This window comes from Neobacillus sp. GCM10027624 (genome assembly GCF_042675345.1).
Lineage (GTDB): Bacteria > Bacillota > Bacilli > Bacillales > Cytobacillaceae > Neobacillus > Neobacillus cucumis_D.
This window is the reverse complement of the sequence record NZ_JBHTHD010000009.1, coordinates 1-57,671: the sequence shown is the minus strand read 5'-3', so window position 1 is coordinate 57,671 and position 57,671 is coordinate 1. Positions and strand designations below refer to the sequence as shown.

Here is a 57,671-nt window from a genome sequence, read left to right as displayed (position 1 = left end):
ATTAACCTTTGAATATCAACCATTAGAAGACGGTAATGACGTAACAATCGGAAATACTATTATTAATATTCACGCTTTATATTCTCCTGGTCACACAATTGGCTCTACTTCCTTCGTAGTGGATGAAAAGTTCCTGCTGTCAGGTGATATCTTATTTATTGATTCAATCGGTAGACCTGACTTAGCAGGTATGGCAGAAGACTGGGTAGGAGATTTAAGGGAAACCCTTTATAAACGTTACAGAGAATTATCAGAAGAACTGAACGTTCTACCAGCACACTTTATGATTATTGATGAGTTAAATGATGATGGAAGTGTGTCAGAAAAATTAGGTGTACTTTTTGCTAAAAATCACGGGCTCAATATCGAAGATGAAAATGAATTTAGAAAAGTGGTAACTGAAAACTTACCACCTCAACCAAATGCGTATCAAGAAATTCGTGAAACTAATATGGGAAAGGTCAATCCGGACATTGATCAACAACGAGAAATGGAAATCGGACCAAACCGTTGTGCAGTTCGATAATTCAAAAAATAGGAGGGAAAGCAAAGATGGAAGCAACAAAACTATTAGATGCAAAAGGATTAGCATGTCCAATGCCAATTGTAAAAACAAAAAGGGCTATTGGAGAACTTGAAACAGGTCAAATATTAGAAGTCCATACAACTGATAAAGGTGCAAAAAATGATTTATCAGCTTGGGCAAAATCAGGCGGCCATGAACTATTAAAACATGAGGAAGAAAATGATGTATTAAAATTTTGGATTAAAAAGGGGTAAAAAATAAAGGGAACCATTTAGGTTCCCTTTTCTTAAAGGAGGACAATATGGATATTAGCTTTATAATTACGATCTTCCTAATTGGACTTGTAGGGTCATTTATTTCAGGGATGTTGGGAATAGGTGGAGCCATAATAAATTTTCCTATGTTGTTATATATTCCAGCCATGCTAGGTGTCGGTCATTTTACAGCACACCAGGTTTCAGGAATTACCGCCATCCAAGTTTTCTTTGCGACAATCGGCGGAGTATTGGCTTACCGTAAAGGTGGATTTTTAAATAAAACGCTTATCACCTATATGGGAATTAGTATTTTAATGGGAAGCTTTATTGGGGGATTTGGTTCCACTCATATGCCGGAAAGTGGAATTAATATTGTTTATGGAATTTTAGCATTAATTGCTGTTTTTATGATGTTTGTCCCAAAAAAAGGAATTGATAATATTCCATTAGAAGAAGTCAAATTTAATAAATGGCTTGCGGCACTATTTGCCTTCATCGTTGGGATTGGTGCTGGGATTGTAGGCGCAGGTGGCGCATTCTTGTTAGTACCAATCATGCTAGTGGTCTTAAAGGTCCCAACAAGGATGACTATTGCTTCTTCCTTAGCCATTACAATGATTTCATCGATTGGAGCAGTTTCTGGGAAAGTTGCAACAGGGCAAGTGGATATCTTACCCTCGCTCATCATGGTTGTTGCTAGTTTAATTGCTTCACCGATAGGTGCGAACGTTGGGAAAAGAGTGAATACGAAAGTTTTGCAAGTGATTATGGGGGTTTTGATTTTGGCTACGGCAATAAAAACGTGGATGACGATTTTGTAAAATTGGGCATTGAATAGAGAAGTTTAAAGTTGAAAATACATTAGTAGAGTTTCGGAGGATATTGTTGCTTTCAAAAATGAAGGGTCGAATTTACAATTTAATTGATTGGAAAACACACGTTATAGATTACAATCAAAGTAATCGAGCGTGTGTTTTTTTTGATAAAGTTAGATCAACGGACATAGGAATGGATTTACTAAGAAGACGAAGTTAAAATAGTCTAAGATGAAGTGACTAGAAAGTAGGAAGAGAGAATGTATAGAATCGGCGTAGTTGGCCCAAGTTCTTCAGTAAAGCGAATTCTCAAAGTGGCTAATGAAATTGAACAAGAAATGGAATTTATACCATACTTCTATACAGAGGCAAAGGAAGTAGAGAAAATTGTATTAGAACACGATGACCAAGTTGATTTCTGGCTTTTTTCAGGATATATCCCTTATAGGGTGGCTGCAAAGACAGTATCTACGGATGAAAAATCGGTTTATATATTCTCCACGGAATCAAGTACATATAAAAGTTTCATGGAACTGGTTTATTCCGAGGGGAGATTATTGGACCGAATAAGCATCGACATGATTCCCGCCACAAATGTAGCGGAAGGGGAAAGCGTGCAACAGTTAAAGAAGACGGTGAAAGATATTTACGTGAAAACGTTTGATGTGGAGATTGATTCCCAAGAATTGTTTAAATTCCATTATGATTTATGGGAACAAAAAAAGACTGATGGTGCTTTGACATGTTACCCGACTGTTAATGAAGCCTTAAATAAAGCTGGTGTTCCCGCGAATTTGATGTCACCTACACGTATTGAAATTTTTCAAACCATAAGGATTTTTTTCGAGAAGATAAAGACTTCTTACTATAAAGATACACAAATTGGGGTTGAAAAAATCGAGGTAAAAGATTTTGACTCAATTAAAGAGAAAATGGAGAAAACTTATCAAATCCAGTATTTAGAGCTTAGGATGAAGGAGACACTTATCCAGCTTTGTGAGCAATTAGATGGCTCTCTTTTCGAGGAAGGAAATGGGCGTTATACAATTTTTAGTTCTCGGGGGGCAATTGAAAGGGAGATACAGACATTAAAGGGAAAAGTCCAATACTTGGCCCTTGAAGCGAATACAACGGTTTCCGTAGGAATTGGTTTCGGAAAAACTGTATTAACGGCAGAAATAAATGCTCACCGAGCACTTCAACAGTCGAAGAAAAACACTGAGCAAGGCATTGTGATTGTCCAAGATGATGGAACGATTATTGAGTCAGCAGGACAAGAGGAAGAACTGACTTATGCCTATCGAACAGATGATAAAGATTTTTTGGAGAAATTAAAAAAGGGAAACATCAGTGTAAAAACTTTTAAGAAAATAGACGCTTTGATCAAAAAAATGGGCTGGAGTGATTTTACAACGAAGGAATTAGCGGCAAATCTTCAAATGGGTGAACGCAATGCCCAGCGAATTGTAGCTGAATTATGTGACATAGGCTTAGCCGAGTGTATTGGTGAAGAGTTGCATCACAATCGAGGAAGGCCAATTAAAATTTACCGGTTAAAATAAGCATTCCAATTAAGGATGCTTATTTTTTTGTTTTGGAATAAAAAAACTATTGAAGGAGGTCGAAATATTTCGTAAAATTAATATAACGAAAATTTCGTTATATATTCGTAAATAGAAAAGAATGAACTTCTCTTCTGTTGATAAAGGAGGAAATTATAGAGTTTAACACGTTCCATTATTACTTTTATTCATTAAAGAATGGAAATGTTAATCGTGTATACACACACTATATGGAGTTAATGAATGGTCTTTTATTGAAATGAAAGCGTTATTAAGGTCGTTTTAAAAAATCCTTTTCTTTTTCAACAGCTAAACAATTAATAATTTTTTTCAATAGGAGGAGTTGGATATATGATATCAAAACGCACAAGAAATTGGATTCTAGCCTTACTTTTTCTGGGTTGGTCTTTAGGGAATATTGATCGTTATATTATGAATTATGCCGTGTTGTCCATTACGAAAGATTTACATTTGAGTGCATCTACTACCGGAATCTTACTGAGCAGTTTTTTTGCCGGATATGCGATTATGCAAATGCCTGGAGGATGGCTAGCAGACCGATTTGGACCTAGAAAGGTTCTCCTTGCCGCCGTTATTTCATGGTCAATCTTTACAGGATTGACAGGTGCTGCTTGGTCCCTAGCCTCTATGGTGATTATCCGTTTTCTATTTGGTATCGGAGAAGGCGGCTTTCAGCCTGCCAGTTCTAAAATCATATCACTTACGTTTCCCAAAGCGGAACGTGGACGAGCGATGTCAATCATGCTGTCATCTGGCGGGATTATCACACTTATTATCCCGATTGCCTCTGCCACACTGCTAACGACAATTGGCTGGCGCACCACGTTTATCATAATAGGTGCCGTAGGGGCTATTATTGCAGCTCTTTACTGGTACTTTATTAAACTTCCAGACAATACAGAAGATAAAATAAATCATACCGCTGTTTTGAGTCAAAAAGGAATGTTCCGTACGTTGTTTAAAATACCTATGATTTGGAATTTGATTATTGCTTATTTCTGTATTTATGCAGTTAACTGGGGACTTGCAGCATGGATCCCAACCTATTTAGTTAAAAATCGCGGTCTTGATTTAATGTCACTTGGCTGGGTTCAGACCATTCCAGGATTGACCATGTTAGTAGGGATTTATTTAGGTGGGTATATAATCGATAAACTGCCTAAAGGACGAGAAAGATTGGCAGGAAGCTTTTCATGCGCGTGTATAGGAATATTGCTGTATTTAATGTTTACAGCTTCGAGTGTAACATCATTTATTTCGTATCAAGCGATTGTTAATCTATTTATTGCTTTTGTAATTACTTTATTACCGGCAATCGTTCTTAAACAGTTGCCATCTTCTGTCACTGGAACGGCTATGGGAATTGTAAATACAGGTGGTCAATTGGCTGGTTTTGTCACACCAATGGCGATTGGATTTATCGTTGATGCATTTAATGGTTCATTTAATGCTGCTTTTTGGATGTTAATTGGATTCGCAATTATCTGTATTTTAGCACTTTTAACCTTAAGTGATAAAAAAGTGGACCTTCTTAAAAAAAACGAGCAAGAAGCCCTTGCATTAGATGCATAAGAAAAAAAGTTGTCATTGCAAGAAAACTTTGAGGGAGGTCTTTTGAATGAATTTACAAAAACTTATTTCTGATCTAATTGAGCAAAAGAGAGACAAGATTATTGAGCTAAGTGATAAAATTTGGGCCTGCCCGGAAATCTACTTCGAAGAACATCAATCATCGGAATATTTATGTAAAGCATTGGAAGATGAAGGGTTTCAAGTTGATAGAGGGGTTGCCGGACTGCAAACAGGGTTTATTGGAAGCTATGGAAATGGTAAACCAATCGTAGCTATTCTAGGAGAATTCGATGCTTTAACAGGCTTAAGCCAGAAAAAGGGCCTTGCTGACCATGATCCGGTTGTTGCAGGCGGAAATGGGCATGGGTGCGGCCACAACTTGCTGGGATCAGGGGCATTTGCTGCTGCAGTTGCCATTAAAGATTACATGAAGCAAACAGGTTTGCAAGGGACGGTGCGTTTTTATGGTTGTCCAGCTGAAGAAGCGGGGTCTGGAAAGGCATTTATGGCTCGGGCCGGATTATTTAATGATGTGGACCTGGCACTTTCGTGGCATCCATCAACAATCCCTACTATTTGGAACGTTAACACTCTCGCAAACTACTCTGCGACTTTCAAATTTAATGGCAAGAGTGCGCATGCCGCTGCTGCCCCTCACTTAGGCCGCAGTGCACTAGATGCGGTGGAATTGATGAATATTGGTGTCAATTATTTAAGAGAGCATATGATTCCTGAAGCGAGAGTGCATTATGCAATCACGAATGCAGGCGGGTCTTCACCGAATGTTGTACAACCTCATGCAGAAGCTGTCTATTTAATCCGCGCGCCGAAAAAGCAGCAAGTAAAAGAATTATATGAACGTGTCTATAATATTGCTAAAGGTGCAGCCTTGATGACTGGAACAACTATGGAAGTTGAGTTTGAAGGTACTGCTTCAAATCTAATACCGAATACAACTTTAGCAGAGATTATGTACAAAAATTTAACTGCTGTCGGTGCTCCATCTTATGATGAATTTGACCATCAGTTCGCTAAAAAAATTCGGACCACTCTTTCACAAGAAGATCTTGATGCGGATCTTAGCGGATTGGATAGAGAAACGGTTAAGAAATTGAAAAATAAAGATATTGTAGACGTAATTCCACCTTTAGGAAATGAGGGAGCATTATCAGGGTCCACTGATGTTGGTGATGTAAGTTGGGTTGTTCCAACGATGCAATGTATGACAACCTGTTTTGCACTTGGAACCCCTCTTCATACCTGGCAGGTAGTGTCGCAAGGTGCGACACCTATCGCCCATAAAGGCATGCTTCAAGCGGGAAAAGTTATCGCTTGCACTGCAATTGAAGCTTTACAAAATCAAGATATCCTTGAAAAGGCGAAATCAGAATGGAAGGAACGCTTGGAAGGGGAACCATATATTTCTCTAATTCCTGAAGATGTGGTGTTCCCTCGAAAAGAAGTTCACGTATAAAAGTAAGTTCAAAAAATTGGTTAATGGTGGGAATTAATTGAATTCTCATCATTTACTTTTGCTTCTGCAGAAAGGAAAGATGGAACATGGCTGTAGCAAAAGAGATGATCCTATTCGAAAAACACAGGGAGATTTTCAATTTAGATCAATGGGTGGAACACTATCGCTCCCATGCCACAAAAGGTCGATGTGCTTCCTATATTCCTGCATTAGAAAAGGCAAATCCATCACAATTAGGTGTTGTTATGGTAGGTCCAGATGGAACGGTCTTAAAGTCTGGAGAGTGTGAAGCCTCTTTTACCTTACAAAGTATTTCAAAAGTGATTAGCTTTATAGCCGCCTGTTTAGATTTTGGTACTCCATATGTCCTAGATCGAGTAGATGTAGAACCCACTGGCGACGCTTTTAATTCGATTATTCGTTTAGAAGTGCATAAGCCTGGAAGACCTTTCAATCCTATGATCAATGCGGGTGCCCTTACCGTAGCTTCTTTACTTGGGGGAAGGTCGCCACTAGAAAAGGTAGAATCGTTCTTAACATTATTCGAAAAAATGGTAGGAGAACGCCCGTCGATAAATGAGGAAGTGTTTCAGTCGGAATGGCAAACGGCCCATCGAAATCGAGCCTTAGCATATTACTTGAAAGAAACTGGATTTCTGGAATCTACTGTTGAAGAAGCATTAGAGGTGTATTTAAAACAGTGTTCAATTGAAGTAAATACAAAAGACATAGCCATAATCGGATTAGTTCTTGCCTATGACGGATTTCATCCCATTCGAAGGGAACAGATCTTCTCTAAAGAAGTTGCCAGATTAACGAAAGCATTGATGGTCACTTGTGGAATGTATAACGCTTCTGGTAAATTCGCAGCGCATATCGGTTTACCAGCTAAAAGCGGAGTTTCTGGAGGGATCATGGCAGCCGTTCCAGCACGAGTTAGTTCTCAGGATTCTCCATTCCCATATGGATGCGGCATTGGACTTTATGGGCCCTCTATAGACGAATATGGTAATAGCGTAGCAGGGAGCATGTTGTTAAAACATATAGCAAGAGAATGGGATTTAAATATTTTCTGATAGCATTTATTTTCTAGTATTTCATAATTACACACAAAAGGCACAATTCGTTTCTTGAATTGTGCCTTTTTGTACTTTGCCAAATGGTATATTGATCCTATTTAGAGAAAAACTATGTTTGTCATCCCATACGCGACAAAGTTAGCTTTCTTGTTTATTGAATGAGGATATTCTGTCCTTTACCATTAAGATAAGGTACAAAACTAATGAAGGGAAGAGAGCATATGGCTCAATCTAATATAAAAGTAGCAGTACAGAAGTTTGGTAACTTCCTTAGCTCGATGGTCATGCCGAATATCTCAGCTTTCATTGCTTGGGGTTTAATTACAGCACTATTCATTCCTACTGGGTTTACTCCAAATGAAAGCCTTGCCAAAATGGTTGGCCCGATGATTACGTACCTCCTTCCGTTATTAATCGGATACACAGGTGGTAAGTTAGTTCATGATCAGCGTGGTGCGGTCGTTGGTGCGATTGCCACAATGGGTGTCATTGTTGGGGCAGACATACCGATGTTTCTTGGTGCTATGATCATGGGACCGCTTGGCGGATATGTGATTAAGAAATTTGACCAGTGGATTGAAGGAAAAGTCAAAGCTGGTTTTGAAATGTTGGTTAACAACTTCTCAGCGGGGATACTCGGAGGGTTGCTGGCTATTCTAGCCTTTTTAGCAATCGGTCCTGCTGTTGACGTATTTACAGGCTGGCTTGTAAAAGGTGTCGATTGGCTCGTGAGCACGGGGTTATTGCCGCTTACAAGTATCATTATCGAACCAGCAAAGATATTGTTCTTAAATAATGCCATTAATCACGGCGTCCTTTCGCCAATTGGTGTTGAGCAAGCTAAAACAGCAGGAAAATCGATTTTATTCCTTCTTGAAGCCAACCCAGGACCAGGTATCGGTGTCCTGTTAGCCTATATTATTTTTGGAAAAGGTACAGCCAGAAGATCAGCTCCAGGTGCGGCGATTATTCAATTCTTTGGTGGTATTCATGAAATTTACTTCCCTTATGTTTTAATGCGCCCAATGTTGTTTATTGCGGTTATTCTTGGCGGTATGAGCGGCGTATTTACAGAGGTTCTTTTAGGCGGAGGATTATTTGCTCCTGCATCACCGGGAAGTATCATCGCTATCACTGCTGTTACTCCCCATCATGCAAGTGCATATATTGCCAACTTTGCGGGTGTGCTCGTAGCTGGTATTGTCTCATTTGTAGTTTCATCGTTTATCGTAAAAACTGGTAAGGAAACAGATGAAGACATTGAAGAAGCAGCAAGAAAAATGCAAGAAATGAAAGGGAAGAAAAGTTCTGTTGCGAACGTTTTTGCATCAAACTCAGGAACATTTCCGAAAAACGTCAGCAAAATTATTTTTGCCTGTGATGCGGGTATGGGTTCAAGTGCAATGGGAGCTTCTCTTCTTCGTAAAAAGGTGAAAGAAGCAGGGTTGAATATTGCTGTAACCAATACAGCGATTAGTAACCTGCCATCTGATGCACAAATTGTTATTACTCAGGAAGAGTTGACACCAAGAGCCCAGAAACAAGTGCCGAATGCCTATCATATTTCGGTAGATAATTTCTTATCAAGCCCGGAATACGACCATTTAATGAACCGTTTGAAAAACCCTGAAACAGCTGGACTTCAGGAAATAGTTGAAGACGCGGAAGACAATGTACCAAACAGTGGCAATGATGCTCAAGATTCATTACTTCGTGAAGAAAATATATTTTTAAATCAAGAATTCGCTACAAAAGAAGAGGCCATTCGCTTTGCAGGTAGAGCCCTAGTTAAGGCAGGATATGTAAAGGAAAGCTATATTGATGCCATGATCGCTCGTGATGAAATGACCTCTACCTATATGGGGAATGATGTTGCGATTCCACACGGCACGGAAGAAGCAAAAAAGGATGTCCTGAATTCTGGATTTACTGTTTTACAGGTTCCGAACGGGGTTGATTTCGATGGACAAAAAGTACGGTTGATTTTCGGAATTGCCGGGAAAGATGGTACCCATCTTGAAATCTTATCGGGGATAGCCGTTACTTGCTCGGATATGGCCAATATTGAGAAACTAGTTGAGGCAAAAACAGCAAAAGAAATCATGGATATCTTAAATGATAAAAATCAATAGTGTAGTTTACGAATAGAAAAGCAGCAATTCCTGCTTTTCTATTCGTGTTACATCACCAGAAATGAGTTGGTAGCATGTATATAACTACAAGGGAAAAAGAAATTATTGAATTGATTATCAAAACATCTGGGAAGCATACAGCATTAACCCTTGCTACATATTTAAATGTCAGTGTTCGCACCATCCAGCGTAATTTAAAGTCTATTGAGAAAGTCCTTGATTCCTTTGACCTTCAGTTAGTCCGAAATACGGATAAAGGCTTGGTGGTTGAGGGGAAGAACGAACAAGTTTTTCGATTAATTCAATATTTAATGGGAATCGACCCAATCGATCAAACTCCTCAGGAAAAAAAGTTGCTTTTGCTCATCGCATTAATTCAGGAAGAATCCTATAAAATTCAGACTTTGTCCATTGATCTCGGCGTTAGTGTTGCGACATTAACAACATACCTGGATGAACTGACAGGCTGGCTCGGCAATTTTAATATCCAACTATCCCGAAAAAGAGGCGTAGGAGTTGAACTTATAGGCTCTGAAGCCTACAAGCGAAAAGCTTTGGCAAGTTTTATGCTGGTTCATTTTAACGAGGAACTAATAGAGAGTTTATTTTTGTTAGAGAATGGAGAATCACATCAGGATCTTATTTTATATTATTTTCACCCCGATTACTTACTTGCGATTGATAGAGTAGTTAATACTGTTTTTAGCAAATTGCAGCAAAGGCTTGCTGATAGTGATTATATTGGTTTAATTGTTCATATTTGTATCACGCTGCAAAGAGCAGAGGCTTTCTTTTTCTTGGAAGAAGAGGCAGAGTTCACTAACGAATTAACAAAAGAATATAACCTGATTTCCGATATTCTCGGGGAACTTGAATCATTGTTTTCCTTTCAATTTAAGAATAACGATATCTTATTTTTGGCGGGAATCCTAAAAGGCTCTAAACTCCAGGCTGCAGACATCGTTCCTTATGATAGTGTGGTTCTTAGCAAAAGAATTAAAAATCTGATTCAACATGTTTCTTCTCAACTTCATGTTGATTTAACGAAGGATTTTTCCTTGTATCAAGGATTGCTTGCCCATATGGAGCCTTCGCTATTTCGGCTTCAACAGAAAATGGGGTCGTTTAACCCGTTAAAAGAGGAAATCAAACGGAAGTATCCTGTTCTGTTTATGGCTGTAAAAAATAGTGTGGAAACCTACTTTAAAGAGATTGAAGCCTTTCCTGAGGATGAAATTGCCTTTATTGTTCTTCATTTTGGTTCTGCCTTGGTGATGAAGGAAGAGGATATTACGATTAAAGCCTTGGTTGTTTGTCCAACAGGTATTGGCACGTCTAAAATGCTGGCGAGTCGAATTAAGAAGGAAATCTCCGGGATTGATTCGATTGAAATTAAATCGATTAAAGAAATGCAGCAACAGGAAAACTTCAGTAGTTATGATTTGATTATATCTACAGTAAAGCTTCCATTTACAAAATTGGATTATATGATTGTCTCCCCACTCCTAAGTGAAGAGAATATCGAGACAATCAAGGATTTTTTAAAAAATAATATTAAGAATATCACTGAAAAAAAGAGTTATCTAAAGGCATTACAAAAATCAGCCCCTTCATCCAATAAAACGGGTATTACGATTTCGGGAATTTTACAGGAACTTCAGGATGTCCATCAAAGTATTAAGGCGGTTTTAAACAATTTTTGTGTCTACCGGCTTCCTATTCTCAGCGGTCATGAGCAAATATTAAAAGAAATGGTCAAGTTGGCGGAGAATAAAGGACTTTTAACAAATGCGGATGATGTTATCAGTTCATTAAAGGAGCGAGAAGGAAAAGGCGGACTTGGAATACCCGAAACGGGGATGGCGCTTTTTCATTGCAGAAATGAAAACGTAAAAGAGCTTATTTTTCAAATCACCCATTTAAAGCAGCCTATACCCGTTAAAGGTATGGATGGAAATGATATGTATATGAAGAATTTACTGCTCATGCTGGCTCCTGAGGAATTAAGCGTAAGGGAGCAGGAAATAGTAAGCTTGATTAGCACAAGCTTAATTGAGAATAATGAGGCAATCTTAATTTTTTCATCATCGAATGAAGAGATGATTCGGATTAGATTAGAGGCAATCTTTTTGGATTATCTTCACACAAATATTATAAAGGAATGATAAAAATGAAACTAGCAGTCCATTTTGGAGCAGGGAATATTGGCAGAGGATTTATTGGTGCTCTGTTTTCACAGTCCGGCTATCATGTTACCTTTGTTGATATTGCAGATCAAATTATTAACCAATTAAATGAAGAAAAGCAGTATCAAGTTAAATTGGCTCAGGACCAACAGGAGAGTATGACAATTACGAATGTTTCCGGTCTTAACAATATGACACAGGAAGTCGAAGTAGTGGAAGCGATTGGCAAAGCTGCATACCTTACAACAGCCATTGGCCCCAATATTCTGCCGCGGATTGCTCCGTTGATTGCCAAGGGCTTAACTCAAAGAGTGAAAGTGAACAATGAAAAGTTATATGTTATTGCATGTGAAAATCAAATATCTGCTACAGATTTATTAAAGGGTTATATTTTTGAACACTTAGATGATGAGACAAAAACAAAGTTAGAAGATAAAGTTTCTTTCTTTAATTCCGCCGTTGACCGAATTGTTCCGATCCAAAATAATCAAGGATCACTTGATGTTCTTGTTGAGCCGTACTATGAATGGGTAGTGGAAACAAATGAAAGTATCCCTCCGGTTGAAGGGATGAAGATTGTCTCTGATCTTGCTCCTTTTATTGAGAGAAAACTTTTTACAGTGAATACAGGACATGCGGTCATTGCTTATCTCGGTTATTTGGAAAAGAAAGCAACCATTGATCAAGCATTAGCAGATGAAGCCATTGTCAAACAGGTTCAAGCTACTCTTGGCGAAACCGGGGCTTACTTAGTTAATCAATATGGTTTAAATTCGGACGAGCACCAGCAATATATTAATAAGATTATTAATCGTTTTAAAAATGCTTATTTAAATGACGCCGTAACAAGGGTGGGACGTTCTCCTTTGCGTAAACTAGGGCCAAATGACCGCCTCGTACGACCTGCTACGGAAGCGGCAAAAGCGGGGCTTTCTTATACAAATCTTGCGAAAGCAATTGCTTCCGCTCTACTTTTTGATTATCCAGAAGATGAAGAGGCAGTAAAACTGCAAGCGATGATTAAAGAAAGTGAGTTGGCTGTTGTACTTAAGGAAGTAAGCGGCTTGGATGAAAACAGCGAGCTTACTCAAGAAGTGATTAGACATTATCATGATTTAAAAAAATAGAGTATAAAAAAACAGCTTCGATTTGAAGCTGTTTTTACTATTATGATATTTTTTTTGCGATTCTTTTATGATCTATCGTTAGGTTTTCAAGTTGAGAATGTAAAATAGCTAAATCATATTGGTCTTTTTCTTTTAATCCGTTCATAATGATATTTGTTGAATAAATGCAAATTAAAAATACACTTATTGTAATTAACCAAGCAGCAAACATTTTAACTCCCCCTTTGATTTAACTTGACATCATTTTAAGTGATTTTTACTAGTTTCTATGTGACGTAAGTCACGAAAAAGGGGGATTAATATGTCTAATATATTACAAATAGAGAAAATGAGCTGATCTTTTTGTGGAAACACTATTCCTGTTTATCTGAATAGTGTTTTTTATTTATAAACGGAAGGATTAGACAACCTAATCCTATAGTGATATTTTTTTAAAGGGGGTGAAGGCAGTGCGGAAAATCTATTATATTGAGCCAATTGTCATGATTGCCACACTAATCCGCTGGCTTATATTATCAACGATAACCGGCGCGATTGTTGGAACTGGAGCCAGTTTCTTTTTACATGGCTTATATTTTTCTACGAATCAAACAGTACATATACCGCTATGGATGCAAATGCTGCTTTTACCTATTGGTGGTATATTAAACGGACTTATTTTATATTATGGTTATCGAAATGCGTCGAAAACCTGCAAGGACTCAACGATTGCTGCCGTTCACGAGCAAGGTGGCATCATGCCTTACAAAACGGTGTGGATTAAACCACTAACAGCCATAATTACCTTATGCTCAGGAGGATCAGCGGGAAAGGAAGGGCCTTGTTCACATATTGGCGGATCATTGGCGTCTTTATTCGGCCGACTATTGCACTTGAGCCCAGAGGTCCAAAAACGGATTGTCGCTTGCGGAGTGAGTGCGGGGTTTGCGAGTGTTTTCGGAACGCCAATTGCTGGAGCAATTTACGGGGTAGAGGTGTTGACGATTGGAAGACTACGCCATGATTTTCTTTTCCCGGCTGTGGTCGCAGGCGTCACTTCCTTCGAAGTGAGCAAGTTTTGGGGTATTACCTATTCTTATTACCCTTTAAAAATTTCTCAGCATTTTTCGGAGAGTCTTTTTATTAAAATTATTATTATCGCTATTTTATGTGGGCTTGTTTCCTGGTTATTTATTGAGTTGTTTGAACAAGCACGAATTATTTTTAATTTTGTCCAGCTGCGGTTTCATATTTGGAAGCCTGTGATGCCTTTTTTCGGTGGTCTAATTTTATCTCTTTTAATTTTAGTGCTCCCGACTGATTATCTTGGACTAAGTCTGCCACTTATGGATCGAGCTTTAAGCGGCGAGCATGTTCCCTATTTAGGGTTCTTCTGGAAGTCTCTCTTTGTTGCCATAACATTAGGGTCAGGTTTCTATGGGGGGATTGTTACCCCGCAATTCGTAATTGGAGCCATTTCCGGAAATGTACTGGCGAATGTGTTTGGAGTGAATCCTGCTTTGGGCGCAGCGGTGGGGATGGTTGCCGTAGTGGCTGCTGCTTCCAATACACCGATTGCAGCTATTTTTATGGGTTTTGAGTTATTTGGCAGTTTAACTGGCATATATGTAGTCGGTGCCTGCATCACGGCATATATTACGATTGGACATCGAAGTGTATACCCCGATCAATTGGTAGCCTATCCGAAATCTTTATGGATGTACTTAAAACCGGGGATTTCATTGGAAAAGGAAAAAATCCACGTATCGTATGGGCTTTTAAGAAAAATTAAACGTTGGCAACATCAGCAGAAACATTGGCATGGTCATCTAAAATGGCCAACGCGGCGGGAATAAAGCTGAAGACTCTTTTCTTTGTTGAAAGGGGTCTTTTTTATGTATTGGTGGCTATGAGGGAGAATAAAGAAGAAGAGCAGGAACCATCGAGGGGTCATAGTGCCCGTGGGGGAGAAAAGATCCAGAGAGCGGGAACTATCGAGGGGGTATAGTGCCCGTGGAGGAGAAAAGATCCAGAGAGCGGGAACTATCGCGGGGGCATAGTGCCCGTTGAGGGGAAAAGATCCAGAGAGCGGGAACTATCGCGGGGTCATAGTGGCCGTTGAGGAGAAAAGATCCAGAGAGCGGGAACTATCAAGGGGTCATAGTGCCCGTGGAGGAGAAAAGATCCAGAGAGCGGGAACTATCGAGGGGTCATAGTGCCCGTGGAGGAGAAAAGATCCAGAGAGCGGGAACTATCAAGGGGTCATAGTGCCCGAAGAGGAGAAAAGTCAAGAAGTGCGGGAACTATCGCGGGGTCATAGTGCCCGTGGAGGAGAAAAGATCCAGAGAGCGGGAACTATCGCGGGGTCATAGTGCCCGTGGAGGAGAAAAGATCCAGAGAGCGGGAACTATCGAGGGGTCATAGTGCCCGTGGAGAAGAAAAGTCAAGAAGAGCGGGAACTATCAAGGGGTCATAGTGCCCGTGGAGAAGAAAAGTCAAGAAGAGCGGGAACTATCGCGGGGTCATAGTGCCCGTGGAGGAGAAAAGATCCAGAGAGCGGGAACTATCGAGGGTCATAGTGCCCCTGGAGGAGGAAAGATCCAGAGAGCGGGAACTATCGCGGGGTCATAGTGCCCGTGGAGGAGAAAAGATCCAGAGAGCGGGAACTATCGCGGGGTCATAGTGCCCGTGGAGGAGAAAAGATCCAGAGAGCGGGAACTATCAAGGGGTCATAGTGCCCGAAGAGGAGAAAAGTCAAGAAGTGCGGGAACTATCGAGGGGTCATAGTGCCCCTGGAGGAGGAAAGATCCAGAGAGCGGGAACTATCGAGGGGTCATAGTGCCCGTGGAGGAGAAAAGATCCAGAGAGCGGGAACTATCGCGGGGTCATAGTGCCCGAAGAGAGGAAAAAACTGCAATCACGGGCACTATCAATTTAGAGTGCTTTACCCAACCAGATTTACTCGAAGTACAAAAATTTCCCACTTTTAATTGTTTTAAAATTCCCCTTCAAAATCCTCCTCGATGTTTTTTTTGATTTAATTACCTTACACCAGTCCTGCACCAGATTCGTGGTAATTTTCATATCGGGAAAAAGAATTTTTAGCTCATTAACACTGCGTATAACTGCAGACTCAATCTCTTCTTCGGCACCACAATTCTTACAAACACCTATCTTTCCATCCACAGAAACTGAAAGTGAGTGGCATTTGGCACAAATGAACCCCTTCTCTATTTGACCGTACTCATAAGCTGGTAATTTGGCATTTCGTGATTTCGTTTTATGCAGCGAAACTAATTTTTCCGCGAGCATTGTATGTTTACCATTAAGCTTAGACGGTACACCATTTAATTTTTTCATTAATCGATTTACCTGGGTCGGGAATATAATGGGTTTGTCTAAAGGGGCTTGATATAAGGTGAACTTGGGGTTGATAAAAACAAGAGAGGCTTCGACAGGCATCTGAAATCCAATACTTTTGAGGAGCTGGCGAAGTAAGGATTGGCTTCGTTCCAATTGCAAAAGAGGATTACTAATCTCCTCATCCGATTTGGTGTAAAACCGGTCCGAAGTCATATAATAGTCTCCCTCATAGTTTTTTACATCGAAAGGGAAATCGTATTTTGAAATATAATGGTTGTATCAATTTGAAATTCTGTGTTATTTAACTCAAACAATAAATCATTTAAAATTAAACAATCACTTTCAAGCTTCTCCGTTAATTTGTCAAACATCACTTCCCCTTCAAAACCCTTTTCACGGTTTAAATAGTACTTTCTCTCCGTTGGGGTTAAATTCATCCGTGCATGTAACGACCGCATTTTAATTAAATCAATTGGTACAGGGCGGGGTTTATAAAACATACTTCACAACATTTCTTATTTTGTAAAAATACAACTTTATTTTATAGAAAAATAAAGCAAAGATGGTTGTAAAAAATGAATACTTTGTTAACCCGCCCAAATTAAACTGCTATCAACGAACCCATATACTCCTAATAGGCTCGACGGCTTTACTTTGCCCCGCATGTGCTAATCCGTAAAGATCCTCTATCGTCCTTAAAAGATTAAAGTGATTTAGCTTTTCATTAAACACTCCTTTTTTGACCATTGGCCCGACAAAAAAGGTTGGGATTTTGTTATCTTGTGAAAAATCATCTTCGTCCCAGGTCACAATTATTAAACTGTTATGAGTCTTCGCCCATTGGACATAAGAATCAATATGTTTTTTCAGCCAATCGTCTCCCTGCTTAATTGTACCATCATGCATATCGCTTCGAAGACTTGGTATGACAAATGAAACCGTCGGCAATTTAGCAAAATCCTTTGGGAAGCTGGTCAATGGCTGGTTTACTTCTTTTGGCACATTGGTGAAGTTTACCCATGGATTATGCTTACGGGCATACCCCCCGGGACCAGACGATGCCCCATTGTAGCCAACCGAGGGCAAGTCTTCGGAATAACCTGCAAATGTATAATTTTTTGCAATCAGCTCACTTGCCAAATTATCTGCGGAAAATTTCGTTTTAGGAACTCCGTCATCTGCAACACCTTGATCTGAACCAGAAAATAAGTTTAAATAGTTTGGCTGGCTTGGGTGCAAGGTGGCATGAAAATTTGTTAAATTTGCGCCCTGCTTCATTAGTGAATTGATATAGGGGGCTGATGGGTTCCCTTGAATAACTTTTTGTGAGCGATTTTCCTCGATTACAATAATAATATGATCAATTTTTGGAAGATTCCTTGCTACAGTATTTTTGTCTACAGCTGGAGCCTGATTCGAAGCACAGGCACTTAAAATAATGATGACAAATAAAAAGGAAAATCCCCATTTTCTAATCAAATCAGCACCTTCTTTCCTTTGAATTTGTGGGGCCAACCCTGCCATGATAATCCAACAGTGGCGGCTCGAATAGGTTTATTACTAGATCTATCTCATTTTAACCAACATTCGGAAAAACTCTCTTTTTAACTTGGACTTTTTTAATCCAAAAAGAATCAATAAAACCAAGCCTTCGCAAGTGACTGAATGGCCTCAACTATTTCTTTTTCAATCAAAGTGGCAAAACCGAGTAAGACGGTTCTGCCGTCGTTTTTGCCATAAGGGGAGACGGGATACACTTTAATACTAAATTCTTTAGCTTTATCAATTAGTTCTTGCTCGTTCAGGCCATTATTAGGCCTTATTAAGATATGAAGTCCTGAGTCTTGCCCAATAATGTCAACGGTATCAGGGAAATAGCTAGAAATTGCTGAAATCAGTGAATCTCGCTTTTTTTGATAGACCACCCGCACTTTTTGAATATGCTTTTCCCAATATCCCTGCTGCATAAATCGTTTTAAGAACTCTTGATCAATCCTTGATACCGTTTGGTTATAGAAAAATAATTCAGCTTGATACTTTTTAATTAATGGCCGTGGTAAAACCATATAGCTTATCCGTATTGATGGGAGCAGGGCTTTGGAAAAAGTGCTCATATAAATGACTCTTTCATACTTATCGAGTCCTTGAAGGGCAGGAATCGGTTTTCCGCTATAACGGAATTCACTGTCATAATCATCCTCAATAATGAAGCGGTCCTCTTTCTTTTCCGCCCAGTTTATTAGCTGCATTCTTCGTGAAATTGGCATGATCATCCCGCAAGGAAATTGATGGGATGGAGTGACACAGACAACATTTGCCCCGCTTTGATCTAATTCAGATAATATGATCCCCCCTTGGTCGAGAGGAATCATTTGAACATCGACACTATTTTGTCCATTGAGAAAAAGACGCCCATGATAGCCGGGATCTTCAACGGCAAATTTACTTCCATGTAAGAGTTTGAATAAGAGACTTAATAAGTAAGGTGTCCCAGACCCAATGACAATTTGGCTGGGTGAGCAATGAACCCCGCGTGATTCAAATAAATATTTTGCAATCGTTTCGCGTAACCCGAAATCGCCCTGAGGATGTCCAAGGGAAAGTACTTGTTCATTTTCTACCCGTAGAACTTCATTGGTTATTTTCCGATACACTCCAAACGGGAACGACCCGGCATCCACACCGGCATAGGTGAAATCATAAGCAAAAAACTGCTCCTTATGTTTTTTTTCTTCGACAAATTGAACATCCCGCTTAATCGTGAAATTCGCTTGTTCCAGTTCACAAACATAGTATCCCCGTCTAGGCATTGCCTCAATGTAGCCTTCAGCCAAAAGCTGACCATAGGCTGCTTCAATTGTATTCTGGCTAATTTGTAAATACGTTGAAAGTTTGCGCTTTGAGGGAAGCTTCGTGTTTGTTGGTAAGTTCCCTGTTTTTATTTCTTTTTTAATAAAGTTATATAACTGCATATATAATGGCTCGTTATGTTGAGTGTTGAGATTTGGCGTGAATTCCAACAAAGAACTGACCCCCATTCATCTTGTGAATCTGATACTTCTTATAGTATCAGATGTCTTATATAATACCACTATGTTATTTTGAAAATTAGGAATTGACAATGGAGGTATTAATTCATCATGAAACCATCTAGACACATAGGGCTGATGATGATCATAAGCGGAGCAACTTTTTGGGGTTTATCCGGACCTATGATTCAGTGGCTTTTTAATCGTACAGACTTATCATCAGGAGATTATTTAGTTGTCCGGCTATTGTTTGCTGGTATTACGATTTTAGGATTTTTGCTTTTTACCAAACACAATATCTTTGAAATTTGGAAGCACCCGAAGGATTGGATTCAACTATGTATTTTTGCTGTGATAGGGATGCTTGCCGGTCAATATACATTTATTGAAACGCTTGATAAGAGTAACGCGGTTACGGCTACATTATTTCAATTTCTGGGTCCCATCATCATAACGATTTATGTTGCTGCCCGGAAAAAGAAACTTCCGGCACCAATGCAATTATTGGCAGTGGTTGCCGCCGTGTTGGGGACATTTTATTTGATTACAAATGGCTCAATTGAAAATGTTATATTATCGAAACGGGCAATTCTTTATGGAATTTTAACAGCGGTCACCTTTGCTTTTTATACGCTGCATCCTAAGTCTTTGATTAAACAATGGGGAACCTTACAAATTGTTGGCTGGGGGATGCTGCTTGGCGGAGTGATACTGTGGTCATTAAAAAGGCAATTTAGTTTTCATCACGTGGCTCAGACATTGACAATCAGTACATTTTCGATGCTCATTATTATTCTTTTAAGCGGAACGATTTCCTTTTTACTCTATATTGGAAGCTTAAAATATTTAACAGCCATCGAAACAGGGCTTTTATCTAGTATCGAACCACTTGTGACTGCCATCCTTTCGATCGCATGGTTAAAGGAATCGTTCGGAGCTTATCAATTGTTGGGCGGAGTGTTTATTATTGTTGCGGTTATCTTATTAACCATTCCGGAGAAGGAGTTTAAACCGAATGTTGCAAGAGAACGAGTATTCTGAAAGAATGATTTTGATGCTAAAGGACAACTTAAATAGGTAAAAACAAGGCTCTTTTAAAAAAGGCCTTGTTTTTATATTGAATCCAATAGTTCATTGTGATATAGTTAAACTCGTTAAAAAAATGACTAAAAAACCAAAATGGTCAAAAAGGGGGTTCGTATGGCAACAGATCGTAGAAAGTTGATTGTAGAGGCGGCGACGAAGTCTTTTTCTTTATTTGGCTATAAAGCAACGACAATGGATCAAGTGGCGAGACTTGCGAATGTTGGGAAAGGTACCATTTATACTTTCTTCAAAAATAAAGAAGAGCTGTTTGAAGAAATAGTTTCTTCATTGGTCAAAGAGATGATTGCTGAGGCAGAAGATGTAATCGAGCCTGGGTTGCCCTTTACAGAGAACGTCCATCGGGCCCTTTACCGTTTATTAGAATTCCGCTCACAGCACCAGCTTATGATTAAATTGATTCAAGAAGAAAAGGAAATGGGAACATTGGCGGTTTCTGAAATGCTGCAGCATGTGGAAGATGAAATTATTGCATACTTAAAGCAAAAAATTGAAATAGCCATTTCTAAAGGAGCTATTCCGGCAGCTGACCCGGAAATGACCAGCTTTTTGCTTTTAAAAATGTACATTGCCCTTGTTTCTGATTGGGAAAAAAATCATGAACCATTAAGTTCAGAGCGAATTGCAGAGCTAATGAAGGTCTTTTTATTAAAAGGATTATCAATTTGATAATCTTCTTTATTTAAATAAATCTGACTGAATGGGGATTTTGGTCAATATTATGGATTTTATCCAAATAGGAGGTTAAACATGAAAGCTTTATCATCTCTGAAAAGTGAGCTATTGGGGATTATCCATAACCGTAAACTGCTAATTGCCATTATTGGCGTCATGACGATTCCATTGCTTTACAGCGGGACGTTCTTATGGGCGTTTTGGAATCCATACGGCCATGTAGATCGAATGCCAGTAGCCGTTGTCAATCATGACAAAGGTGCCGTATATAATGGGGATAAGCTTGAAATTGGTAATGACTTAGTAGAAAAGTTAAAGGATAAGAAAAGCTTTAACTGGAAATTTGTAAGTGAAAAACAAGCAAATAAAGGCTTGGAAAAACAGGATTATTATATCAAAATCGAAATTCCAAAAGATTTTTCAAAAAATGCTACGACACTACAAAGCAATCATCCGAAAAAACTAAATCTTATTTATACACCGAATGAGGGAACGAATTATCTTTCATCTAAGATTGGTGATTCCGCAATTGAAAAGATTAAAGAAGAAGTGGCAGGTGCTGTTACAGAAACATATGCCGAATCCATGTTTGATCAAATCAAAGATGTGGCTAAAGGATTAAATAAGGCAAGTGATGGTGCAGGCGACCTTCATAAAGGGATTGTTTCTGCTAAGGATGGTGCCGGAGAGTTAACCACTGGCATTAGTACAGCTAAAAATGGGGCTGCGAAATTAACCGATGGTGCAAGTTCAGTAAATAGTGGTACAAATAAAATCGAACAAAATTTAAAAACTCTTGCGGAAAAATCGATTGCCTTTTCACAGGGATTACAGTCTGCTTCATCTGGTTCTAAGGATCTTCAAAACGGACTGAAGAAATTTGATACTGGGCTCAGTCAAATGCAGGATGGTAATGCCAAATTATTAGAAGGTGCCCAGAAGTCTCAAGCAGGTGCAAAGCAATTATCTGATGGGCTTGATTCAGCCGCTTCGAAAATGCCAAATTTGCAAAATGGCTCAAAGCAACTAGCAGATGGTGCAACGAAACTTTCTTCCTCCATGGATAAATGGAGGGCAGGAGCGGGAGATGCAAAAACCGGTTCAGCTCAGGTTAGCGAAGGATTACAGGGAACAATTGAGTTTGTAACGCAAATGGAAGAGCAAACAAATGACCCGGTTGAAAAGGCAAAACTTGAAGGCTTAAAAGGGAATTTGAAAAAATTATCAGAAGGAAGCCAGAAGGTTACGGCTGGTGTAGATGCTCTTTCAGGCAATGCAGAGCTTTTAAAACAGGCGTCAGATCAGTTAGCAGCCGGTGCAAATAAATTGAACAATGGCCAATCCCAACTTGCAGGTGGCGTCAATCAATTGGCTTCCGGTGCAAAACAACTCGAAGATGGACAGATTCAATTAACAGCAGGTCTGACCACCTTTAGTGATAAATTGGATGAAGCAAAGAAAGGATTCAGCCAATTAACAGACGGAAGCAGTAATCTTTCCTCTGGTTTAAATGAATTAGCAGCCGGCTCATCCAAGCTTCAAGATGGAACCAATAAGCTTGCAGAGGGGTCAAAGCAATTAGCAAAAGGAACCGGTCAGTTGTATGATGGAACAAAAAGCTTAAATGGAGGAATGTCCAAACTTGATAATGGTTCTGCTGATTTAACTAACGGGATGGAAAAGCTAGCAGATGGGTCGAAGGAATTAAATGATAAACTACAGGATGGAGCCCAAGATGCAAGTGATGTGAAAGCGAATAGCAGTATTTATAATATGTTCGCTAAGCCAGTTAAACTGATAGAAGACCGAATGAATCATGTTCCCGATTATGGTACGGGTTTTACACCTTACTTCTTATCATTAAGCTTGTTTGTCGGGGCTTTAATGTTATCGATTATCTTCCCAATGTTTGAACCTGCAAGGAAACCGAAAAGCGGCTTTAGTTGGTTTGCAGGTAAATTAGGGATTTTGTTAATCGTTGGAATAGGGCAGGCACTGCTTGCGGATATTGTCCTTCTTGCGGGGCTTGGATTAGAGGTTAAAAGTGTTCTGCTATTTATTCTGCTGAGTATCTTTACAAGCTGGACGTTTTTAGCGATTATTCAATTCCTTGTAACGGTATTGGATAATCCAGGGCGCTTCCTGGCCGTTATTATTTTGATTTTGCAATTAACCAGCAGCGCTGGGACATATCCGATTGAATTAGTGCCAAGGATTTTGCAAAAAATTAATCACTTCCTGCCAATGACATATTCCATTGCAGGATTCAGGGCGATTATTTCCACAGGCGATTTTAGCTTTATGTGGGAAAATATCGAGTTTATTTCCATTTTCTTTGTTGCTTTCCTTGCAGCAACCCTAACATTCTTTGTTGTTAAATTTAAACGGCAAAATGTACAGCATCAAGAAGCATAAAAGGGGTGCCCTCTATTTTGGGGCGCCCCTTTTATGGTTTAAAAAAGCATTTATCTGCGGAAAATGGAAATTTATCTGCGGTAGTTTAGGTTTTATCTGCGAAGAAAGTAATGCCTTTTAAAAACAGTGATTTATGCATGTGTTTATTTTTTTCCAAGGTTCTGCTGCGCCATTTTCACGAGTTCACGAACCATGCTGCCGCCAAGTCTGCCTCCGACCTTTCCGGCTTGCTCAGAGGTTAGCTGGCCGTTATATCCTTTCTTTAACGGTACACCCGTCTCCTCTGCCGCCTCAAATTTGGCGTCCTCCGGGCTCTTGGCATTGACAACTCTGGCTTTTAATTCATCCAGTCCGGCCCTTGCTCCAGGGACGAGAATTTTGTTATTTCTTCTAGCCATGAAAAAATCCCTCCTTTCCATTAGGATTTCCTCTTATAAGGAAAATTACTAAACAAGCACTGGATAAATCCCTTATGTTCCAGTATAATATCTGGTAATTAACATCGAAAATCAATGATAAAGAGAGTAGTTATCTGTGAGGTCATAGCGATTCAGGGGCGGTGGGAGCCTGAAACCAAGAGAAGATAATGAAGCGCACTTTTGAGATGCCGTCCGAAGTAACAGTAGGATATGCCGGAGAATGCTCCGTTACCAAGCGTAAGCTGGTTCTTTGTGAACAATTAGAGTGGTACCGCGGGATAACTCTCGTCTCTTTTTTAGAGGCGGGAGTTTTTTATTTGGGATAAAAATTATTGGAGGTTTTAAAGTGAATTTTAAGAAAGAGCTTGCCGAAATACTTTTTGAGTCGCTAAAAGGAGAGATTTCAGTTCAGGATCTCGAACAACTTATTGAAAAACCAAAAAACCAAGAACATGGCGATATGGCGTTTCCATGCTTTACACTGGCAAAAGTTAAACGAAAGTCACCAAATCAAATAGCCCAGGAACTAAGCAGTACAATTCAATCGCCACTTTTTGAAAAAATTGAAGTAATTGGCGCTTATCTAAACATATTTTTAAATAAACTGCAGGTTTCAGAACAAGTAATCAAGGAAATCAACACACTAGAAAGCCGTTATGGTATGCAGGCGATAGGAAATGGCGGACAGGTACCGATTGATATGTCCTCTCCAAATATCGCCAAACCGTTCTCAATGGGCCACTTGCGCTCTACAGTTATTGGGAATTCGCTTGCTCTAATTCTTGAAAAGTGCGGTTATAAACCAGTGAAAATTAACCATCTCGGTGACTGGGGTACACAGTTTGGTAAATTAATTACTGCTTATAAGCTTTGGGGAGAAGCGGAGAAGGTAAAGCAAAACCCAATTAAGGAGTTACTGACTCTTTATATTAAGTTCCATGATGAGGCAGAGAAGGATCCATCCCTTGTTGACCAAGGCAGAAGCTGGTTCAAAAAGCTTGAAGATGGTGACGAGGAAGCACATGAGTTATGGCAATGGTTCCGCGATGAGTCTCTGAAAGAATTCTCTAGAATTTATGATTTAATGAACGTTGCGTTTGACTCCTTTAACGGCGAGGCTTTTTATAATGATAAAATGGACCGTGTTGTAAAGCTTCTTGAGGAAAAACAATTGCTAGTAGAATCGGATCATGCTCAAGTGGTGGAATTAACAGAAGAAGAGCTGCCGCCATGCCTGATTAAAAAGTCAGACGGGGCCACACTGTATGCTACCCGTGATTTAGCTGCTGCTCTTTATCGCCAGGAAACCTATAATTTTGATAAGTCTTTATATGTTGTTGGAAATGAGCAAAGTCTCCATTTTAAACAACTTAAAGCTGTTTTAGGAAAACTGGGGTATGACTGGGCAAAGAATATGGTCCATATTCCATTTGGCATGATGTTAAAAGACGGAAAAAAAATGTCGACAAGAAAAGGGAAGGTTGTTTTATTAGAAGAGGTATTAGATGAGTCAATTTCCATGGCCCGTCATAATATTGAAGAGAAAAATCCAAATCTAATGAACAAGGACATGGTTGCGAAGCAAGTTGGTGTAGGAGCGGTTATTTTCCACGACTTAAAGAATTTCAGAATGAATGATATTGAGTTTTCATTAGAAGAAATGCTTCGTTTTGAGGGAGAAACGGGACCATATGTTCAATATACGCATGCTCGGGCCTGCTCCATTTTACGAAAAGGAAATTGGTCCGCCGATTGGCAGCCAAGCGGTATTGATTATTCTTGGGAAAAAGAATGGAAGGTTATTACTATGCTCATGGAGTTCCCAAATGCCATCAAAAGAGCACTTAACCAGTTCGATCCTTCCCAAGTCGCTAAATATGTAGTAGACCTAGCCCAAGCTTTTAATAAGTATTATGGAGAAGTGAAAATTCTAGAGGACAATGATGAGAAGCAAGCACGTTTAGCCCTAGTTTATTCGGTTACGGTCGTTCTGAAAGAAGGTTTACGTCTGTTAGGTGTTGAGGCTCCTGATGAAATGTAAGGCGTTTGATTTTCAAAGTTGGATGATTTTGGGTTAAAATAGAAGCGACCAAAATCGGAGGGGGCTAGGATATGAGTGAATTATTATTCAAGCATTTTGAGGTAACGAGAAACTTTCTTCTTAAAAATATTGATGCTTTAGATGAAGCGATTGTGGATGTACAGCCGGAAGGTTTTAATAACACCATTCATTGGCATATTGGCCATGTGTTAACGGTGGCCGAGCAGTTTATGTTTGGGTTCCCTAAAAAATCAACTAACCTGCCAGAGAATTATATGACGTTATTTGCAACGGGCACGAAGCCTGCTGATTGGCAAGGCGATGTTCCGTCCATATCAGAATTAACACGCCAGTTAAAAGAGCAAATCAATCGTATTAAAGAGGTTCCGGCGGAGAGTTTAAATGAACGGCTTGCAACCCCATTCCTTGGTCTAGAAACATTTGGCGAAATTGCTAACTTTGCGGTCTTCCATGAGGCCAATCATATGGGGCAAATCCAAGCTATGAAGCGAGTTATTGAAGCAGCAAGGAAATAAAAGAAAAATAGGCAATGGAAAGATCGTTTCTACTTTAATGTAGGAACGTTTTTTCATTTCCTCTGCTGCAGAAGTATCGTATAGGGAAATTAAATCCTTTGTATAATGGATAGAAATAGATGTATCTTGTCTGGAGTGATTGTATTGAGACTAGGTTATGCAGTTTACGAATCACCGATAGGGAAGCTTTATGTGATTGCAGATGAAAAAGGTGTTAAAAGAATTGAGATGTTTGAAGAGGACTGGCTGAACTATCAAAAAGAAAACCCGACATTAAAAGAAGATTCGGAGCTTTGCGGTGAAGCGATAAAACAATTAGATGAGTATTTTCACGGCCATCGTCAACAATTCGAGCTGCCCCTTTCAGTTGAAGGGACGGATTTTCGTAAAAAGGTTTGGGAAGCGCTCCAATCCATTCCGTTTGGCGAAATTAGAAGCTATGCGGATGTGGCTGAAATGATTGGGAATCCCAAAGCTGTCCGGGCTGTCGGTCAAGCAAATCGGGCAAATCAAATTCCGATTATCATTCCCTGCCATCGAGTAATTGGCAAGAATGGAAGTCTAGTTGGATATGCGGGGAGCAACACCCCGATTAAAAGAAAACTCCTTGAAGTTGAGGGAGTCAAAATGTAGTTTGAAAAAGTTGTTTGGAAGATTAAATACATCCCTTCCAAGCAGCTTTTTTTCTTTTAAACTACAATCCCTAATAAATTAATATTTTTCGACAACACTAAGGTTATAATAAAAGTTTTTTTAGGTTAATTGGCAATCTATTCTGTGACTTTGTCGAAAAGAAAATACTTCATATTCACTATCCTCTTGTGTTAAAATCAATCGGTAACTCTACTTCAAGTCTGGTGGGTGAATCACTTGCTCTCTTCTATCAAGAGATTTTTAATTGGCCGGCCGTTAAAATCAGCGGCATTGGGCGAACAAAAGTTAAATATATTAAAGGCGTTAGCCATTCTTTCCTCCGATGCACTATCCTCTGTTGCATACGGAACGGAGCAAATTCTTATCGTTTTGGCAACAATCAGTGTCATAGCCTTTTGGTACTCGATCCCAATTGCAGTAGGCGTGTTATTTTTATTAGCTGCACTGATCATTTCTTATCGGCAAATTATTTTTAGTTACTCACAGGGTGGAGGAGCCTATGTTGTTTCGAAAGAAAACTTAGGGGAGAATGCAGGGCTAATCGCTGGAGGGTCTCTGCTGGTTGACTACATACTGACAGTAGCTGTAAGTGTTTCTGCTGGAACGGATGCAATTACATCTGCATTTCCAGCGCTTCACCCGCACACCGTTTCAATTGCCTGTGTATTGGTTGTATTGATTACCATCTTAAATCTTCGCGGCTTGACGGAATCGGCTTCCATTTTAGCCTATCCGGTCTATTTATTTGTCTTTGCCCTTGTCATTATGATTGCTGTCGGGATTTTCAAAATGGTTACCGGAAATGTTTCCCCAACTGTTCATCATGCACCAATAGGGGCACCGGTACAGGGGATCACCTTATTTTTATTGCTTCGCGCTTTTGCGTCAGGCTGTTCTGCCTTAACAGGTGTCGAAGCGATTTCGAATGCGATACCAAATTTCAAGGATCCCGCTCCTAATAATGCGGCAAAAACGCTTATCTTAATGGGCTCATTGCTCGCCGTTTTATTTTCAGGGATTACTTTTTTAGCTTTTTATTATGGGATTGCCCCTAAAGCGGAGGAAACAGTTGTTTCACAAATTGCGAAAGAAACCTTTGGGCGAAATTATCTTTATTTTTTTGTACAGGGTACGACTGCACTGATCCTCGTTTTAGCAGCTAATACAGGCTTTTCTGCTTTCCCGCAGCTAGCCTATAACCTGGCAAAAGATAAATATATGCCAAGGATGTTTACGATTCGCGGCGACCGTCTAGGGTATTCTAACGGGATTGTTTCCTTAGGTATAGCATCGATATTATTGATTATTACCTTTCATGGGCAAACCGAACATTTAATTCCCCTTTATGCGGTAGGTGTTTTTATTCCATTTACCTTGTCGCAGACAGGGATGATTATTAAATGGGTTCGCGAAAAGCCGGCTGGGTGGATAGCAAAGCTAACTGCCAATTTGATTGGTGCTTTAATTACATTAACTGTTTTACTGATTTTCTTTATTACAAAGCTCGGGCAAGTTTGGTTTGTATTTATCTTCTTGCCGCTGATTGTCCTCCTATTTCACCGGATTAATAAGCATTATGAAGCTGTTGGTGAGCAATTACGTGTTTATAACCAGCAGCCTGCGATACCGATTGAGGGGAACGTTATTATTGTCCCGGTAGCAGGGGTTACCCGGGTTGTGGAAAACTCAATTAATTATGCAAAGTCGTTAACAGATCAAATCTTTGCCGTGTATGTTTCTTTTGATCGTGAGGATGAAAAACGCTTTGAGGAAAAATGGCAGAAATGGCAGCCGGATGTCCGGCTTGTCACGTTACAATCCCATTATCGAAGCATTCTGCATCCGTTAAGTAAATTTATTGATACAGTGGAACACAAGGCAAGTGAAAATAATTACCGTGTTACCGTATTAATTCCGCAATTTATCACCAAAAAAAGCTGGCACAATATTTTGCACAACCAATCTAGTTTATTAATACGTGCATACCTGCTTTATAAAAAGAAAGTGATTGTGGCGACCCTGCCATATCATTTCAAAAAGTAGAATTTGGAAGTATCTGGTTTCGGATTTTTGTGTTAAAATAGATTACAAATCATATCGAAAAAAGTTTTCTAGGGTTCCGTTGCTTTATTGAGCTAGTCTGGTCCGAGAGAAAACGCACTGTTTAAGAAGGTTTCGCCTGACCAAGGCGCTTCTGCTTTTCGGTGTACACGGAGGGATAAAAGCCTGGGAGAAATGTCGGAAACGATATTTTTCCGGGCTTTTTTATTTTTAGGAGGGAGATATAGGATATGGATTTTTTACTAGAGAATAAGTGGGTAATCTTGGTGAGTCTTGAGGTACTTGCGTGGTCATCGACCTTTTTCTTGTTGTATGCCAGGTACGGTCTGCAATCCCGTTTCTGGTTTAAGGTTGCAACGGTATTATTTGCGTTGACTGGAGTAATCCCGCAAGTATTAATGGGAATCATCAACTTTATTGCAACAAGGAAAATTGATTTGTTTACCTTAATTATTGTGCTGCTTATCCTATATGGATTTACCCTTGGGAAGGGCCATGTCAAAAAACTCGATGCCTGGGCCCAAGCGAAGTTCTCAAAGCGGCAGAGTTCATAGATTAGAAAAAAACCACTAAATCATTGGTGGTCTTCTAGGTTGTCGAGAAAGGGTATTTTTCTCGGCAATTTTTTTCTTTGTTAAATCTAAATACGAATTTTAGTCCCTGTAAAAGGGCCTGTTGATTTCCGCTCCGGTCACTCGCTTTCCGCGGGGAGGTCCTGGAGCCTCCTCGGCGCTTGCGCCTGTGGGGTCTCCAGTGACCTCTCTATCCCGCAGGAGTCGAGTGCCCTTGCTCCAATCAACAGGGAGGAAATCAATTATTTAATTTCCCAAAATATTGGCCAGTCTCCACCTCTACTTCTTTGTATACTTATGCTTATTTTGCGCTTGCCTTTAAATGGGTTTGAATCCGTAAATAAAACACGTCCACCAACCATATTGTTAAACCTGAACGCAATCCAAAAAGATACCCAATAAACAGTATAGGAGGATCAATTGGGCGGTCATAAAATAATAAGTATGAACTTTTTCAAAAGAAAAAAATCAATAATATTGCAATCCAGCCTGGAAGGTGGTCTTCGGAACTAATATCAATAGAAACAAATTCATACTCAGTTCGAGGAACCTCTTTTGGCTTAAACATTAAATTCACTAATTATTTTAAATAGTTAAGAGGTGGAAATTTTTATTAATGCACCTGTTGATTGGAGCGTAAGGCACGTAGACTCCTGCGGGAGTACGGGGCAGGGGAGACCCCGGAAGCGCCAAAGCGCTGAGGAGGCTCCCCGGCACGCCCGCGGAAAGCGAAGTGCCTGAAGCGGAAATCAACAGACTTGTTACAAAGACAAAACTTAATTAATAAATTAATGCGGTGAATTGTTAGAGAGAACCAAAAAAATAAAAGGCTATCGGCAGCCTAAAAAACCACCAAATTCATCATTTGGTGGTTTTCTTTGTTTTTTTGATAATAAAGTAAATGGCGGCTAAAACAATTGCTGCGATTATAATTGGAAGCACATAGGGCTGTGCATATTCTTTAATATGAGACCAATTTTCCTTCAGTACCTTCCCTAAGTACAGAAATAAGACGGTCCATGGCAATACCGCCGCAACGGTGTAAAGGGTGAATTTGCTGACAGACATTTTCGCTATCCCTGCTGGAATGGAAATGGCATGCCTGACAACGGGGATAAAGCGTGCAGAAAAAATGACGCCTGCCCCGTACTTTTGAAACCAACTTTCAGCAACGTCGATGTGGCTCTTTTTGATTAACACATATTTTCCGTACTTTTCAAGAAAGGGTCGACCGCCGTAATAACCCGCCCAATATAAAAAGAGCTGGGCGATTGTTCCGCCAATTGTCCCTGCAATGACCGCTCCTAAAAAGTTCATGTGACCTTGTGCAATCATATATCCGCCATAACCCAAGACAATCTCACTTGGGATAATTTCAATCATTAAACCTAAAGCAATTCCGAGATAGCCTAACTGTGATAAAAACATTAAAATTGAGAAAATAAAATCCTTCATAATTCACCTTCGCTATTGTAATGTTTATAGTTTAAACCAGTTTGTCCTATAAAGAAATAAATATGGTACCAATTTAACATTCATTCCTAAATAAATGAAAAAGACAGCGTAAAGCCGCTGCCTTTAGGAATCAACTGATGCGCCGGAAGAAAACATATAGGTCCGATGATGGTAACGCATGCTGTAGACCAAGCCCATTGCAAACATATTCCCCATTAAAGAGCTTCCCCCATAGCTGATGAAGGGTAGCGGAATGCCGGTAATTGGCAGCACTTGGATAGTCATGCCAATATTTTGAAAGACGTGGAATGTAATTACGCTGATAACGCCTATGCAGACATATGTATTAAACGGGTCATTTGTATCTAAGGCTGTTTTGATTAAATGGTAAATCAACAGGAAGAATAGTCCTACCACAATACTGCCGCCAACAAAACCGTATTCTTCGCCAATAATACTAAAGATGAAATCGGTATGGCCCTCGGGAATGTAAACTTCACCTTTATCAAAACCTTTTCCCGTTATCAGACCTGAGCCAATCGCCGTTAATGATTTCATTAGATGGTAGCCTGAATCACTTTGATGATTAACCGGGTCAAGCCAGGAATAGATCCTTTCGAATTGATAGGTTTTCACGTTTAAATATTTTACAAGCAGTTCCGGTTTCTGAACGACGAGATAAAGAATGGCTGCTCCAAAGCCTGCCCCCGAGCCGTAAATCGGCAATATAATTTTCCATGAGATTCCTGAAACTAAAATAAGGCCTGTAAGAATTGATAAAATCACAAGACCGGTTCCTAAGTCAGGCTGAAGCATAATCAGCCCGAGGGGGACTGCTGTGGTAATCCCCAATTTTAAAAGTAACAAGAAGTCTAATTTAAGAGATTTTCCCTTAAACTTTTCTTGATGCTGGGTAATGACCCGGCTTAAAGCCAGAATCAAAAAGGTTTTTACAAATTCCGAAGGCTGTATGCCGAGGCCATGAATAATAAACCAACTTTTCGCACCGTTTCGATAGGGAGCAATGCTTGTCGGTGCCACAATGATTGCAATCAGCAACAAAAGGCCAAAGCCATAGAGATACCATGCAAGCCGTTTATATTGATAGCCATCGAATAGAATGGCAACAGAAATAATCGCTGCCCCCACTACATACCAAAAGACTTGTTTGATTAAGAAATTTTCATCATACTGTGCCGCACCTTGAGCACTGAAGATGGAGGCACAGCTAATTAGGAAAAACAGAAATAAAATTAACGTTAATGTCCAATCAAACCGGTCAACTTTTTTTGAAAAATAATCCATATGTCACACCCGTTATTTTTACATTTGTTACTTTTATGCTAGCAAAGAATGGGTTTCCTCACAATAGAAATTGAGGGAAATATTACAAAATATAAGACGGGTGAAGCAGATAGATGGTTTCAAAAATCCTAGATGAGGTAATGTAAAAACATTGATGCGATACCAAAGTAGGTCATTAAGGAAAAGATGTCATTTAAGGTGGTGATCAGCGGGCCAGATGCTACGGCAGGATCAACATTAAAGCGGTATAAAATTAGAGGAATGATGGTTCCCGCCAGCGTTCCAATTATAAGTGTGAAAAAGAGGGAACAGCCCACCACTGCCCCTAATATCATATTCCCCTGCCAGATGTAGGCAATAATTGAGATTAGCACAGCACATGTGACCCCAATCGTAATCCCAACCCCAAACTCACGTGCAATAAGCCGGGTAACGACTCCTTTATCTATATCATGGGAGATTAGTCCGCGAACGACAACCGCTAGGGATTGTGTCCCAGTGTTTCCAGTCATGCCGGCAATCATCGGCATAAAAAAGGCTAAAGCAACCACCTGTTTTAACGTATCTTCAAAGCTTGAGATGATCCTTCCGGAAATGAGACCGATAAATAAAAGTAAAATTAACCATGGTAACCTTCGCGCAGCAGCAACAAAAATTTTTGTATCAAAGTCAATCGCTTTCCCCGAAGCAGATAGTTTTTCAATATCTTCGTTTGCTTCTTTTATCACGACATCGATAATGTCATCGACCGTCACAATCCCAACGAGGACATTTTCATCATCTACAACGGGAATGGCTAAGAAGTCATAACGTTCTGCTGTTCTGGCCACTACTTCCTGGTCAGTCGCCACTAAAACAGAAATAACCCGTTCATACATGATGTCATTGATTTTTTCATCCATATCAGCCAATAATAAATCACGGTAGGAAACAACGCCAACCAGTTTGCGATCTTCATCAATCACATATAAATAATTAATGGTTTCAGCAAATTCTGCGAAAATCTTTAATTTATCGACGGCCTCCCTGACAGAAAAATAGTTTCGAATCCAGACAAATCGATTTGTCATGATTCTTCCTGCTGTTTCCGGCGGATAATTCAGGATGCCTTTTACAGCGGTAGATTCCTCCGCCTTCATCCCGGACAAAAGCGAATCCATCTTTTCAGGGGATAGTTCATGTAATAGTAAGGCAAGGTCGTCATTGTCCATTAAATCAAGAACCTTGCTCGACTTTTCGATGCCAAGCTTATTTAATACCTCGAGCTGTTCATCCTTATCAAGCTCTTCCATTAGGTCTGCGAGAAGATCATTTTTAAGAAATAAAAGAAACTTAGCTTTATGTTTCCCCGGTAATTCCTCATAAATTTTCGCAATGTCATAAGGCTGCAATTCCTCAAGAATCACTTCAAATTCAGCTTTTTTATTTTCTTTTAAAACTTTAATAATATAAAGGCTAATCTCATCCTGAGTCATATCCTTAATCATGGATTTAAAGCTCCTTTCTACCCCGCATGTTTGATAACAGGGGAGACGGAAAAGTTTTTTCGAATCTTTACTAGTATATGTTAATAAATAAGAATCCATTGATATTTTAAAAACAGCAGCTTTTATGATAATCCATTTGCAATTTTCATCATCAAAGCTTTAAAATTGTAAAAGAATTGAAATAAGCTATTTGACCTATTCTTTGGTAAAATGATAAGGAATAACACATAGGCAGTTTTTACGATAGCTGTCTTTTTATGATAAATTTTAAACTTTCGGAGGAGTTTGGCCTTGAAAAAGCATCATCAAGACATACGGGATCTTATTTATGTACACTTAAATCAATCGGATCAGTATGTAATGTCCTACGGAATTGAATTCGATGAATTTGCTGCTGCTTTTTCAGATTCATTAAATCATTTGCTTTTATTAAAGCACCGCTTTGATGATACTGAGTTTAATATGCATACGCTGCTTGAATATTGTCCGGAGGATCGCGTAAAAAAATTAGCTGGGGAAGATGTATACGGGTACGGAGATTTTTGCTGGATTGATTTTATTGAAGAAGAGGTTTTAAATGAGCTGACAGGCCAAGAAATTGCAGAATTATTATATTTGGGTCATTTGAAGCAGCATTTAAAATTGCCCTTCTATAATAAGCTGGGAAATCGATTTGTGTATTTAGCCCATGATGATGGCTGGTTTAACAAAATTTATTATCGCAGCTTTAAGGACTTTTTTCATTTACTTAGTGAGGCCATTTCCGGAAAGGTAAGTAAACTTAAATTGGAGAAATCCCTTTTAGGTTTAAGGAAAAAACGCACCTATCCATCCGTAAATAAGGAGATTCTTCTTTCCTTAACTCCGTTTATGAAAGAGGGAATCTGTATTTCCATGAAAGATGCAGATCAGCAGCGTACAAAGATTGAAATCCCAATCTGGGTAATTGGTGATTTTGCCAATATGGATGATATGTATGAGGAATATGAAATTATTTCAAAAGAACCATATCATGCTAAAATCATTTTTGATAAAAAAACAAAAGAGTGGAAATTGAATGTTCGCTAATCTCTCCTGATAATTTGGAGAGATTTTATTTTTTGATTGTTTTGACCCAAGCACTTGATTTCATAAAATATAAAAAAGATTATCACATCATTCCTTAAATTTTTGAGAAAGTGCTAAAATAAAAACAGTATTTAAAATGGAGGTTTATCATGAAAACGAAACTTGGTTTATTATACGGAGGAAAATCCGCTGAACATAAAGTATCTATGCAAACGGCAATGGCAGTCATTCGCGCACTGGACCTAGAAAAATTTGAAATTCATCCTATTTACATAAATGAAGAAGGTAAGTGGATTAAGGGTGCGCAGCTGCAAGCTCCTGTTGAGAATGTAAAGGAACTTGAGTTTACCGGGGGGAATGAATTATCCCCACTTTCATTAGCCCCTGCTTTATTTGAAGGAAATAAACAGGAACAAGCACCTCTTGACGTCATCTTCCCGCTATTGCACGGACCAAATGGGGAAGATGGTACGGTTCAAGGATTATTAGAACTATTAAATCTCCCTTATGCCGGAAATGGGGTACTTGCTTCCGCAGCTGGTATGGATAAAGTGATGATGAAAAATGTATTTGCACAAGCCGGGCTTGCCCAAGTAAACTATGTTGCCTTTATTAAAAGTGAATGGCAAAAGGAAAAAGAAGCTGCTTATGCAAAGGTTGAGGAAGCGCTTGGTTATCCATGTTTTGTAAAGCCGGCTAATCTTGGTTCTAGTGTTGGAATTAGTAAATGCCGGAATCGTGCAGAATTGGAAACAGCTTTTGCGGAAGCCTTCCAATTTGATCGCAAGGTGATTATCGAAGAAGGTGTAACTGCCCGTGAAATTGAAGTGGGTATTCTAGGGAATGATGAGCCGGAATGTTCCATAGCCGGAGAAATTGTTCCAAAAAAGGATTTTTATGATTATAAAGCGAAATATGAAGATGGCGAGACCGCGTTGATTATTCCAGCTGAAATTACAGAGGATGAATATAAACAAATTAAAGCTATGGCGATTCAGGCATTTAAAGCGTTGGATTGTTCAGGGTTGGTTCGTGCTGATTTCTTCTTAACAAAGGATGGAAGGGCATTAATTAACGAAGTAAATACAATGCCTGGTTTTACTCCATTTAGTATGTTCCCGCTGTTATGGAAGCACACCGGGGTTGAATACCCACAATTAATTGAGCGCCTTGTCAATCTTGCAAAAGAAAGACATAACGAAAAACAACAGATTAAATATACTTTTTAAAATAATCAGTAACGGCACGGCTTTTCGCCGTGTCCGTTCTTTTGAGAATCAATTGAATAGAGGAGGGAAAAAGGATGAAAAGAACTCTTAGCCAAATCGCTAACATGATCACGGTAAAAAATGATATCACTCCTTTTAAAGATGTAGTCGTCCAAGAAGTTATTATCGATTCAAGAAAAATTGAAGCGGGAACCTTGTTCGTACCCTTTAAAGGGGAACGGGTAGATGGCCATAAATTTGTAGAGGAATCCATCCAAAAAGGTGCTGTAGCTGCTTTTTGGCAAAGTGATGTTCCAAACCCGCCAGAGCATCTGCCGATTTTAATTGTTGATGATTGTTTAACAGCTTTACAGGAATTAGCAAGAAGCTATCGTCAGGAACTGGATATAAAGGTGGTAGGAATCACCGGAAGTAACGGAAAAACAACCACAAAGGATTTAACTGCTGGCCTGCTTTCGACCCAATATAAAGTACAAAAAACGGAAGGTAATTATAATAATCAAATTGGTCTTCCACTTACGATATTAGGATTGGAAGAGGATACCCAAATTGCTGTTTTGGAAATGGGGATGAGCGGACGTGGTGAAATTGAATTTCTCACCAAACTCGCCTGCCCGGATGCCGTTGTTATCACAAATATTGGCGAATCCCATTTGCTTGACCTCGGTTCTAGAGAGGGAATTGCTGAAGCGAAGCTTGAAATTTTGCAAGGCTTAAAAGCAGGTGGACTAGCTGTATTGCATGGTGACGAACCGTTATTAATGGAAAGAATCCATCGCTATAAAGGAAATGTCGAGGTACAGACCTTTGGAAGGAATGAAACCAATGATTTATTTCCGACAGACATTATTCAAATCAATCATGGTAACCGGTTTAAGACAAATGCTTCAACAGAAAGCTTTATGCTTCCTGTTTTGGGAACGCACAATATTTTAAATGCGCTTGCCTCCATGTTGATTGCCAGACATTTTAATGTTCCGTTTGAAAAAATGAATGAAGGTTTAGCAGGGATCAAGCTTACAAATATGAGAATGGAGCTTGTTGAAGGTAAGCATGGGGAAAAAATCATTAATGATGCTTATAATGCCAGCCCGACCTCGATGATTGCAGCGATTGAATTAGTATCGAACCTTCAAGGGTATGATAAAAAAATCCTTGTGTTAGGTGATATGCTGGAATTAGGGCCGCAGGAAGAACAATATCATTTGCAAATTGGTCAGGGCCTAAATCCAAATAAAATTGATTTATTGTTTACTTACGGACAATTAGGAGCTCATATCGCAAATGGTGCACGTGCAGTTTTAGGAGAAAATCGGGTTTTCGCCTTTACAGATAAAAAGGAATTAATTCACAAATTGGTAAACAATGTAAACGGGGAGTCTTTAGTGCTTGTTAAGGCATCCCGTGGGATGAAATTAGAGGAGATTGTGAATTCTTTACAAAAATAAGCTTTTAAACGAGCAAAAGGCAATTTGGCGGGTGAATGAAATGATTGGCTGCTTATGTATTCACGGCTTTACGGGAGCCCCTTATGAAGTAGAACCGCTGGTGGAGTATTTATCGGAACGGACCAATTGGAGCTTTTCTGTGCCCACACTTCCGGGTCATGGTGAAACACTTTCATTAAAAGGGGTCCAGTATCAGCAGTGGATTGAATGTGCCGAAGCTGAATTAAAGAAGCTCCTTCAAACCTGTGAAGAAGTTTATGTCATTGGTTTTTCAATGGGAGGCTTAATTGCAGCCTATTTAGCAGCCAATTATCCTGTTAATAAGCTTATTTTGTTAAGTGCCGCCGCCCTTTACATTAATCCAAAACAAATGGCGGTGGAATTAAAAACAATGCTGATTGACTCTCTAAGAGGAAACTTGAGGGAGAATGAATTATTTCAGCGTTATTTAAGAAAAATAAAAGAAACCCCAATAGCGGCAACCTTGCAATTTCGTCAACTCGTCTCCTTTATTAAACCACTTTTGCATCAAGTAGAAGTGCCGACCTTAATTGCTCAAGGGGAATGCGATGGAATGGTGCCGCCCAAAAGTGCTGAATATTTGTATCGGACCATTAATTCAAAAAAGAAACGTATTACTTATATTAAGGATTCCCAACATCATATTTGCCACTGTGAGGAAAAAGCTGCCCTATTTTCCCAGGTGTATGATTTTTTAGTCGAGTATTAAGGTTGGTAAAAACTAGCTTTGATTGCAATGTACAAGGAAAAGTGGTATGATTATCATCAACGTGTCTTAAGAACGAGGAAACAAGGGCATACTCCTATGGAGGAATGTCTTTTTTTGATAAAATAAATTTGGGCATTTTGATGCGTAACGATACAGTCAGTACGAATACAATTTTTAAATAGATGAAGGAGATTGAAAACATTGACGAAGTTTCAAGATTTAGGTATTAGCCAGGCAACATTAAAGGCTGTCCTCAAAATGGGTTTTGAGGAAGCAACGCCAATTCAGGCAGAAACAATTCCGTTGAGCTTAGAAAATAAAGACTTGATCGGGCAGGCTCAAACAGGAACAGGAAAAACTGCTGCGTTTGGTATTCCATTGGTAGAAAAAGTTGATACAAGTGTAGAAGCAATCCAAGGGATTATTATTGCTCCAACCCGTGAACTTGCGATTCAAGTATCAGAAGAACTTTACAAAATTGGAGCAGGTAAAAGGGTGCGCGTTTTACCAATTTACGGAGGCCAGGATATTGGCCGCCAAATCCGTTCTCTAAAAAAGGCTCCACATATTATTGTCGGAACACCAGGCCGTGTGCTTGACCATATTAATAGAAAAACACTTCGTTTAGACCATGTTCATACAGCCATCCTAGATGAAGCAGATGAAATGTTAAACATGGGATTCATTGAAGATATTGAAACGATTTTAGCGGAAATCCCTACTGAGCGCCAAACCTTACTGTTCTCCGCAACCATGCCGGGACCGATTCAGCGAATGGCTGAAAAGTTTATGAAGGCTCCGCAAATTGTCCGTGTCAAAGCAAAAGAAATGACTGTTCCTTCCATTGAACAATATTATGTGGAAGTGCAGGAAAAAAATAAATTTGATGTGCTCACAAGACTTTTGGATATCCAATCACCAGAACTTGCGATTATTTTCGGACGGACGAAACGCCGTGTCGATGAGTTAGCAGAAGCTTTAAACCTTAGAGGCTATACGGCTGAAGGAATTCATGGCGACCTTAGTCAGGCGAAGCGTCTTTCTGTCCTTCGTAAATTTAAAGAAGGCTCGATCGATGTTCTTGTCGCTACGGATGTAGCTGCAAGGGGACTTGATATCTCTGGTGTAACCCATGTATATAATTTTGATATTCCTCAAGATCCTGAAAGCTATGTTCACCGTATTGGACGTACAGGCCGTGCGGGTAAAACAGGGGTTGCGATGACCTTTATTACACCAAGGGAAAAATCTTACCTGAATGTGGTTGAAAAAACTACAAAACGTAAGATGGAAAGAATGAAGCCGCCAACCCTTGATGAAGCATTAGAAGGACAGCAGCGTGCAGTAGTGGACAAAATTCTTCAGACAATTGAAGCCAATAACCTTCAATATTATAAAGCGGCTGCTGAAGAATTACTTGAAGCAAATGACGCTTCCACTGTTGTTGCAGCTGTTTTGAAAATGTTGACGAAGGAACCGGATACTACTCCTGTTAAGCTGACAGAAGAACAACCGCTTCCGCAAAAAAGGGAAAGAAGACCGCAGGATCGGGACCGCAGAAGAAGAGACGATTCTAGAGGGTTTAATTCTGACCGCAGAAAGAAATCACCGGTAAAACCAAGAAGCGGTGAAAAAAGAACGTCAGGCAAATCAAAGCCGAGAAGTTATAATCATTAAAATAGGAAAGAGCATGGACTAATTGTCCATGCTCTTTTTAGCTTGCATTCAACTTCTTATCTGCTTTCTTCTTTAAGGATCGTTTAACAGTGTCCATGATTAAATATAGTAAAGGAATGAACTCCAAACTGTAGGAAAAGGTGGCAAACGATTGAGTAAAAAGGCTGGTCATTTCTGCAAATCCGCTTGATGTGTTTATGGATAAGACAATCATTACCGCTGTTAACGAAAACACTAGAGGACGATGATCTTTCAAGCGAAATAGCTGGGCAAGGATTTGAACAGAAATCGTAAATAAAACAGTAACTTTGATAAAAACCGTTGTGGCCCAGATAGAAATTAATAAATGGTCAAGGTTTTGGATGAAATCTGCAATACGGATATAGCGAATCATTTCTAACATTGGATAGGTCAGGTGACTTGCCAAATTTGGTCCAAACAGCAATAATAGCCAGATGATATTGGATGAAATAAATAGAATAGAGAAAAAGGATGCCCAGATAATGGATTTAAAGGTTTTATGTTTTTGCGTCAAATAGGGAAACAAAAAAAGTAAAATAAAGGCCTCTCCAAAAAAATGAGCAGTGGAGTAGCTGCCCATAAAGATTCCTTGTCCGCTATGGTTTGTAATAAAGGCAATCCAGCGTTCCCAACGCAATTCCTTGCCAATAAAAAGCATATTTCCGATATTTGCAATAATTACAAGGTAAAATAACCCTTGAGCAATTCGGAATAAATTTTCAAATCCTAATCGAGCTGTAACGGCTACTACCACTCCAAACATGCAGCCAACTGCCCAATTCGGCGTTTTGGGAAGATAAATTTGGACAATAAAATCTTCATATTCTCTTAGAATCAGAGCGCTGCTGTTCAAAAGGGAAACAAAGAAAATGGCCATAAAAGAAATATGAATCCAGTTGGGGAAAATCTCCTTTCCATAATGGACGATAAATTCATTAGGTCTTCGCTTCGCCAGTTTTATGACAAAAAAGGCAAGTATAATCCCTGTTAAGGCGCTTAAACATAGAACAATTAATGAGTCGTACTGGGATAGGTAAATCAGGTGACTAGCACCAAATCCAACCAATGTGGAGAAAAAATAAAGAATGAAAAAAAGTAATAGTTGATTTTGGGAAATCTGTTCATTTTTCAAAAAAGGTTCACCTAACCTATAATTTTCTGTTGGATTGGTTTAAATAGAAATTGAATCAAATCACTTGGACTAGGTAGTTGTTTGAATAGGATAGTTGAAATACAGTAAAAAAAGGAAGCACCCATTATACAGAAGATAATCCAGTAGGTTCTTTTTTTACGATTTTTGCTTTTTAAGTACGTCCATTCGTAACAAAATATTATGAGAAAGCCAAGGATAATCAAAGTCATAAATTTCTTCCCTTTATCCAAAATGGATCATTTTCGGACCCTGGTCGTTTAATCTTTAAATCAACGTGAACATTTAATTTTACCTTTTCACGATAAACCTCAGGCCAGTTATTTTTTACCTTTTTCCATATCTTTGGTTTATGCCAGGATAGATATTCACTGAATTGAAAAACATCTGCTTTTTCTTCTTGAGAAGCCTTTAAAGCGGCTTTAATCCTATTTCGGATTTGTTTTTCGGCTGTTTGCTCAAGCTGAGCTATGTTTTTTTCATTTGTTAAATTGATATTGGAATGAGATTCAGAAATATTCCCTTCCGCATTTATATCGACATTAAAAGTGAAAGGTTCGTTTTTGGAAGGGCGAATCTTTGAATGGGCGTTCATGACTAATAAACTAATCAAATGTTGATCTGTCGGAGAATTTATGGTAACTTCGGCACCTTTTATCAAGTTGCGAATCCAGAAAGCCCCCCGGCCCACTTTTGTGTCTAATTTTCCGACCATTTTATAATGATGAAATAAGGCCATCTCTCCAGGACTGACAAAAAGCCCCTCTTTCCCACCTTCACTTAGCATTTTCATGGTTTTCTTAGATAAAAGGCCGACAATCATATCACCGCTATTTGCTTCAAGGAAGTCTTTTGTTGTTGTATCAACAGTGACCTTTCTTTGCGTAAAAGATATGGGAATGCTACTTGGAAATCGTTCAAATATCGGTGTTAATTTTTCGATATCCTTTGCTTTTCCTGGTGCAATTAATAAAGCCTGATTAATATTCAAACTTGGTTCCCGGACAACAAATTCTAATACATCTTTAATACCATCCCTGGCCATTTCTTCACTAATGATAATGATCCTCGTATGTCCCCAGCTGATATTTCTAGTTAGGGTTGCCTGTATTTTTTTATAGGCTTCCGTAAACGATTTCCCAGTTGCAGAAAGAATGGTATAGGGTTTTCCAGTTGAACCTGCACCGCCAAGATCACCAGGTACAAGACGATTAGGCAAGGTAAACGAAAGACTTATCTCCATGTTGCCGTTCACTGCCTTATCAACATAGATGCCGGCGACGAAAGCACGTTCATTGAGTTCTAATTGTGACCAGCAGCCTGTTAATAATAATGGAAATAGCAAGATGAGCCATTTTAGTCTTTTCATTAATCTTCATCATCCTCGAGTATGGATTTCTCGACATTTGATCGATTTCGATCATTTGACCCGGAAAAAGAGGGGCGGCGCTGCATTATCCACCAAGGAGCCCTGATAAAAATGTCTTTTAAATCACTCGTTCTAAGTGGGGCTGTTGGAGAAAGATAGGGCATTCCGAATGAACGAATGCTTACCACATGAATATAGATTAGAATTGTGCCAATCATTAATCCAAAAATTCCAAACGTGCCCGCTAAAATCATAAGAGGGAACCGAAGCAACCGGACCGAAAATCCTAAATCATAACCGGGTATCACGAAGGAGGCAATCCCGGTAATCGAAACGATGATCACCATAATGGCAGAAACTATTCCTGCCTGGACGGCTGCTTGACCAATGATGATTGCCCCTAAGATTCCAATTGCCTGACCGACAGCTTTTGGAGTACGAATTCCTGCCTCACGTAAACCTTCAAAGGCAAGTTCCATCAGAAATGCTTCCACGATGCTTGGAAATGGTACATTCTCACGTGATGCAGCAACACTTAATAAAAGACTCGTAGGAATCATTTCCGGATGGAAGGTGGTAATCGCTATATAAAAGGATGGGAAAGTCAGCGAAACAATTAACCAGCCGTAGCGGAGCAATCGAATAAAACTAGTAAGAAAATATCGTTGGTAATAATCTTCAGCGGCTTGGAGGAACATGTAAAAATTAACAGGTGCAATAAGCGGGATCGGGTCACCGTCTACAAAAATAACTACTCTTCCTTCCAGTAAGGCTGCCGCCGCCACATCCGGGCGCTCTGTTTTTTGTGATTGAGGGAATGGTGATAATGGCCGATCATCGATACACTCTTCAATATAGCTGCTCGCTAAGACGCCATCTATTTTAATCCGATTTATTCTTTGTTTCACTTCTTCAATTAAGTCATCCCGGCAAAGTCCTTCGATATAACTAAGGATGACTTTCGTTTTTGTATATTTTCCGAGTACAAGTTGTTCCATTTTTAAGGCAGGAGATTTTATTCTTCTCCGGATCATGGTGACATTTGTATGAATATCCTCCAAAAATGCTTCTCTTGGACCCCTGATGACATTCTCATTTGTGGTTTCACTTCCGGTTCGCTTTTCAAAGCTTGTTAGAGGAAAAGCTATCATGCGGCTGTCGCCTTCGAAAAAGACAATAACTTTTCCGTCCAAGATATTTTCTGCTGCTTCTTGCATTTCAGTGAGAATACTAGTGCACATCGTACTGATGGATTGTAAATCAAGTAATTTATGAATTAATTCTTTAGATGATGAAGCAAAATTAGGAGAGACAATATATTTTAACACTTGGTCATCAAATAATTGCTGATCCACCATACACTGTAAAAAGACAATCCCACAGCGCGTTTGATTAGCCGTTAATTCGTGAAAGGTGATATCAATACTTTGTTGGAAGGTGTCTCTAAACCATTCCATTCGTACTTCAAAATCAGACCCTAAAAAAACCTTGCTATTTTCGTTTTGGGGTTTCTGCAGACTTTTGAATTTCGAAAAAATTGACATACGTCCTCACTCCACGAACTTTTCGTTAGAATTCCCCTTTTTTAGTAAAAATATTTTTGGGATCAGAACAAAATCACTAACGGGACTTAAATCACGACCCAAATGATGAGTATGCACTTGGAATTGGGGTAAATGTAATGTCTCCGGACCCGAATTACTTCTCGAATTGGTTGTCTTCCCATGGTTCAAAGGAAAATGGTATTCCAACCATTTTTGCCGTCAACTCATCATAGGATACTAAATCCTTCTTTGATAACTCTTTTAAAGAGCGTTTTCCCATTGCTCTTAATGCCATTTTCATTTCTTCTGTACTCGCTGTTAAGAATTTTTCCGCCGTTTTTTCTCCCTTTTCTGTTTTAAATTGATCCTTGAACTTGCCGTCATACCACATTGCTTGTGTTGGCGGTTCAAATGGAAGGGCATTTAATACTTGATCATGGGCGAGAGCAAACAACATGGCAGAGCCTACATAGACAGCATCGGCACCGAGAGCAAGCACTTTTAAAAAATGACCGGGAACTAAAAGGCCTCCTGAAATGATTAAACTAATCTTTCCCTTCTTGTTTCTTTTTTCTAGATGATTTACAGCTCTTACGACAGCATGCAAGGTTGGGATTCCAAAGTCATCAAATAATATCGGCGGTGCCCCCTTCATTGCAGCTTGTCCGCCGTCAATCGTAATAAAATCAACTCCCATAAAGATTAAATGATCTAGATCTTCTTCAATTTTTCCACCTGCGCCAATTTTGACACCAATAGGTACTCCTCCTGATCGTACCCGCAGCTCCTCCACCATTAGTTTTAAATCTACTAAGGTTTGGTCTTCCCAAAAGTTTTCATGAATGACTGCTTCCTCATTTTCCTCAAGTCCCATTACTTCACGTGCACGACCTGCTAAACTTTGTGGCAGGATTTTTTCGCCCATTCCCGCCATTGCACCCTGGCCCAATTTAATTTCAATCATATCAGCACGGCTAAATAAGTGATCTTCCTTTGCCCAATCAGTTTTAGAAAATTGTAAAATATACTTTCCGGCTGCGTCTAATTCTTCGGGCAGGATGCCACCTTGCCCGGAATTAATCGCTGTTCCTGTCTTTTTAGCAGCGGTTGCCAAAGAAAGCCTGGCTTGTTCACTAAGTGAAATCCCAAAGCCCATTCCACTGATCATAAGTGGAATTTTTATTTCCATTGGTTTTTTGGCCCTTGGCCCAATGGTAACGGTAACATCTACATCATCTTCACCATCAACTGGAAAGGGTGATGTTTGTGCGGGGATAAAGGTAATCGGATCCAAATGCGGCCATTTTTTAGAAGAGCCGCCAAGCGGGCGAGAAAGGACCGTCCCTGTTTCTGCCCGCAAGCTATTTTCCAGCATATTTTGAATGCCCATATGCCGAAGGCCTGGGATCAATTCCATAATATTTTCTTGATAACTGTCAGATAAAATGATTTTTCCGGCCCTTTTCGTGATTAGTTTCATCACCCAGCGCCAGCCGACGAGCATGAAGAGAACCACGATAAATAAGAAAGATGTGAGTGCAAAAGTTAAATAAACCAATAGGTTCGCCATAGTCACTTCTCCAAATACATAAAAAAATTGATCGTATCATGTAAATTAATTCTCCATTTGTTTTGCGTCCCACGGTTCAAAGGAAAACGGAATTCCAACCATTTTGGCGGTTAATTCATCATAGGATACCAGATCCTTTTTTGATAACTCTTTTAAAGAGCGTTTTCCCATTGCTCTCAAAGCCATTTTTACCTCTTCGGTACTTGCTGTTAAGAATTTCTCTGCCGATTTTACACCAACTTCAATCTTAAATTGATCCTTGTATTTCCCTTGATTCCATGCAACTTGTGTCGGCGGTTCAAACGGAAGGGCATTCAATGATTGTGGATGTGAGACACTAAATAACATAGCGGAGCCTAAATACACAGCATCCGCTCCGAGGGCAAGCACCTTTAAAAAATGTCCGGGTACTAAAAGTCCGCCAGAGGCAATCAAACTAATTTTCCCCTTCATGTTTCTCTTTTCTAGATGTTTAGCTGCTCTGACAATTGCATGCAAAGTTGGGATTCCAACGTCGTCAGATAAAATAGGGGGGGCACCAAGTGTTGCTGCTTGTCCGCCATCTACTGCAATATAATCAACACCTATGTAGATTAAATGATCAATATCTTCTTCAATTTTCCCGCCGGCGCCCATTTTTGAGCCAATGGGAACACCACCTGTTATATTCCGAAGCTCATCAACTAGTTCTTTCAAATCATCCAGAGTTTGATTTTCTACAAAGTTATCATAAAGCACGGCATCCTCGTTTTCCTTTAACCCCATCAGTTCACGGGCACGGCCTGTTAAATTTTTAGGAGAAATTTTCCCGCCTGTCCCAAGTAATGCCCCCTGTCCCAACTTAACTTCGATCATATCAGCCCGCTTAATTAATTCTTCCTCTTTTGACCAATCTGTTTTGGAAAATTGTAAAATATATTTTCCGCCGATATTGATTTCCTCAGGTAAGACTGCGCCTTCACCAGAATTAATGGCGGTTCCAGTCATTTTCGCTGCTTGTGCTAATGAGATTCTCACTTCCTCACTGAGGGCAATCCCATAGGCCATGCCGCTGATCATTAACGGGATTTTTATTTTCATCGGTTTTTTTGCTTGTGGCCCAATGGTTACTTCCACATCGACATCTTCTTCACCATCAATCGGAAAAGGTGACGTTTGGGCAGGGATAAAGGTAATCGCATCTAGATGTGGCCATTTTTTTGAAGAGCCAAGCGGGCGGTGGAGAACATCGCCTGTTTCAGCGCGCAAGCTATTTTCCAGCATATTTTGTATGCCCATATGCCGGAGTCCGGGCATCAATTCCATCACATTTTCTTGATAACTGTCTGTTAAAATAATTTTCCCCATTTGTTTCACCATTCGTTTCATGAACCAACGCCATCCAAAAAGCATGAATATAAAAATAGTACAAATAAATGCTGCCATTCCAAAAGTCAAATAATATAAAATGTTTGCCATAGTTATTTCTCCAAATTCCGCAAAGTTTCAATAATAAAGTCAACTAATCTTATTATGTCCAAAAAAAGGGAAATCTTATAAATATCAAGATAATACTTAGAAAACAGTCTAGATTTTATATATATATAACATCGTATTAAATTTTCAATTTACACTAAACTATATACATATAAAAACAGGGGGATTTTTTGATGAAAATAATGAATGATCTTGGTCATCGATCTTGGCCATTACCATCGAAATATTGGATTATGCGACAAACTTGGAAAAATTTATTGTTTTTGCATTGGCCAATTCCACTTAATATACTACGGCCATATATTCCTTCTTCTTTACAAATTGATACTTTTAATGGCTCCGCATGGTTAGGTGTCATTGTATTTGTTTTAGAAGGAATCTTTCCCCGTGGAGTATCATCTATTTCCCTAACCCCTAAATTTCCAGAAATGAATGTAAGAACATATGTAACATGCGATGGAAAACCCGGTATTTATTTTTTATCTATTGATGTTAAGAACTGGGCTTCCTTGAAGATTGCAAAAAGATGGTTTCATTTACCGTATAATTCAGCACAAATTTCTTTGCGAAAAGAAGGACAATCCTTTCATATTGAAAGTAGTAGGAACGGTAATTTTAAAACCCCTATATCATTTAAGGGGAAATACGTTCCGGTATCGGAAGTTTATTTTCCAAAGGAAGGAACGCTAGACCATTGGCTCACTGAGCGTTATTGCCTCTATAGTTCGAATCACGGAGGCAATATTTATTGTGGTGAAATACACCATCTGCCTTGGCCGTTGCAAAAAGCAGAAATAGAGATATTCAGGAATACCCTTTTTTCTCCTTTTCAATTTGACATATCTCAAGTGAATCCTATCGCGCATTTCTCTACAGGGGTTGAGTCGCTAATATGGAATATTAAGAAAATACAGACCTATTAAAATTATTTGTTAAGAGGAGAAGTATTAATTTAATTCGTGTATATTTGGGTTAGTCTGGATAAATTATATTTTTATGGAATTATTACTGTAAAAGATCAATTTGAGGGGGAACTTAATGGTTAAGCATAAAACGAAAATTGCATTCTCTTTAGCCGTATTAATTTTTCCTTGGCTAACCGTTCCTTTTATGGGAATAAGAAGTTTTTTTAGGTTTTTACCCGTAGCAAGCTTTACCAATTTATTTTTAAGCGTATTCAGCCTAATTTGTTATAAGAAAAAATGGTGGATTACTAAAAGCCCTATATCTCCTGGTCCGATAGATTTTACATTTATATTGGGTCCTTATTTTGTAGCAACACTATGGATCTTTAAATTAACATTCGGAAATTTTCCAAAGTACCTACTTACAAATATGGTTTTGGATGTCATAAATGCTTTTCCATTACCTTATATAGGTAAAAAAGTCGGAATTGTCAAATTTATAAAGATGAAACATACTACTTGGTATTTTATTTGTATATTCTTGGCGATTATTATTTATGGCTTTCAGTACGTTGTAGAACAATCGATTAGGAGGGCAGCTAGTCTTAAAAACGCAGAGTTTTCATTTAATAAAGAATCAAGATAGGTTTAAAGAAATACATACTTTTCACTTCACAAACTTTTTGTAGAATTCCCTGTTCCATATAAATATATCTTTGAAAAATGAAAAAACCTCCACGGATGGAGGTTCTCTTTATTTTTGTGAGAAAATGCCAATGATAACGATTAATATAACGATTCCCCAAATTAAAATTTTTAGGGGGGATTTAGAAGTAAACAGTCGTCTTTTTCCGCTTGCCCAATAAGTGACATCTTTAATTGAATTGGAAAGCTCCTTTTTGTTGTAATAGGGAATCACTCCGAGGAAAAATCCACCAAGTAATCCGAATAAATGGGCGGTAATATTAATATTTGGCTGTAAAAATGTCATAATTAAGCTGAGGACGCATAGAACGAGGATAATATGTGAGTTTTGTCTCGAAAGCCAATTTTTACGAAAAATAATAATCGCTACATAATATCCAAAAAGGCCAAAAATCGCTCCACTTGAGCCGACGTGGGTATAGCTGAGCGGCTCAAGGAGAAGCGTTGCGAGGTTGGCAATCAGTCCTGATACAAGATAGACCAATAGAAATTTTACCCCGCCAAGCATTCGTTCAAGCGCTGGGCCGAACAGCAGCAAAGAAACACTATTAAAAAGCATATGTGTAAAACCGCTATGCAAAAAGGTCGGAGTAATGAGCCGCCAATATTCTCCCTCCAAAATATAAAGGTTTACACCTGAAAGATGTTCAAAAAACCAGTAGTTTGGGAAGATAGGCAGTACGGTGAAAAGAAATAAAACTACATGAATGGTAATAATAGTAGAAACAATTGGATACAAACGGATAAATTCACGAAAGCTTTCCGTTCTTGTAAACATATATGTACCTCCTGGAGCTTTTGCGACTTGTACATTATTATTTATGCTGATTATAAACCAAATAGAAGGAAGATGAAGCATGATTAAAGGGATTGGGATTGATATTATTGAATTGTCAAGGGTTCAGGATTTATTACATAGACACCGAAAATTGATTGACCGAATTTTAACTGACCAGGAGAAACAAAAATTCGAGGTGCTTTCAGAGCGGAGGCAGGTTGAATTTTTAGCTGGAAGATTTGCAGCAAAAGAGGCCTTTTCGAAAGCTGCCGGTACAGGGATTGGAAAAGAGCTGTCCTTTTTGGATATTGAGATTGATTCGGATTCTCTAGGAAAGCCCTATTTTGTAAAGCCGGAAATCAAAGGCCATTTATCTATTTCTCATAGCAAAGAATATGTTGTGGCCCAAGTGATTATTGAGAATGAAGTGATAAAAAAATAACTGCTTGACCTTCCTCATTAGCATATTCCTAAAGGTTGTCTCATATATTCATAGAGAATTAGGAGAGACAAGGTCAGCTATGGTCATTTTGATAAGCGATTATTCTGGCCCCTGCCTTTCTCTTCTCCATAATCATATGAAATGAGACAAGAAGGGGTTGAAGGAATGAGGAAAAAGTTGATGCTGCTGATCACGGGACTAATGGTCATCTTTTTGCTGGCAGCTTGTGGGTCGAAGTCTCAGGGTGATGTAGTAAAAGAGTTAAGTGGTAAACTTGATGATTTATCGGGTTATAAAGTAAATGCAAAAATGACCCTAAAAATGGGCACGGATTCTCAAGTGTATAATGTTGAAATCTGGCAAAAGGACAAGAAGTTTTATCGAGTAAATCTAAAAAATGCCGAAAAAGACCAAAGTCAGATGATTTTAAGGAATGACGAAGGGGTATTCGTTCTAACTCCTGCCTTAAATAAGAGCTTTAAATTCCAGAGCGATTGGCCGCAAAACAGCAGCCAGGCTTATCTATATGAATCATTAATTAAAGATATTATGATGGATAAAGAGGCAAAATTCTCCTCAACCAAGGACTACTATGTATTTGAAACGAAAACACGCTATCAAAATAATAGCATGCTCCCATTCCAAGAAATTAAACTAAATAAGAAGGATTTATCACCGGCAGTGGTTAAAGTAATGGATCCTGACCGAAATCCGCTTGTAACAGTTGAATTTGAAAAAGTGAAGTTTAATGCAAGCTTTGATAAAGACGATTTTAAATTGAAAAAGAATATGACAAGGGCACAAATCGGAATGCCTGCAATGGCGGAACCAAAAGATGCTGCCTTTACGGTTAAATATCCAACAGCCAAAATTTCTGGTACGAAGTTAATTAAGGAAGATGAAGTAAGCATTGAAGACGGCAAACGAGTTGTTTTAACCTATGACGGCAAAAAATCCTATACACTTGTACAGGAAAAAGTAACAGTGAAAGATGCCTCCACTTCACCGACGTATGTGGAAGGGGATTTGGTAGATTTGGGAACAACCATTGGTGCTGTATCGGATCACTCTATTTCTTGGACGCAAGACGGGGTAGATTACATGATTGCTTCGAAAAATCTTTCAAGAGATGAAATGATTGAAGTAGCACAATCCGTACAGGGTGATGCTGTTAAATAGGATATTTTAAGCAGGCTTTTTAAAGCCTGTTTTCTTTTTGATTTGGAGCAATTAAATTGTTTTATGATAAAATATTATTGGAGTTTAATTAACGTTCTTAGGAAGTGAAAAAATGGAAGAGCGCAGCTTTTTCTATCGAGACACATGGGCGGAAGTAGACTTGGATTGTATTCATGCGAATGTATCGTCCGTTAAAAAGCTTCTGCCCAATGAAGTGGAAATCATTGCAGTTGTAAAAGCAAATGCCTATGGCCACGGGGATGTACAAGTGGCAAGAGAAGCGCTTGATGCGGGTGCAACGCATTTGGCTGTAGCCTTTATGGACGAAGCCCTTGCTTTGAGAAAAAAAGGAATTACAGCACCCATTCTTGTATTAGGTGCCAGTCGTGCCGAAGACGTACAAATGGCTGCAGATAATCAAATAACCCTTACCGTTTTTCAAAAGGATTGGCTGCTGGAGGCTCAAAAACATTTAAAAATAGATAGCAGGGTGTCTGTTCATATAAAGTTGGATACTGGAATGGGCAGACTTGGTATTCGCGGTAAAGAAGAACTTGAAGATTTTGAGCAACTGGTATCCCTTGATCAGCGTTTTCACCTTGAAGGAATCTATACTCATTTCGCTACAGCAGATGAACTGAATCAAAATTATTTCAATCAGCAATTCGAGTTATTCCAAGAGTTAATAAGTGTGCTGAAGGTACGTCCAAAGTATGTTCATTGCAGTAATAGCGCCGCAACGCTGAGATTTCAAAGCGGCATTTATAATGCCGTCCGCCTGGGGATTGCTATGTACGGATTGACACCATCCCTTGAGATGGAATCTGAAATTCCATTTTCTTTGAATGAAGCCTTTTCGCTGCACTCAAAGCTTGTCCATGTAAAACAACTGTATAAAGGTGATAAAATAAGTTACGGTGCTACGTATGAGGCAAGCGGGGATGAATGGATTGGGACCGTCCCAGTTGGCTATGCAGATGGGTGGATTCGAAAATTGCAGGGTCAGGAAGTATTAATCAATGGAATACGTGTGCCAATTGTCGGCAGAATCTGTATGGACCAATTCATGGTGCGGCTTCCGCATGAGGTACCTGTTGGTACGAATGTAACCTTAATTGGGAAAGATAACAATCAGTTTATATCCATCAATGAAATTGCAAAAAAATTGGAGACCATCAATTACGAGGTTCCCTGTATTATAACGAATCGAGTCCCTCGTCTTTATAAAAAAGGCGGAAAAGCAACCGAAATAAAAAACTATCTTCTTTAGAAAAATGAAGGCGTATTTATTAAATTTAAACATATTTATATTATTGCGGACTTTTTGTGCATAAAAGCATCTTTTATTGGCTTATAATACAATAGTATTATAATTAGTCTATGCATTTAGGTTGATTAGTGTTATTATAAAATATGGTACAGAGAAAAATTGGTGTGTAGTGATGGTGGAGGTGTATGTTTGTGTCTGAATCCGGCGCAACTACGGAGATCTTAGTGAAATTACCGCAACATCTTTTAACCGAGTTAGATGGTTTTGTAAAGCTAGAAAATGTGAATCGCAGCGAATTTATTTATCAAGCAACAAAAATGTATTTACGCGAACGTAAAAAAAGACAAATTCGCGAATCCATGAGACGTGGATATATGGAAATGGCTAAGATTAATTTAAGGATTGCATCTGAAGCATTTCAAGCAGAATACGAGGCAGAACACACAGTAGAACGTCTTGTAAGCGGAGGATAATCCCTTGATTGTCAAGCGTGGTGACGTATATTTCGCGGACCTATCCCCAGTTGTTGGTTCTGAACAAGGCGGCGTCCGTCCTGTACTTGTCATCCAAAACGACATCGGGAATCGGTTTAGTCCCACCGTTATTGTTGCAGCGATTACAGCTCAAATTCAAAAAGCGAAGCTTCCGACTCATGTTGAAATAGACGCGAAGCGCTACGGTTTTGAACGAGACTCAGTCATTCTTTTAGAACAAATTCGTACAATAGATAAGCAGCGGTTAACCGATAAAATTACCCATCTCGATGACGAAATGATGGAAAAAGTGGATGATGCCTTGCGTGTAAGCATCGGTCTCATCGAATTTTAGCTAAGCACGCTCTTTTTGAAAGGGCGTTTTTTTATACATATTCTACTCTTCTACTGTGTTTTTCTGCTGAAAGCAAGCCCGCCGGCTTGCTTTTTTGTTGCTAAAAAAGCAAAACCATGGTTGGTGAATCGCTCAGTTTTATTTGATACAATAAAATGGAAATGATGAAGTGGAGGATTGTTTAAGTGAATGATACAGTCGTAAAAGATGAGCAGTTGTTGTTTGGTAAGATTGCATCCGAGCAAGCAATTTCCGCCAAGCAAGTTAAAAGTGTGATTTCGTTACTAAACGAAGGCAATACCGTACCATTTATTGCCCGTTACCGTAAGGAAATGACTGGAGCGCTTGATGAAGTGCAGATTCGCAATATTTTAGAACGCTGGCAGTATATTCAAAACCTCGAACAACGTAAAGAAGAGGTTCTGAGGATCATTGCTGAACAAGGAAAACTAACTGAAGAATTGAACAAGAGCATCACCCGTGCTGAAAAGCTTCAGGAGGTCGAAGATTTATATCGGCCTTATAAACAAAAACGCCGAACAAAAGCAACCGTTGCAAAAGAAAAAGGATTGGAACCTTTTGCGGAGTGGCTCATGACCTTCACAAAAGAAAATGTGGAAGGTAAGGCACAGGAGTTCTTATCTGAAGAAAAAGAAGTCCTTTCTGTTGAGGATGCCATTGCAGGAGCTAAAGATATCATTGCGGAATGGGTAAGTGATGATGCTGAAGGGCGAAAATGGATTCGGAACGAAACCTTTAAATCTGGTACAGTCTCATCTGCCGTTAAGGAAGAGGAAAAGGACGAAAAGAAAGTTTATGAAATGTATTATGAATATGAAGAGCCTGTAAGCAAAATTGTACCCCACCGGATTCTAGCTCTTAATCGCGGCGAAAAGGAAGATATTTTACGAGTTTCAATCAAAATGAATACGGATCTAATCTTGAATTATCTTTCAAAAAAGTGGATTCGTAATCAGCATTCACCTGCGGCGCCAAGTGTAGTTGAGGCGATCGAAGATAGTTATAAAAGATTAATCCAGCCCTCTATTGAAAGGGAAATTCGAAGTGAACTAACTGAAAAAGCAGAGGAGCAGGCGATACATATTTTTTCTGAAAATCTTCGGAATTTGCTTTTGCAGCCGCCGCTTAAAGGAAAAGTCGTAATCGGAGTCGATCCGGCATATCGAACAGGCTGTAAACTTGCTGTTGTAGATGAAACGGGAAAGGTTCTAAAGATTGATGTCATCTATCCGCATCCACCGGTTTCAAAAACAAAAGAAGCAAAAGAAAAGTTCATTCAAATTCTACGGGAGTATAAGGTAGAAATGGCTGCCATCGGAAACGGAACGGCATCAAGAGAAACAGAGCAGTTCGTGGCGGATATCTTAAAAGAGATGGATGAAGAAATTTTTTATTTAATTGTCAATGAAGCGGGAGCTAGTGTTTACTCCGCATCTGATTTAGCAAGAGAAGAGTTTCCAAATTTCCAAGTAGAAGAGAGAAGTGCTGTATCGATTGCCCGCCGCTTACAGGACCCGCTTGCTGAGTTGGTGAAGATTGACCCTAAATCCGTAGGAGTGGGTCAATACCAGCATGATGTTTCCCAAAAACGATTATCAGAATCGCTAAATTTCGTGGTGGAGACTGCAGTTAACCGTGTAGGGGTCAATGTGAATACTGCATCATCGTCCCTTTTGCAAAATGTCGCGGGTTTAACCAAAACGGCGGCTAACAATATCGTGAAAAAGCGGGAAGAGGAAGGGAAATTTACAAGCAGAGTTCAATTAAAGAAGGTACCACGGCTTGGAGCAAAAACATATGAACAAGCAATAGGGTTCCTACGGGTAATTGACGGAAAAGAGCCTCTGGATCGTACGGGAATTCATCCGGAAAACTATGATGAAGTGAAAAAGTTATTATCCACCCTTGGATTTTCAACAAAGGATTTAGGTACAGACGAGTTAAAGGAAGCTCTTAACGGATTGGGCCTAAAAGCTGTTTCAGAAGAGTTAGCGATAGGAGAATTAACCTTAAAGGATATCATTGACGCTTTAGTAAGACCGGAAAGAGACCCGCGTGACGACTTACCCCGTCCCCTATTAAAAAAGGATGTTTTAAAATTAGAGGATCTGAAACCAGGGATGGAACTTCAAGGTACAGTTCGTAACGTGGTTGATTTTGGTGCCTTTGTTGACATCGGCGTAAAACAGGATGGATTAGTCCATATATCAAAGCTTAGCAATCGATTTGTTAAGCACCCGTTAGATATTGTATCTGTCGGGGATGTTGTGACGGTTTGGGTAGATTCAGTTGATATGAACAAGGGACGTGTAGCATTAACGATGCTGCCTCCCGCAAAGCAATAAACAAGCTGTAAAGGAAAACACTGCTTTTAAGGGCAGTGTTTTTTTCTGTAAAAAAACCAGCATTGGTTTAAAAGCTTGATTTGATAACGGTTCTTTTCAAAAAAGGCTCTTTTCATTTGGTTTTGAAACCAAGTCGGCATAGTAAAACCTCCTGAAAGTAAATCATTAAAGGTAAATACAATATATGCTATAATGGGTTGTCATGTTCACTAGAAATATAAAGGTATTTGTTATTTTGTACCGTATTGAAAGTATTTTGAAGAAGAAAACAGTGAAGTGGAAAGTGTGGGGAGAAAAATGGAGGCACCAGAGCTTCAAAGGCTGGTTGAAAGGATATCCATTGAAGCGTTTGGAAAACCCTTTCTACACCAAGCCAAGTTTAATTCTAGATTACGGTCTACAGGCGGAAGATACCTGTTAGGTACACATAATATTGAAATTAATAAAAAGTATTTAGAGCAATTTGGAGAGAATGAATTAATAGGGATTATTAAGCATGAGCTTTGTCATTATCATCTCCATCTTGAAGGAAAAGGGTATCAGCATCGTGATCTTGATTTTAAATGGTTACTAAAGAAAGTTGGGGCACCCCGATTTTGTACACCGCTAAAGGAGAAAGCTCCAAAGAGAACCTTTAAAAAAATACTCCTATACGAGTGCACAAACTGCCGCCTCCGTTATCAAAGAAAGAGAAGTATCGATACAAGCCGGTATGTTTGCGGGAAATGCCGAGGGAGGCTAAAGAAAATTAAAGAGGTAATCAAAGAATAACGTAAGAAAATGGAAAATGATTTTCTTGAAAAATGATGTTGACTTTGAATCCTAACGTCATTATAATATGAAGAGTCGATAAGGTAATTGCCTTATTAAATCTTATTATTCCGCAGTAGCTCAGTGGTAGAGCTATCGGCTGTTAACCGATCGGTCGTAGGTTCGAGTCCTACCTGCGGAGCCATATGGGGAAGTACTCAAGAGGCTGAAGAGGCGCCCCTGCTAAGGGTGTAGGTCGGGTAACCGGCGCGAGGGTTCAAATCCCTCCTTCTCCGTAGTTAAAGGCCCCTTGGTCAAGCGGTTAAGACACCGCCCTTTCACGGCGGTAACACGGGTTCGAATCCCGTAGGGGTCATCAGGGATGGGAAATGAACAATAGCTCATTTCCTGTTTCTCAAAAGATAATGGTCTGGTAGTTCAGTTGGTTAGAATGCCTGCCTGTCACGCAGGAGGTCGCGGGTTCGAGTCCCGTCCAGACCGCCATTATTTATTTTTACAATTGTTTTTGATGGGCTATAGCCAAGCGGTAAGGCAACGGACTTTGACTCCGTCATTCGTTGGTTCGAATCCAGCTAGCCCAGCCATCTTAAATATGCGGGTGTGGCGGAATTGGCAGACGCACCAGACTTAGGATCTGGCGCCGCAAGGCGTGGGGGTTCGACTCCCTTCACCCGCACCATTAATTACCACTTGAAATAAGCGTGTAAGTTTAGTATGATTAGTTTTGCCGCTAATTTATTCGCGGTCGTGGCGGAATGGCAGACGCGCTAGGTTGAGGGCCTAGTGGGGGCAACCCCGTGGAGGTTCAAGTCCTCTCGGCCGCACCAAAAAAATCTTGACAAGACGAAATAGATTTGTTAAGATATAAAAGTTGCTTGTAAAATATTGCGCCCGTAGCTCAATTGGATAGAGCGTTTGACTACGGATCAAAAGGTTATGGGTTCGACTCCTTTCGGGCGCGCCATTATTGCGGGAAGTAGCTCAGCTTGGTAGAGCACTTGGTTTGGGACCAAGGGGTCGCAGGTTCGAATCCTGTCTTCCCGACCAGTAAAATATAATATGCGGGTGTAGTTTAGTGGTAAAACCACAGCCTTCCAAGCTGTTGTTGTGGGTTCGATTCCCATCACCCGCTCCAAATTACCTTTATGATTGTTCTTTGAAAACTAAACAAACAAAAACGTCAACAAACAATAATATTCATTTCTTTTTGAAATGAAGCCAACGTAACAAATGAGCTAAATCAACTTTCTTGGAGAGTTTGATCCTGGCTCAGGACGAACGCTGGCGGCGTGCCTAATA

49 protein-coding genes, 10 tRNA genes, 1 riboswitch and 1 other annotated feature (1 of these 61 running past the window's edge) are annotated in these 57,671 nt (G+C 39.4%); of the genes, 43 read left to right on the top strand and 16 right to left on the bottom strand.

Annotated features, from left to right (window positions below; translation table 11 throughout):
• From ACFQZ9_RS14335 to ACFQZ9_RS14290, 10 genes are all read left to right on the top strand, one after another.
• Positions 1–526, top strand: the 3' portion of a protein-coding gene (locus tag ACFQZ9_RS14335) for an MBL fold metallo-hydrolase (RefSeq protein WP_498944306.1). Its footprint begins 602 nt before the window's first position; 526 of the gene's 1,128 nt are visible here — the last part of the coding sequence; its start codon lies off the left edge, out of view; it ends in the stop codon at positions 524–526.
• A 26-nt stretch (positions 527–552) separates the two neighbouring features.
• Positions 553–780 (top strand): sulfurtransferase TusA family protein, encoded by a 228-nt coding sequence (locus ACFQZ9_RS14330; protein ID WP_198313577.1) that lies wholly within the window; start codon positions 553–555, stop codon positions 778–780.
• A gap of 47 nt (positions 781–827) precedes the next feature.
• Complete coding sequence (locus ACFQZ9_RS14325; RefSeq protein WP_498944305.1) at positions 828–1,604, top strand: sulfite exporter TauE/SafE family protein; 777 nt, start codon at positions 828–830, stop codon at positions 1,602–1,604.
• Positions 1,605–1,858: 254 nt separating this feature from the next.
• Positions 1,859–3,160 (top strand): hypothetical protein, encoded by a 1,302-nt coding sequence (locus ACFQZ9_RS14320; protein WP_498944303.1) that lies wholly within the window; start codon positions 1,859–1,861, stop codon positions 3,158–3,160.
• A 351-nt stretch (positions 3,161–3,511) separates the two neighbouring features.
• Positions 3,512–4,753: an MFS transporter gene (locus ACFQZ9_RS14315; protein ID WP_498944302.1), complete on the top strand. Its 1,242-nt coding sequence runs from the start codon at positions 3,512–3,514 to the stop codon at positions 4,751–4,753.
• Between the two features lie 46 nt (positions 4,754–4,799).
• Entirely contained in the window at positions 4,800–6,227 is a 1,428-nt protein-coding gene (locus ACFQZ9_RS14310) for a M20 family metallopeptidase (protein WP_498944301.1), read from the top strand.
• A gap of 104 nt (positions 6,228–6,331) precedes the next feature.
• A complete protein-coding gene (locus ACFQZ9_RS14305; RefSeq protein ID WP_026576951.1) occupies positions 6,332–7,303 on the top strand; it encodes a glutaminase in 972 nt (323 codons plus the stop codon).
• A gap of 224 nt (positions 7,304–7,527) precedes the next feature.
• Complete coding sequence (locus tag ACFQZ9_RS14300; RefSeq protein ID WP_498944300.1) at positions 7,528–9,438, top strand: PTS mannitol transporter subunit IICBA; 1,911 nt, start codon at positions 7,528–7,530, stop codon at positions 9,436–9,438.
• Positions 9,439–9,512: 74 nt separating this feature from the next.
• Complete coding sequence (locus ACFQZ9_RS14295) at positions 9,513–11,603, top strand: BglG family transcription antiterminator (RefSeq protein ID WP_498944299.1); 2,091 nt, start codon at positions 9,513–9,515, stop codon at positions 11,601–11,603.
• A 5-nt stretch (positions 11,604–11,608) separates the two neighbouring features.
• Complete coding sequence (locus ACFQZ9_RS14290; RefSeq protein WP_198313573.1) at positions 11,609–12,751, top strand: mannitol-1-phosphate 5-dehydrogenase; 1,143 nt, start codon at positions 11,609–11,611, stop codon at positions 12,749–12,751.
• Positions 12,752–12,791: 40 nt separating this feature from the next.
• On the opposite strand, the gene ACFQZ9_RS14285 is transcribed toward ACFQZ9_RS14290, so the two are convergent.
• Positions 12,792–12,962, bottom strand: a complete 171-nt coding sequence (locus ACFQZ9_RS14285; protein ID WP_198313572.1) for a hypothetical protein — start codon at positions 12,960–12,962, stop codon at positions 12,792–12,794.
• 238 nt (positions 12,963–13,200) lie between these two features.
• On the opposite strand from ACFQZ9_RS14285, the gene ACFQZ9_RS14280 reads away from it, so the two are divergent.
• Entirely contained in the window at positions 13,201–14,586 is a 1,386-nt protein-coding gene (locus ACFQZ9_RS14280) for a chloride channel protein (RefSeq protein WP_198313571.1), read from the top strand.
• Positions 14,587–15,688: 1,102 nt separating this feature from the next.
• On the opposite strand, the gene ACFQZ9_RS14275 is transcribed toward ACFQZ9_RS14280, so the two are convergent.
• The 4 genes from ACFQZ9_RS14275 to pdxR form a co-directional block, all read right to left on the bottom strand.
• Complete coding sequence (locus ACFQZ9_RS14275; RefSeq protein ID WP_498944298.1) at positions 15,689–16,306, bottom strand: nuclease-related domain-containing protein; 618 nt, start codon at positions 16,304–16,306, stop codon at positions 15,689–15,691.
• A gap of 23 nt (positions 16,307–16,329) precedes the next feature.
• Entirely contained in the window at positions 16,330–16,593 is a 264-nt protein-coding gene (locus ACFQZ9_RS14270; RefSeq protein WP_498944297.1) for a nuclease-related domain-containing protein, read from the bottom strand.
• Positions 16,594–16,705: 112 nt separating this feature from the next.
• Positions 16,706–17,572, bottom strand: coding sequence for an alkaline phosphatase family protein (locus ACFQZ9_RS14265; protein WP_498944296.1), 867 nt, complete (start codon positions 17,570–17,572; stop codon positions 16,706–16,708).
• A gap of 155 nt (positions 17,573–17,727) precedes the next feature.
• Entirely contained in the window at positions 17,728–19,116 is a 1,389-nt protein-coding gene (gene pdxR / locus ACFQZ9_RS14260) for a MocR-like pyridoxine biosynthesis transcription factor PdxR (RefSeq protein ID WP_498944295.1), read from the bottom strand.
• A gap of 117 nt (positions 19,117–19,233) precedes the next feature.
• Here pdxR and ACFQZ9_RS14255 point away from each other — a divergent pair, with 117 nt between their 5' ends.
• The 3 genes from ACFQZ9_RS14255 (at position 19,234) to ACFQZ9_RS14245 (ending at position 23,316) form a co-directional block, all read left to right on the top strand.
• The gene (locus ACFQZ9_RS14255; RefSeq protein ID WP_198313568.1) at positions 19,234–20,163 is read left to right on the top strand and encodes a DMT family transporter; all 930 of its coding nucleotides are present in this window, start codon (positions 19,234–19,236) and stop codon (positions 20,161–20,163) included.
• Between the two features lie 159 nt (positions 20,164–20,322).
• Positions 20,323–20,895, top strand: coding sequence for a TetR/AcrR family transcriptional regulator (locus ACFQZ9_RS14250; protein ID WP_498944294.1), 573 nt, complete (start codon positions 20,323–20,325; stop codon positions 20,893–20,895).
• Between the two features lie 81 nt (positions 20,896–20,976).
• On the top strand, positions 20,977–23,316 hold the full coding sequence (locus ACFQZ9_RS14245; protein WP_498944293.1) for a YhgE/Pip family protein: 2,340 nt from the start codon (positions 20,977–20,979) through the stop codon (positions 23,314–23,316).
• Positions 23,317–23,459: 143 nt separating this feature from the next.
• On the opposite strand, the gene ACFQZ9_RS14240 is transcribed toward ACFQZ9_RS14245, so the two are convergent.
• Positions 23,460–23,714, bottom strand: coding sequence for an alpha/beta-type small acid-soluble spore protein (locus tag ACFQZ9_RS14240; protein WP_198313565.1), 255 nt, complete (start codon positions 23,712–23,714; stop codon positions 23,460–23,462).
• Positions 23,715–23,819: 105 nt separating this feature from the next.
• Positions 23,820–24,031, top strand: a binding site (T-box leader).
• Positions 24,032–24,081: 50 nt separating this feature from the next.
• Between ACFQZ9_RS14240 and argS the strand changes: the two genes are divergently transcribed.
• From argS to ACFQZ9_RS14215, 5 genes are all read left to right on the top strand, one after another.
• Positions 24,082–25,776, top strand: a complete 1,695-nt coding sequence (gene argS, locus ACFQZ9_RS14235; RefSeq protein ID WP_498944292.1) for an arginine--tRNA ligase — start codon at positions 24,082–24,084, stop codon at positions 25,774–25,776.
• A 71-nt stretch (positions 25,777–25,847) separates the two neighbouring features.
• On the top strand, positions 25,848–26,312 hold the full coding sequence (locus ACFQZ9_RS14230) for a DinB family protein (protein WP_498944291.1): 465 nt from the start codon (positions 25,848–25,850) through the stop codon (positions 26,310–26,312).
• Between the two features lie 144 nt (positions 26,313–26,456).
• Positions 26,457–26,945, top strand: a complete 489-nt coding sequence (locus ACFQZ9_RS14225) for a methylated-DNA--[protein]-cysteine S-methyltransferase (RefSeq protein WP_232490269.1) — start codon at positions 26,457–26,459, stop codon at positions 26,943–26,945.
• Between the two features lie 237 nt (positions 26,946–27,182).
• Positions 27,183–29,009, top strand: coding sequence for a potassium transporter KimA (gene kimA, locus ACFQZ9_RS14220; RefSeq protein WP_198313561.1), 1,827 nt, complete (start codon positions 27,183–27,185; stop codon positions 29,007–29,009).
• A gap of 57 nt (positions 29,010–29,066) precedes the next feature.
• Positions 29,067–29,201, top strand: a riboswitch (guanidine-I (ykkC/yxkD leader).
• A gap of 56 nt (positions 29,202–29,257) precedes the next feature.
• On the top strand, positions 29,258–29,581 hold the full coding sequence (locus ACFQZ9_RS14215) for a hypothetical protein (RefSeq protein WP_498944290.1): 324 nt from the start codon (positions 29,258–29,260) through the stop codon (positions 29,579–29,581).
• An 879-nt stretch (positions 29,582–30,460) separates the two neighbouring features.
• On the opposite strand, the gene uptA is transcribed toward ACFQZ9_RS14215, so the two are convergent.
• From uptA to mgtE, 3 genes are all read right to left on the bottom strand, one after another.
• The gene (gene uptA, locus ACFQZ9_RS14210; protein WP_198313593.1) at positions 30,461–31,057 is read right to left on the bottom strand and encodes an undecaprenyl phosphate transporter UptA; all 597 of its coding nucleotides are present in this window, start codon (positions 31,055–31,057) and stop codon (positions 30,461–30,463) included.
• 120 nt (positions 31,058–31,177) lie between these two features.
• Positions 31,178–32,359 (bottom strand): FtsW/RodA/SpoVE family cell cycle protein, encoded by a 1,182-nt coding sequence (locus ACFQZ9_RS14205; protein WP_498944289.1) that lies wholly within the window; start codon positions 32,357–32,359, stop codon positions 31,178–31,180.
• Between the two features lie 128 nt (positions 32,360–32,487).
• Positions 32,488–33,846: a magnesium transporter gene (gene mgtE / locus ACFQZ9_RS14200; protein WP_198313558.1), complete on the bottom strand. Its 1,359-nt coding sequence runs from the start codon at positions 33,844–33,846 to the stop codon at positions 32,488–32,490.
• A gap of 291 nt (positions 33,847–34,137) precedes the next feature.
• Between mgtE and ACFQZ9_RS14195 the strand changes: the two genes are divergently transcribed.
• The 5 genes from ACFQZ9_RS14195 to cshA all read left to right on the top strand — a co-directional run bounded on the left by ACFQZ9_RS14195 (position 34,138) and on the right by cshA (position 39,998).
• The gene (locus ACFQZ9_RS14195; RefSeq protein WP_198313557.1) at positions 34,138–34,914 is read left to right on the top strand and encodes a hypothetical protein; all 777 of its coding nucleotides are present in this window, start codon (positions 34,138–34,140) and stop codon (positions 34,912–34,914) included.
• Between the two features lie 149 nt (positions 34,915–35,063).
• Positions 35,064–36,143, top strand: coding sequence for a D-alanine--D-alanine ligase (locus tag ACFQZ9_RS14190; RefSeq protein ID WP_198313556.1), 1,080 nt, complete (start codon positions 35,064–35,066; stop codon positions 36,141–36,143).
• A 74-nt stretch (positions 36,144–36,217) separates the two neighbouring features.
• A complete protein-coding gene (locus ACFQZ9_RS14185) occupies positions 36,218–37,591 on the top strand; it encodes a UDP-N-acetylmuramoyl-tripeptide--D-alanyl-D-alanine ligase (protein ID WP_198313555.1) in 1,374 nt (457 codons plus the stop codon).
• Positions 37,592–37,631: 40 nt separating this feature from the next.
• Positions 37,632–38,321: an alpha/beta hydrolase gene (locus ACFQZ9_RS14180; protein WP_498944288.1), complete on the top strand. Its 690-nt coding sequence runs from the start codon at positions 37,632–37,634 to the stop codon at positions 38,319–38,321.
• Positions 38,322–38,522: 201 nt separating this feature from the next.
• On the top strand, positions 38,523–39,998 hold the full coding sequence (gene cshA / locus ACFQZ9_RS14175) for a degradosome RNA helicase CshA (protein WP_498944287.1): 1,476 nt from the start codon (positions 38,523–38,525) through the stop codon (positions 39,996–39,998).
• 37 nt (positions 39,999–40,035) lie between these two features.
• Here cshA and ACFQZ9_RS14170 read toward each other — a convergent pair whose 3' ends face one another.
• From ACFQZ9_RS14170 to ACFQZ9_RS14150, 5 genes are all read right to left on the bottom strand, one after another.
• Positions 40,036–41,151 (bottom strand): GerAB/ArcD/ProY family transporter, encoded by a 1,116-nt coding sequence (locus ACFQZ9_RS14170; protein ID WP_498944286.1) that lies wholly within the window; start codon positions 41,149–41,151, stop codon positions 40,036–40,038.
• Positions 41,152–41,377: 226 nt separating this feature from the next.
• Positions 41,378–42,538: a Ger(x)C family spore germination protein gene (locus tag ACFQZ9_RS14165; protein ID WP_498944285.1), complete on the bottom strand. Its 1,161-nt coding sequence runs from the start codon at positions 42,536–42,538 to the stop codon at positions 41,378–41,380.
• Positions 42,538–44,082, bottom strand: coding sequence for a spore germination protein (locus tag ACFQZ9_RS14160; protein WP_498944284.1), 1,545 nt, complete (start codon positions 44,080–44,082; stop codon positions 42,538–42,540). The genes ACFQZ9_RS14165 and ACFQZ9_RS14160 overlap by 1 nt, the downstream gene beginning before the upstream one ends.
• A gap of 154 nt (positions 44,083–44,236) precedes the next feature.
• On the bottom strand, positions 44,237–45,652 hold the full coding sequence (locus ACFQZ9_RS14155; protein WP_498944283.1) for an FMN-binding glutamate synthase family protein: 1,416 nt from the start codon (positions 45,650–45,652) through the stop codon (positions 44,237–44,239).
• Between the two features lie 45 nt (positions 45,653–45,697).
• Positions 45,698–47,110 carry an FMN-binding glutamate synthase family protein gene (locus tag ACFQZ9_RS14150; RefSeq protein ID WP_498944282.1) on the bottom strand — a complete coding sequence of 471 codons (1,413 nt, stop codon included), beginning with the start codon at positions 47,108–47,110 and terminating at the stop codon, positions 45,698–45,700.
• 191 nt (positions 47,111–47,301) lie between these two features.
• Between ACFQZ9_RS14150 and ACFQZ9_RS14145 the strand changes: the two genes are divergently transcribed.
• Both ACFQZ9_RS14145 and ACFQZ9_RS14140 read left to right on the top strand, forming a co-directional pair.
• On the top strand, positions 47,302–48,051 hold the full coding sequence (locus ACFQZ9_RS14145) for a YqjF family protein (protein WP_498944281.1): 750 nt from the start codon (positions 47,302–47,304) through the stop codon (positions 48,049–48,051).
• 115 nt (positions 48,052–48,166) lie between these two features.
• Entirely contained in the window at positions 48,167–48,679 is a 513-nt protein-coding gene (locus tag ACFQZ9_RS14140) for a hypothetical protein (protein ID WP_198313546.1), read from the top strand.
• A 108-nt stretch (positions 48,680–48,787) separates the two neighbouring features.
• On the opposite strand, the gene ACFQZ9_RS14135 is transcribed toward ACFQZ9_RS14140, so the two are convergent.
• A complete protein-coding gene (locus tag ACFQZ9_RS14135) occupies positions 48,788–49,516 on the bottom strand; it encodes a rhomboid family intramembrane serine protease (RefSeq protein ID WP_498944280.1) in 729 nt (242 codons plus the stop codon).
• A gap of 79 nt (positions 49,517–49,595) precedes the next feature.
• On the opposite strand from ACFQZ9_RS14135, the gene acpS reads away from it, so the two are divergent.
• From acpS to ACFQZ9_RS14105, 6 genes are all read left to right on the top strand, one after another.
• Entirely contained in the window at positions 49,596–49,958 is a 363-nt protein-coding gene (gene acpS / locus ACFQZ9_RS14130) for a holo-ACP synthase (RefSeq protein ID WP_498944279.1), read from the top strand.
• 165 nt (positions 49,959–50,123) lie between these two features.
• Complete coding sequence (locus ACFQZ9_RS14125) at positions 50,124–51,137, top strand: LolA family protein (RefSeq protein ID WP_198313543.1); 1,014 nt, start codon at positions 50,124–50,126, stop codon at positions 51,135–51,137.
• A 112-nt stretch (positions 51,138–51,249) separates the two neighbouring features.
• A complete protein-coding gene (gene alr / locus ACFQZ9_RS14120) occupies positions 51,250–52,407 on the top strand; it encodes an alanine racemase (protein ID WP_498944278.1) in 1,158 nt (385 codons plus the stop codon).
• Positions 52,408–52,598: 191 nt separating this feature from the next.
• Positions 52,599–52,880 (top strand): CopG family ribbon-helix-helix protein, encoded by a 282-nt coding sequence (locus ACFQZ9_RS14115; RefSeq protein ID WP_026574158.1) that lies wholly within the window; start codon positions 52,599–52,601, stop codon positions 52,878–52,880.
• Positions 52,881–52,884: 4 nt separating this feature from the next.
• On the top strand, positions 52,885–53,235 hold the full coding sequence (locus ACFQZ9_RS14110) for a type II toxin-antitoxin system PemK/MazF family toxin (protein WP_026574157.1): 351 nt from the start codon (positions 52,885–52,887) through the stop codon (positions 53,233–53,235).
• Between the two features lie 185 nt (positions 53,236–53,420).
• Entirely contained in the window at positions 53,421–55,601 is a 2,181-nt protein-coding gene (locus tag ACFQZ9_RS14105; RefSeq protein ID WP_198313541.1) for a Tex family protein, read from the top strand.
• A gap of 26 nt (positions 55,602–55,627) precedes the next feature.
• Here ACFQZ9_RS14105 and cmpA read toward each other — a convergent pair whose 3' ends face one another.
• Positions 55,628–55,741, bottom strand: a complete 114-nt coding sequence (cmpA, locus tag ACFQZ9_RS14100) for a cortex morphogenetic protein CmpA (protein ID WP_198313540.1) — start codon at positions 55,739–55,741, stop codon at positions 55,628–55,630.
• 157 nt (positions 55,742–55,898) lie between these two features.
• Between cmpA and ACFQZ9_RS14095 the strand changes: the two genes are divergently transcribed.
• From ACFQZ9_RS14095 to ACFQZ9_RS14045, 11 genes are all read left to right on the top strand, one after another.
• On the top strand, positions 55,899–56,372 hold the full coding sequence (locus tag ACFQZ9_RS14095) for a SprT family protein (RefSeq protein WP_198313539.1): 474 nt from the start codon (positions 55,899–55,901) through the stop codon (positions 56,370–56,372).
• A gap of 109 nt (positions 56,373–56,481) precedes the next feature.
• A tRNA-Asn gene (locus ACFQZ9_RS14090) sits at positions 56,482–56,556 on the top strand.
• Between the two features lie 3 nt (positions 56,557–56,559).
• Positions 56,560–56,647, top strand: a tRNA-Ser gene (locus ACFQZ9_RS14085).
• A gap of 8 nt (positions 56,648–56,655) precedes the next feature.
• A tRNA-Glu gene (locus ACFQZ9_RS14080) sits at positions 56,656–56,727 on the top strand.
• A gap of 51 nt (positions 56,728–56,778) precedes the next feature.
• Positions 56,779–56,855 (top strand) — tRNA-Asp (locus ACFQZ9_RS14075).
• 26 nt (positions 56,856–56,881) lie between these two features.
• Positions 56,882–56,956: transfer RNA gene (locus ACFQZ9_RS14070), tRNA-Gln, on the top strand.
• A 10-nt stretch (positions 56,957–56,966) separates the two neighbouring features.
• Positions 56,967–57,051 (top strand) — tRNA-Leu (locus tag ACFQZ9_RS14065).
• 62 nt (positions 57,052–57,113) lie between these two features.
• Positions 57,114–57,199, top strand: a tRNA-Leu gene (locus tag ACFQZ9_RS14060).
• 60 nt (positions 57,200–57,259) lie between these two features.
• Positions 57,260–57,336 (top strand) — tRNA-Arg (locus ACFQZ9_RS14055).
• A gap of 6 nt (positions 57,337–57,342) precedes the next feature.
• Positions 57,343–57,419 (top strand) — tRNA-Pro (locus ACFQZ9_RS14050).
• Between the two features lie 14 nt (positions 57,420–57,433).
• A tRNA-Gly gene (locus tag ACFQZ9_RS14045) sits at positions 57,434–57,507 on the top strand.
• The last annotated feature ends 164 nt before the right edge of the window (positions 57,508–57,671 follow it).

What these genes read in the sequence shown, in the direction of transcription:
- ACFQZ9_RS14330 (WP_198313577.1), top strand. Translation starts at nt 553, where the DNA reads ATGGAAGCAACAAAACTATTAGATGCAAAAGGATTAGCATGTCCAATG.
- ACFQZ9_RS14325 (WP_498944305.1), top strand. Translation starts at nt 828, where the DNA reads ATGGATATTAGCTTTATAATTACGATCTTCCTAATTGGACTTGTAGGG.
- ACFQZ9_RS14320 (WP_498944303.1), top strand. Translation starts at nt 1,859, where the DNA reads ATGTATAGAATCGGCGTAGTTGGCCCAAGTTCTTCAGTAAAGCGAATT.
- ACFQZ9_RS14315 (WP_498944302.1), top strand. Translation starts at nt 3,512, where the DNA reads ATGATATCAAAACGCACAAGAAATTGGATTCTAGCCTTACTTTTTCTG.
- ACFQZ9_RS14310 (WP_498944301.1), top strand. Translation starts at nt 4,800, where the DNA reads ATGAATTTACAAAAACTTATTTCTGATCTAATTGAGCAAAAGAGAGAC.
- ACFQZ9_RS14305 (WP_026576951.1), top strand. Translation starts at nt 6,332, where the DNA reads ATGATCCTATTCGAAAAACACAGGGAGATTTTCAATTTAGATCAATGG.
- ACFQZ9_RS14300 (WP_498944300.1), top strand. Translation starts at nt 7,528, where the DNA reads ATGGCTCAATCTAATATAAAAGTAGCAGTACAGAAGTTTGGTAACTTC.
- ACFQZ9_RS14295 (WP_498944299.1), top strand. Translation starts at nt 9,513, where the DNA reads ATGTATATAACTACAAGGGAAAAAGAAATTATTGAATTGATTATCAAA.
- ACFQZ9_RS14290 (WP_198313573.1), top strand. Translation starts at nt 11,609, where the DNA reads ATGAAACTAGCAGTCCATTTTGGAGCAGGGAATATTGGCAGAGGATTT.
- ACFQZ9_RS14285 (WP_198313572.1), bottom strand. Translation starts at nt 12,962, where the DNA reads ATGTTTGCTGCTTGGTTAATTACAATAAGTGTATTTTTAATTTGCATT.
- ACFQZ9_RS14275 (WP_498944298.1), bottom strand. Translation starts at nt 16,306, where the DNA reads ATGACTTCGGACCGGTTTTACACCAAATCGGATGAGGAGATTAGTAAT.
- ACFQZ9_RS14270 (WP_498944297.1), bottom strand. Translation starts at nt 16,593, where the DNA reads ATGTTTTATAAACCCCGCCCTGTACCAATTGATTTAATTAAAATGCGG.
- ACFQZ9_RS14255 (WP_198313568.1), top strand. Translation starts at nt 19,234, where the DNA reads ATGAAACCATCTAGACACATAGGGCTGATGATGATCATAAGCGGAGCA.
- ACFQZ9_RS14250 (WP_498944294.1), top strand. Translation starts at nt 20,323, where the DNA reads ATGGCAACAGATCGTAGAAAGTTGATTGTAGAGGCGGCGACGAAGTCT.
- ACFQZ9_RS14245 (WP_498944293.1), top strand. Translation starts at nt 20,977, where the DNA reads ATGAAAGCTTTATCATCTCTGAAAAGTGAGCTATTGGGGATTATCCAT.
- ACFQZ9_RS14240 (WP_198313565.1), bottom strand. Translation starts at nt 23,714, where the DNA reads ATGGCTAGAAGAAATAACAAAATTCTCGTCCCTGGAGCAAGGGCCGGA.
- ACFQZ9_RS14230 (WP_498944291.1), top strand. Translation starts at nt 25,848, where the DNA reads ATGAGTGAATTATTATTCAAGCATTTTGAGGTAACGAGAAACTTTCTT.
- ACFQZ9_RS14215 (WP_498944290.1), top strand. Translation starts at nt 29,258, where the DNA reads ATGGATTTTTTACTAGAGAATAAGTGGGTAATCTTGGTGAGTCTTGAG.
- ACFQZ9_RS14205 (WP_498944289.1), bottom strand. Translation starts at nt 32,359, where the DNA reads ATGGATTATTTTTCAAAAAAAGTTGACCGGTTTGATTGGACATTAACG.
- mgtE (WP_198313558.1), bottom strand. Translation starts at nt 33,846, where the DNA reads ATGATTAAGGATATGACTCAGGATGAGATTAGCCTTTATATTATTAAA.
- ACFQZ9_RS14190 (WP_198313556.1), top strand. Translation starts at nt 35,064, where the DNA reads ATGAAAACGAAACTTGGTTTATTATACGGAGGAAAATCCGCTGAACAT.
- ACFQZ9_RS14185 (WP_198313555.1), top strand. Translation starts at nt 36,218, where the DNA reads ATGAAAAGAACTCTTAGCCAAATCGCTAACATGATCACGGTAAAAAAT.
- ACFQZ9_RS14180 (WP_498944288.1), top strand. Translation starts at nt 37,632, where the DNA reads ATGATTGGCTGCTTATGTATTCACGGCTTTACGGGAGCCCCTTATGAA.
- ACFQZ9_RS14165 (WP_498944285.1), bottom strand. Translation starts at nt 42,538, where the DNA reads ATGAAAAGACTAAAATGGCTCATCTTGCTATTTCCATTATTATTAACA.
- ACFQZ9_RS14160 (WP_498944284.1), bottom strand. Translation starts at nt 44,082, where the DNA reads ATGTCAATTTTTTCGAAATTCAAAAGTCTGCAGAAACCCCAAAACGAA.
- ACFQZ9_RS14155 (WP_498944283.1), bottom strand. Translation starts at nt 45,652, where the DNA reads ATGGCGAACCTATTGGTTTATTTAACTTTTGCACTCACATCTTTCTTA.
- ACFQZ9_RS14150 (WP_498944282.1), bottom strand. Translation starts at nt 47,110, where the DNA reads ATGGCAAACATTTTATATTATTTGACTTTTGGAATGGCAGCATTTATT.
- ACFQZ9_RS14145 (WP_498944281.1), top strand. Translation starts at nt 47,302, where the DNA reads ATGAAAATAATGAATGATCTTGGTCATCGATCTTGGCCATTACCATCG.
- ACFQZ9_RS14140 (WP_198313546.1), top strand. Translation starts at nt 48,167, where the DNA reads ATGGTTAAGCATAAAACGAAAATTGCATTCTCTTTAGCCGTATTAATT.
- ACFQZ9_RS14135 (WP_498944280.1), bottom strand. Translation starts at nt 49,516, where the DNA reads ATGTTTACAAGAACGGAAAGCTTTCGTGAATTTATCCGTTTGTATCCA.
- acpS (WP_498944279.1), top strand. Translation starts at nt 49,596, where the DNA reads ATGATTAAAGGGATTGGGATTGATATTATTGAATTGTCAAGGGTTCAG.
- ACFQZ9_RS14125 (WP_198313543.1), top strand. Translation starts at nt 50,124, where the DNA reads ATGAGGAAAAAGTTGATGCTGCTGATCACGGGACTAATGGTCATCTTT.
- alr (WP_498944278.1), top strand. Translation starts at nt 51,250, where the DNA reads ATGGAAGAGCGCAGCTTTTTCTATCGAGACACATGGGCGGAAGTAGAC.
- cmpA (WP_198313540.1), bottom strand. Translation starts at nt 55,741, where the DNA reads ATGCCGACTTGGTTTCAAAACCAAATGAAAAGAGCCTTTTTTGAAAAG.
- ACFQZ9_RS14095 (WP_198313539.1), top strand. Translation starts at nt 55,899, where the DNA reads ATGGAGGCACCAGAGCTTCAAAGGCTGGTTGAAAGGATATCCATTGAA.